Genomic DNA, 57531 nt, shown 5'->3' on the forward strand with positions numbered 1-57531 from the left:
AATCATCACTTATATGCTGGGTTAACAACTCATACCACCATTCTGTCTCATACCTCGCAATCATCCCTATGTTGTACAAAATTAAATAGTGAATTGCCATTTCTGGAAGTCTCAGAAATTGTTCCCTTTGAGAAGGGATAAAATATTGGTTCTTACCCATGTCATACAACAAGCTGATTGATGTCCATGGCTTCGTGTCTTGCGGTGAAATTTCAAACAGCAGCTCGTGTTCATTTTTTCTTTCAAAAGACCATTGAAAATGATGGGACATATATTCGGCAAATCTTGAATCAGACATTTTATAATTGATCACCAAATCCTCTGGTACAGAAATCCTGTCCTTTTCCTTCTCGACTTTTGTCATAAAACGTTCTTTCTGCTGAAAATAAAAAGTATCACTTAGTTCTGGAATCGCCATTAATAATTTTTTCATGGTATACCGTTCATCTACTATATCCGATTGTCCGAATAAGTGTTTCATGAAATGTATGCATAGGCCGTTCCGTTGTATTTTCACTTCATCATCGTTAAAACAATAATTCTGTTTCTTTCGCTTTCTTGTTGTTACGCCATGTGCCAGTACTGATGTATGGCTTGGATAATGAGGATCCCGTGTTATGAGGCATGCTTTGATAAGCTGAGCCATTCCGTAAAATAAAAGAATCGGTTTGATTTCTAAAGGGGAACATGAAGCTTGTTTATAAAACGATTCGGCATGCTTTAAGAAATAAATAAACCGTTCACTGTTTTTAAAAGAGTTCTTTTTCGCATCGTCAATACCGTTTAAGGTATAAACCTTTTCTAGAAATTTCTGGGTTGATTCAACGGAATAAAATAGCGCTAAGTCTTTCCACTCATGATATGTCATATGTATTTCTTTATCCTTTCCGTTATCTAAATATTTCAACTCTTTCTCGCTTCCTTGACATGCTCTTGGCTAGTTGATAATCTACATATAATATTTTGCCGAAAAGAGGGGGATTTACTAATGTGGGAAAGTAAATTTTCAAAAGAAGGCTTAACGTTCGACGATGTGCTGCTTGTGCCAGCCAAGTCAGAGGTACTTCCGCGTGATGTGGATTTATCTGTAGAACTTACAAAAACGTTAAAGCTGAATATTCCTGTCATCAGCGCAGGTATGGACACTGTAACAGAATCAGCAATGGCAATTGCAATGGCTAGACAGGGCGGCTTGGGCATCATTCATAAAAATATGTCCATTGAACAGCAGGCTGAACAAGTTGATAAAGTAAAGCGTTCTGAGCGCGGCGTTATCACAAATCCCTTCTTTTTAACTCCTGATCACCAAGTATTTGATGCGGAGCACTTGATGGGGAAATACAGAATTTCTGGTGTTCCGATTGTAGATAACGAAGAAGACCAAAAGCTTGTCGGAATTATAACAAACCGTGATCTTCGTTTTATTTCTGACTACTCAATGAAAATAAGCGATGTCATGACGAAAGAAGAGCTTGTTACTGCACCTGTAGGAACCACTCTTGATGAAGCTGAAAAGATTTTGCAGAAACATAAAATTGAAAAGCTTCCTCTCGTTGATGACCAGAATAAATTAAAAGGTCTTATCACAATCAAAGACATTGAAAAAGTCATTGAGTTCCCGAACTCATCTAAAGACATTCACGGCCGTCTGATCGTTGGCGCGGCAGTTGGCGTAACTGGCGACACAATGACTCGCGTCAAAAAGCTTGTTGAAGCCAATGTCGATGTTATTGTTATTGATACAGCTCACGGACATTCTCAAGGCGTATTAAACACAGTAACAAAAATCCGTGAAACATATCCTGAATTAAACATTATTGCTGGGAACGTGGCAACAGCTGAAGCCACAAGAGCTCTTATCGAAGCTGGAGTAGACGTTGTCAAAGTTGGAATCGGACCTGGTTCAATTTGTACTACACGCGTTGTAGCGGGTGTCGGTGTTCCGCAAATCACAGCGATTTATGATTGTGCGACTGAAGCAAGAAAACACGGCAAGACAATCATCGCCGACGGCGGGATTAAATTCTCTGGCGATATTACTAAAGCATTGGCAGCCGGCGGACATGCTGTTATGCTCGGAAGCTTGCTTGCAGGCACGTCAGAAAGCCCTGGTGAAACTGAAATCTACCAAGGCAGAAGATTTAAAGTATACCGCGGTATGGGGTCAGTTGCTGCAATGGAAAAAGGAAGTAAAGACCGTTACTTCCAAGAAGAAAACAAAAAATTTGTTCCTGAAGGAATTGAAGGACGCACACCTTACAAAGGACCAGTTGAAGAAACAGTTTATCAGCTAGTCGGCGGTCTTCGTTCTGGTATGGGATATTGCGGATCCAAAGATCTTCACGCTTTAAGAGAAGAAGCCCAGTTCATTCGCATGACTGGCGCGGGACTTCGTGAAAGTCATCCGCATGACGTACAGATTACAAAAGAATCTCCGAACTATACAATTTCATAATAAATTGTTACAAATTAAAAACATTTGACAGGGTCTCTGACTCTGTCTATTTTTTTTATACTGATTATGATAAAATTTATACTGTTGTGCATTGAAAATGTCCTTAACGGCTTAATTATAGATGAAGAATATGAAATACGGAGGTCGTACGATTGAACATCAAGAAATGTAAACAGCTATTGATGTCATTGGTTGTGTTAACACTAGCTGTCACTTGTCTGGCTCCAATGTCAAAAGCAAAAGCAGCCAGCGATCCAATTGATATCAATGCATCTGCTGCTATTATGATCGAAGCTTCTTCAGGTAAAATTCTGTACAGTAAAAATGCAGATAAGAGACTGCCAATTGCCAGTATGACAAAAATGATGACAGAGTATCTGTTATTAGAAGCAATTGATCAGGGTAAAGTGAAATGGGATCAAACCTATACGCCTGATGACTATGTGTATGAGATTTCCCAAGATAACAGCTTATCAAACGTTCCTCTTCGGAAAGACGGGAAATACACAGTAAAAGAATTATACCAAGCTACAGCAATTTACTCTGCAAATGCTGCTGCTATTGCGATAGCAGAAGTCGTTGCGGGTTCTGAAACTAAGTTTGTTGAGAAAATGAATGCAAAAGCAAAAGAACTAGGCTTAACAGATTACAAATTTGTTAACGCAACAGGTCTTGAGAACAAAGATCTTCACGGGCATCAGCCTGAGGGGACAAGCGTAGATGAAGAAAGTGAAGTTTCTGCTAAGGACATGGCAATTCTTGCGGATCACTTGATTACTGACTATCCTGAGATTCTGGAGACTTCCAGTATCGCCAAAACGAAGTTCAGAAAAGGCACTGATGATGAAATGGACATGCCGAACTGGAACTTTATGCTGAAAGGGCTTGTCAGCGAGTATAAAAAAGCGACTGTAGACGGACTGAAAACAGGTTCTACTGACTCTGCGGGTTCATGCTTTACAGGAACAGCTGAACTCAATGGAATGCGTGTTATTACTGTTGTATTAAACGCAAAAGGCAATATACATACAGGCCGTTTCGATGAAACGAAAAAAATGTTCGATTATGCTTTCGACAATTTCTCCATGAAAGAAATTTATGCTGAAGGCGATCAAGTAAAAGGCCATAAAACAATTTCAGTTGATAAGGGTAAAGAGAAAGAAGTAGGCATTGTGACAAACAAAGCGTTCTCTCTTCCTGTCAAAAATGGCGAAGAAAAGAATTACAAAGCGAAGGTCACACTAAATAAAGAGACCTTGACTGCTCCTGTGAAAAAAGGAACCAAGGTTGGGAAACTGACTGCGGAATATACAGGCGATGAAAAGGATTACGGATTCCTTAACAGCAATCTTGCTGGCGTAGACCTTGTTACAAAAGAAAATGTAGAAAAAGCAAACTGGTTTGTTTTGACAATGCGCAGTATTGGCGGATTTTTCGCCGGCATTTGGGGAAGCATTGTTGATACGGTAACCGGCTGGTTTTAATCAAATGAAAGAGCTCTGATGTATGTTAGGGCTCTTTCGCTTAATATACTGAAAAAACCCAATTTTTAAGAAAAATTGATTTTCAAAGCGCTAAAAACCGAATAAAATAATATATATCCATATGAATTATTGGATTTCTAGGATACAATAAGGATTAGAAATTATACAATTATACCTTGATTAGGGGGACCAAGAAATGGCTCAAACAGGTACTGAACGTGTAAAACGCGGAATGGCAGAAATGCAAAAAGGCGGCGTCATCATGGACGTCATCAATGCGGAACAAGCGAAAATTGCTGAAGAGGCTGGAGCTGTAGCTGTAATGGCGCTAGAGCGTGTACCAGCTGATATTCGCGCGGCTGGAGGAGTTGCCCGTATGGCTGACCCTACAATCGTGGAAGAAGTAATGAATGCAGTATCTATCCCAGTAATGGCAAAAGCGCGTATCGGACATATTGTTGAAGCGCGTGTGCTTGAAGCTATGGGTGTTGACTATATTGATGAAAGTGAAGTTCTGACTCCGGCTGACGAAGAATTTCATTTAAATAAAAATGAATACACAGTTCCTTTCGTTTGCGGCTGCCGTGATCTTGGTGAAGCAACACGCCGTATTGCTGAAGGCGCTTCTATGCTTCGTACGAAAGGTGAGCCTGGAACAGGGAATATCGTTGAGGCTGTTCGCCATATGCGCAAAGTAAACGCTCAAGTGCGCAAAGTAGTTGCGATGAGTGAGGATGAACTCATGACAGAAGCGAAAAACTTAGGTGCTCCTTACGAACTTCTTCTTCAAATTAAAAAAGATGGCAAGCTTCCTGTCGTTAACTTTGCTGCTGGCGGCGTAGCCACTCCTGCTGATGCTGCTCTCATGATGCAGCTTGGTGCTGACGGAGTATTTGTTGGTTCTGGTATTTTCAAATCAGACAACCCTGCTAAGTTTGCGAAAGCAATTGTGGAAGCTACAACTCACTACACTGATTACAAATTGATCGCTGAGCTTTCAAAAGAGCTTGGTACTGCAATGAAAGGGATTGAAATCTCAAACTTACTTCCAGAACAGCGTATGCAAGAACGCGGCTGGTAAGAATATAGGAGCGCTGCTGACATGTTAACAATAGGAGTACTAGGACTTCAAGGAGCAGTTAGAGAGCATATCCACGCAATTGAAGCATGCGGTGCGGCTGGTCTTGTCGTTAAACGCCCTGAGCAGCTGAACGAAATTGACGGACTGATTTTACCTGGCGGTGAGAGCACGACGATGCGCCGTTTGATTGATACGTATCAATTCATGGAGCCGCTTCGTAATTTTGCTGCTCAGGGAAAACCGATGTTCGGGACATGCGCCGGATTAATTATATTAGCAAAAGAAATTGCTGGTTCAGATAATCCTCATTTAGGTCTGCTGAATGTGGTTGTTGAGCGTAATTCGTTTGGCCGGCAGGTTGACAGCTTTGAAGCTGATTTAACAATCAAAGGCCTGGACGAGCCTTTTACAGGGGTATTCATCCGCGCGCCGCATATTTTAGAAGCTGGTGAAAATGTGGAGGTTCTTTCGGAGCATAATGGTCGTATTGTAGCTGCTAAACAGGATCAATTCCTGGGCTGCTCGTTCCATCCGGAGCTGACAGAAGATCACCGAGTGACACAGCTGTTTGTTCAAATGGTTGAGGAATACAAGCAGAAAGCACTTGTATAAAACAGTTGAAAGCTGTGGAAACTTATAGTACATTATAAGCACAAATAAAGATCGAAAAGCGTTGATAGGAACTAGTAGGAAGCCTCTCTTTCTAAGAGAGCCGATGGTTGGTGCGAATCGGTGAAAGATGCTGTCTGAATCCATCCTTGAGCGAAATGCTGAAACAAGTAGGCATTTACGGGATAACCGTTATGTGTGAAAGTGGAAAACGAGTCTTTGGCTTGTTTTCAATCAGGGTGGCAACGCGAGAGCTCTCGTCCCTTTATGGGGATGAGGGCTCTTTTTATTTTCGACAAATCAATAAAAAAGGAGTGTTTCGCATGCTTGATACAAAAATGCTGAGAGCAAATTTTCAAGAAATTAAAGCAAAGCTTGTACACAAAGGCGAAGACTTAACTGATTTTGATAAGTTTGAGGCGCTGGACGATAGACGAAGAGAGCTTATCGGCAAGGTTGAAGAGTTAAAAGGAAAACGGAATGAAGTATCTCAGCAGGTTGCTGTACTGAAACGTGAGAAAAAAGACGCGGATCACATTATTAAAGAAATGCGTGAAGTCGGCGAGGAAATTAAAACACTTGATGAAGAATTAAGATCGGTGGAATCTGAGCTTGATACCATTCTTCTTTCAATCCCAAACATTCCGCATGAGTCTGTCCCTGTCGGTGAAACAGAAGACGACAACATAGAAGTGCGTAAATGGGGCGAAAAGCCTTCATTTGCTTACGAGCCGAAGCCGCACTGGGATATTGCAGATGAGCTGGGTATTCTAGATTTTGAACGTGCTGCAAAAGTAACAGGAAGCCGTTTCGTGTTCTATAAAGGTTTAGGTGCTCGTCTGGAGCGTGCGCTTTATAACTTTATGCTTGATCTTCATGTAGATGAGTATAACTATACTGAAGTGATTCCGCCTTATATGGTAAACCGCGCAAGCATGACGGGAACGGGTCAGCTTCCTAAATTCGAAGAGGATGCGTTTAAAGTCAGAGAAGAAGATTACTTCTTAATTCCGACTGCGGAAGTCCCAATTACAAACATGCATCGCGATGAAATCCTTTCAGGTGACAGTCTGCCGATTAACTATGCGGCATTCAGTGCTTGCTTCCGTTCTGAAGCTGGTTCAGCAGGGCGTGATACACGCGGATTGATCCGTCAGCACCAATTTAATAAAGTTGAGCTTGTGAAGTTTGTGAAGCCTGAAGATTCTTATGAAGAATTAGAGAAGCTTACAAACCAAGCAGAACGAGTTCTCCAGCTGCTTGAGCTCCCATATCGTGTCATGAGCATGTGTACGGGTGATCTAGGCTTTACAGCTGCGAAAAAATACGATATCGAAGTTTGGATTCCAAGCCAAGACACATATCGTGAAATTTCTTCTTGCAGCAACTTCGAAGCGTTCCAAGCAAGACGTGCGAACATTCGTTTTAGACGTGAAGCGAAAGGCAAGCCTGAGCATGTACACACACTGAACGGGTCAGGTCTGGCGGTTGGAAGAACAGTAGCCGCTATCTTAGAAAATTATCAGCAGGAAGACGGAAGCGTTGTAATTCCAGAAGTGCTTCGCCCTTATATGGGGAATAAAGAAGTAATAAAACCATAAAACTGTGAAAAGGTGTACCTGATAAGGTGCGCCTTTTTGCCTGAGTAAACACGATATTTTTATAAAAACAAAAAAGTTTTTAAAAATGCTTGACCATATAAGAACATTCATGATATAGTAAGTCTTGTCGATACGGAGGAATACCCAAGTCCGGCTGAAGGGATCGGTCTTGAAAACCGACAGGGGTGTCAAAGCCCGCGGGGGTTCGAATCCCTCTTCCTCCGCCATATTGATTTTAATTCTAATGAAACACAAGCATATATTGGAGATTGTTTTGTCCGTTGCATTCGATGCAACGGATTTTTTATTATAAAGAAAAAGTGAATCTCAGCTGAGATTCACTTTTTTTGATTTTCATGAATAACTGAAGCGATTTGATCTACAATATTTTCAATCGAGCTTTCGTCATTCAGCAGATCATAATCCTCAATACGGAGCTTTAAAACAGGGCAGGAATTAAAACCGCTTACCCAGTTTTCATAGCGTGTATGCATTTCTTCCCAATAAGACCTGCTTGTCTGAAGCTCCATTTCACGGCCTCGTTCTTCAATCCGGTTTAAAATGTTCTCCAGATCTCCTTCTAAATAGATCAATACATCTGGGTGTGGGAAATACGGTGTCATGACCATTGCTTCGAAAAGGCTTGTGTAAGTTTTATAATCAATCTTTGACATTGTCCCTTTGTCAGCATGCATTTTTGCAAAAATTCCTGTGTCTTCATAAATTGAACGATCCTGTACAAATCCTCCGCCGGCTTCAAAAATCGTTTTCTGTTCTTTGAATCGTTCAGCTAAGAAATAGATTTGCAGGTGAAAGCTCCAACGTTCAAAATCATGATAGAACTTTTCTAAGTATGGATTATGATCGACTTCCTCCAGAGAGGTTTTAAATCCAAGCCTTTTAGCCAAAGCTTTTGTTAAAGTCGATTTTCCGACACCTACTGTTCCTGCTACTGTGATAATTGAATTCTTAGGGATATGATGTTCCTTCATACGATAAGCTCCTTTACATGGGCGGCAATGCGTTCAAAGTCGCTCTTATTCAAAACGAAATCCTTTGAATCACCATCTATAGTTAGCACTGTAAGTTCAGGATCGGCTTCCTGCAACTGTTTGATGGCGACTTCATAATCTGCGATCAGCTGCTCCAAATAGCTTGTTTCAATTTTTTTCTCAAAGGGGCGTCCGCGTTTTTCAATGCGGTGTAACAATGTGGGCAGACTAGCCTTTATGTAAATGATGAAATTTGGTTTTGGCAGATCATCCGTTAGCAGGTGATAAATCTTTTTATATTTTTCCAGCTGACGCTGAGACAGGGTGCGTTCTGCAAAAATCACATTTTTATAAATGTGATAATCAGCTATCACAGGTTGTCCCTTTTTTAGAAAGTGATCGCTGGTGTCTTCAAGCTGTTTGTATCTGTGACAAAGAAAAAACATTTCAAGCTGAAAGCTCCATTCCTCTATATTGTCATAAAACTTATCAAGGTACGGGTTGTCCTCAACAATCTCACTAATCATAGGGAATCCAAACTCTTGTGAGAGCATTGTCGCGAGGGTTGTTTTTCCTGCCCCGATAGGACCTTCTATTGCAATAAAAGGGGCTGTATTCATCGGAATCCTCCTTATTTCTGAAAAACGTTCGTCAGTTACCGACCTTCATATTGTATCACAACCCTTGGGTGCCCCCATGAAAAAAAGACGTTTCCAAATTATCGAAACGTCTTTTTGACAATATTAAATTGATCAGAAAGCAGCAGCCAGTTTTGCGGGAAGGAAAGACCCAGCTTCCAATAGCTGATGCCTCTTAAATTCAGCTCTTTAATCAGATTGAATTTTGCTTGGATCGAGCGGGCATCCTCGAACCACACCTCGTGCCTTCTGTTTTCAGCATCAGTATAGCGGAAGAAAGGCGCTTGAGCTGTTTGGTCATACTGAATGGTTGCATTGTTTTGATCGGCAATGACAAGGGCTTGCTGAGGGCTTATTGCTCTTGCCGGGGTTCCCCCTGCTGTATATGGAAGCGTCCAATCATACCCATATAAATTCTGGCCCATGACAATTTTATTCGCAGGCATTTCAGTCAAAGCATATTCTATGACATCCCGAACAGGCCCAATTGGCGAAACGGCTTGAGCTGGCCCGCCGCTATAGCCCCATTCATATGTCATGAGAACAACAAAGTCGACAATTTGGCCATGGGCTCTGTAATCATGGGCTTCGTACCATCTGCCCTGCTGTGTTGCGCTTGTTTTAGGGGCAAGCGCTGTAGAAATTTCTAGGCCTTCTCGATGGAAAAGATCCCTTGCTTCGCGCAGAAATTGATTATAGGCTTCTCTATCCTGAGGCCGCAAATATTCAAAGTCAAAATGAATATCAAAGAAACCATATCTTCTGGCATTCTCGACTATTTCATTCAAAAGTCTTCTTTTTACAGCATCGTCGTTCAAAAGGATTCGGCCGAGTTCATCGCTGAATGCCTGGTTTTCTAGGTTCGTTATAATCATCATCAATGCCGTGTTTTGATTCTCTGCAATGCTTCTTAAATTCGTTAAAGGCGGTGCGACTAAGGTTCCGTCCCGCTGTGCCTGGAAACTGAATGCGCCAAGGTACGTTAAGTAGGGCGACGCTTCTCTGGCCGCCTGCTGGAGATTTTCGCTGACTTGATTTCCGCGGGGCTCCAAATAAGCATTTGATTCGATGTCTCGTTTAGGAACCGGAGGGATGTATAAGCGGAAACCAATCTGCAGTACGGTATTTAACTGGATTCGGTTAACCCTGGCAAGCTCGGCTGCTGTTGTATTGAACCGCCGTGCGATGGATGTCAGGGTATCACCTTGTTGAACATTATAGAACTGGCCGGCTATTGGAATGACAATGGTTTGTCCGACAACAAGGCTGTTGGGATTTGGTATCTCATTCGTTTCTGTGATTTCATTTACAGTTGTTCTGTATTGTGAAGCGATAGCAGAAAGAGTGTCGCCTTGTTTCACCACATAAATTTGAATGAAAAACGCCTCCTTTCATATCGCTATCAATGTATGAAAGAAAAGCGCTGATCATGTTTATTTTTCTGTAATTTGTTTCTCCGTCGTAATTTCAGCGAGAAGAACATTCTCCATCATGGTTAAGGCAAATTCGTTGTCTGCGTCACGATTTGAGGCAATGCAGTCCTTAGGAATCGTAATGCTGTATTCCCTCATGTAAGCGTCATTAGCGGTAAACAGCACGCATATGTTACCGGCTATACCTGTTAAAATAATATGCTTCACCTGCAATTCGGTAAGGAGAGTGTGAAGGGCAGTTTCGTAAAAGGCGGAATGCTTCGGTTTGATTAAAAAATAATCAGCATCTTTCGGCGCTATTTGTCTGATGATATTCTTGCTTCTTTCATTTGTGCATTCTTGCTGAATATTTTTAATATCAGCTTGCCAAAGTCCGTAATGATCATTAATGTAAATAATCGGCCAGTCATTTTGTCTCGCATGCTCCTTTAATGATAAAATGTGAGGAACGATTTTTTCTGTTTTTTTAGCGAGGCTTTCTCCCATATCGAATTCAAAATTATTGATCATGTCTACAATGAGAAGAGCTGTGTTTGCTTTGGACAATTGACAGTCTCCTTTCCGTTTCAGTTATAGTTAATATGTAGCCTTTTTAGGCAATGAAAAAACTTTGAAAAGAGAGCTTATTCTTATGACACAAGATGAACTTTATATGAAAGAAGCAATTAAAGAAGCGAAAAAAGCTGAAGAGAAAGGTGAAGTGCCAATCGGTGCCGTGCTTGTCGTTAACGATGAAATCATAGCGCGTGCACATAATTTAAGAGAGACGGAGCAGCGGTCAATCGCTCATGCGGAAATGCTTGTGATTGATGAAGCGTGTAAGGCGCTGGGAACGTGGCGGCTGGAGGGTGCAACTCTTTATGTGACACTTGAGCCTTGTCCGATGTGTGCCGGTGCCGTTGTGCTTTCGCGAGTGGAAAAAGTGGTATTTGGTGCATTTGATCCTAAAGGCGGCTGTTCAGGTACGCTTATGAACCTTTTGCAGGAAGAGCGCTTTAACCACCAGGCTGAAGTGGTGAGCGGAGTGCTTGAGGAGGAATGCGGAGGAATGCTCAGTTCATTTTTTAGAGAACTGCGAAAAAAGAAGAAAGCCTTCAGGAAAAACTTGTCTGAGTAGTCCGGTTGCAATTTTTAGGGGGAAACGATATACTTATGTATGCATCATAATAGATGCGATATAAAATTTGATATTTATTTTGCCGTGCTAAGCGGGGAGGTAGCGGTGCCCTGTACCTGCAATCCGCTCTAGCGGGGCCGAATCCCTTCTCGAGGTTCGTTTACTTTAAGGTCTGCCTTAAGTAAGTGGTGTTGACGTTTGGGTCCTGCGCAATGGGAATTCATGAACCATGTCAGGTCCGGAAGGAAGCAGCATTAAGTGAAACCTCTCATGTGCCGCAGGGTTGCCTGGGCCGAGCTAACTGCTTAAGTAACGCTTAGGGTAGCGAATCGACAGAAGGTGCACGGTAAATCAATCATCAAATTTTCAGACTCACCTATCATTAGGTGAGTTTTTTGTTATGTAAAAAGAGCTTTTGGAATCGAAACAAGGTTCATGTATAATGGGAATGATGAATAACGGAGGAGGGCAAACCCGTGAGTTACCAAGCTTTATATCGAGTATTCAGGCCTCAGCGCTTTGAAGATGTGGTTGGACAAGAACACATTACAAAAACGCTGCAAAATGCCCTTTTGCAAAAAAAGTTTTCTCATGCCTACCTATTTTCCGGGCCAAGAGGAACGGGAAAAACCAGTGCAGCCAAAATATTTGCCAAGGCTGTCAACTGTGAACATGCTCCTGTTGATGAGCCATGCAACGAATGTGCGGCCTGTAAAGGGATAACAAACGGGTCAATATCCGATGTCATAGAAATTGACGCCGCTTCTAACAATGGTGTTGATGAGATTCGTGACATTCGCGATAAAGTGAAGTTTGCCCCGTCGGCCGTCACATATAAGGTATATATTATAGATGAGGTACATATGCTTTCTATCGGCGCCTTTAATGCATTGCTAAAAACATTAGAAGAGCCGCCCGAGCATTGTATTTTCATTTTAGCAACAACCGAACCGCACAAAATTCCTTTAACCATTATCTCCAGATGTCAGCGTTTTGATTTTAAACGAATTACATCCCAAGCGATTGTCGGACGTATGAATAAAATTGTTGATGCAGAACAGCTGCAAGTGGAAGAGGGATCGCTTGATATCATTGCGAGTGCTGCAGATGGCGGTATGAGGGATGCTTTGAGCCTTCTTGATCAGGCGGTATCATTCAGCGGTGATGTTCTGAAAGTCGAAGATGCGCTTTTGATTACGGGAGCTGTTTCTCAATTATATATAGGGAAGCTGGCACAATCCCTGCATGATAAAAACGTTTCTGACGCACTGGAAACATTAAATGAACTGCTTCAGCAAGGGAAAGATCCAGCTAAGCTGATAGAGGATATGATTTTCTATTTCAGGGACATGCTGCTATACAAAACAGCCCCTGGCTTAGAAGGAGTGCTTGAAAAAGTAAAAGTTGATGAAACGTTCCGAGGACTAAGCGAACAAATTCCGGCACAGGCCATATATGAAATGATTGATATTCTAAACAAGAGCCACCAGGAAATGAAATGGACAAATCATCCCCGTATCTTTTTTGAAGTGGCAGTGGTGAAGATTTGCCAAACGTCTCATCAATCAGCAGCTGACCTGCCGGAAGTCGATATGCTGATGAAAAAAATTCAGCAGCTCGAGCAGGAAGTGGAGCGGCTTAAAACAACGGGAATTAAAGCAGCGGCGGAAAGCCCGAAAAAAGAAACGCCGCGTGTGCCTAAGGGCGGGAAATCCAATTACAAAGCGCCAGTAGGGAGAATTCATGAAATTCTGAAGGAAGCTACGAGACCGGATCTTGACCTGCTCAGGAACAGCTGGGGCAAGCTTCTTGCTCATCTCAAACAGCAAAACAAAGTATCACATGCCGCTTTGCTGAATGACAGTGAACCTGTGGCTGCCGCCTCAGCGGCATTTGTTCTGAAATTCAAATATGAAATTCATTGTAAAATGGTTGCCGAGGATAATAACGGAGTCCGGACCAATCTTGAGCAGATTCTAGAATCGATGCTCGGAAAAAGAATGGATTTGATTGGCGTTCCTGAAGCACAATGGGGTAAAATAAGAGAAGAATTTTTAGTAGATCATCAGCAGGAAAATGAAGGATCAAATGAGCCGGCTGAAGAAGACCCGCTTATTGCAGAAGCGAAAAAGCTTGTCGGAGCGGATTTAATTGAAATACAAGACTAACAAAATGAAAGAGAGTGGATAATATGCGTGGCGGAATGGGAAATATGCAAAAAATGATGAAACAAATGCAAAAAATGCAAAAGGATATGGCCAAGGCTCAAGAAGAGCTTGCAGAACAGGTAGTTGAAGGAACTGCAGGCGGCGGTATGGTAACAGTTAAAGCAAACGGCCAAAAAGAAATTCTGGATGTCATCATTAAAGAAGATGTAGTTGACCCGGAAGATATCGAAATGCTCCAGGACTTAGTGCTTGCTGCAACGAATGAAGCTTTGAAGAAAGTTGACGAGATCACAAACGAAACAATGGGTCAATTTACAAAGGGAATGAACATGCCAGGTTTATTCTAGGGGGATAAAAGAACATGCAATATCCTGAACCAATATCAAAGCTGATTGACAGCTTTATGAAATTGCCAGGGATCGGACCGAAAACAGCGGTTCGTCTGGCTTTTTTTGTTCTAGGTATGAAAGAAGATGTGGTATTAGATTTTGCGAAAGCATTAGTAAATGCGAAACGCAACCTGACATATTGTTCAGTTTGCGGGCATATTACAGATCAGGACCCTTGCTATATATGTGAAGATACACGCAGGGATAAGTCCGTTATCTGTGTTGTGCAAGACCCTAAGGATGTTATCGCTATGGAGAAAATGAAGGAATACAACGGACAGTATCACGTTCTTCACGGCGCCATTTCTCCAATGGACGGCATCGGACCAGAGGATATTAAAATACCAGAATTGTTAAAACGATTACAGGATGATCAAGTGACAGAAGTGATTCTCGCAACTAACCCTAATATAGAAGGGGAAGCAACGGCGATGTATATATCAAGGCTCCTGAAGCCGTCTGGTATTAAGCTCTCCCGTATTGCCCACGGACTGCCCGTCGGCGGCGATTTGGAATATGCTGATGAGGTCACTCTTTCTAAAGCACTTGAAGGAAGACGTGAATTGTAAGGAGGAAAAAGCGATCCATGGGTTTTCTTCGCAAGAAAACATTGAGAAGAGAGTTTGATGAAAAACTAATTGAGCAGCTTTTTAAGCAAAAGGAAGAGTGGAACAGGCAAAAAAAGCTGGTTGAAAAAAGCTTAGAACCGTCTGCTGAAGTGTTATACGAACTGAAAGTTGCTGAAGCGAAGTATTTTTTTTACTTGAGGGAAGCGAAACAGAGAAATTTAAAAATCAGCCGGTGGAAGTAAGTGGTCTAAACTCCTGGATCTTCTCATAAGCTTGTACTAGAACAAGCAAGGGAGATGAGAAGATTCATGGAGCCTATTTTTATTATAGGGATTATTTTAGGACTGGTTATTCTTCTTTTTTTATCAGGTTCAGCTGCAAAGCCGTTAAAGTGGATTGGTATCACAGCTGTTAAATTTGTGGCGGGCGCTTTGCTGCTAGTTTGTGTAAATATGTTTGGCGGCAGCCTTGGTATTCATGTGCCGATTAATCTGGTCACAACAGCTATCAGTGGGATTTTAGGGATTCCGGGAATAGCCGCGTTAGTCGTCATTAAGCAATTTATTATTTAAATGATATTATATGTTGACTTTAATAATCTAAGGTGTTATTCTAATATACGTCGCTGATGACGAATCGCTTTTCGAAAAGAAATTGCTGAAAAAAGTTATTGACTAGAGCGGCGGTAAATGTTATGATTATAAAGTCGCTTAAAGAGCGATAGACAAAGTTCTTTGAAAACTAAACAAGACAAAACGTACCTGTTAATTCATTTTTATAAAATCGCACAGCGATGTGCGTAGTCAGTCAAACTAGGGCCTGCACGATGCAGGTCACACAGGTGTCGCCGCAGGATGCGGTGAACTTAACCTGTGATCCATTTATCGGAGAGTTTGATCCTGGCTCAGGACGAACGCTGGCGGCGTGCCTAATACATGCAAGTCGAGCGGACAGATGGGAGCTTGCTCCCTGATGTTAGCGGCGGACGGGTGAGTAACACGTGGGTAACCTGCCTGTAAGACTGGGATAACTCCGGGAAACCGGGGCTAATACCGGATGCTTGTTTGAACCACATGGTTCAAACATAAAAGGTGGCTTCGGCTACCACTTACAGATGGACCCGCGGCGCATTAGCTAGTTGGTGAGGTAATGGCTCACCAAGGCAACGATGCGTAGCCGACCTGAGAGGGTGATCGGCCACACTGGGACTGAGACACGGCCCAGACTCCTACGGGAGGCAGCAGTAGGGAATCTTCCGCAATGGACGAAAGTCTGACGGAGCAACGCCGCGTGAGTGATGAAGGTTTTCGGATCGTAAAGCTCTGTTGTTAGGGAAGAACAAGTACCGTTCGAATAGGGCGGTACCTTGACGGTACCTAACCAGAAAGCCACGGCTAACTACGTGCCAGCAGCCGCGGTAATACGTAGGTGGCAAGCGTTGTCCGGAATTATTGGGCGTAAAGGGCTCGCAGGCGGTTTCTTAAGTCTGATGTGAAAGCCCCCGGCTCAACCGGGGAGGGTCATTGGAAACTGGGGAACTTGAGTGCAGAAGAGGAGAGTGGAATTCCACGTGTAGCGGTGAAATGCGTAGAGATGTGGAGGAACACCAGTGGCGAAGGCGACTCTCTGGTCTGTAACTGACGCTGAGGAGCGAAAGCGTGGGGAGCGAACAGGATTAGATACCCTGGTAGTCCACGCCGTAAACGATGAGTGCTAAGTGTTAGGGGGTTTCCGCCCCTTAGTGCTGCAGCTAACGCATTAAGCACTCCGCCTGGGGAGTACGGTCGCAAGACTGAAACTCAAAGGAATTGACGGGGGCCCGCACAAGCGGTGGAGCATGTGGTTTAATTCGAAGCAACGCGAAGAACCTTACCAGGTCTTGACATCCTCTGACAATCCTAGAGATAGGACGTCCCCTTCGGGGGCAGAGTGACAGGTGGTGCATGGTTGTCGTCAGCTCGTGTCGTGAGATGTTGGGTTAAGTCCCGCAACGAGCGCAACCCTTGATCTTAGTTGCCAGCATTCAGTTGGGCACTCTAAGGTGACTGCCGGTGACAAACCGGAGGAAGGTGGGGATGACGTCAAATCATCATGCCCCTTATGACCTGGGCTACACACGTGCTACAATGGACAGAACAAAGGGCAGCGAAACCGCGAGGTTAAGCCAATCCCACAAATCTGTTCTCAGTTCGGATCGCAGTCTGCAACTCGACTGCGTGAAGCTGGAATCGCTAGTAATCGCGGATCAGCATGCCGCGGTGAATACGTTCCCGGGCCTTGTACACACCGCCCGTCACACCACGAGAGTTTGTAACACCCGAAGTCGGTGAGGTAACCTTTTAGGAGCCAGCCGCCGAAGGTGGGACAGATGATTGGGGTGAAGTCGTAACAAGGTAGCCGTATCGGAAGGTGCGGCTGGATCACCTCCTTTCTAAGGATATTTACGGAATATAAGACCTTGGGTCTTATAAACAGAACGTTACCTGTCTTGTTTAGTTTTGAAGGAACTTTGTTCCTTGAATAAGTTAAGATGGGCCTGTAGCTCAGCTGGTTAGAGCGCACGCCTGATAAGCGTGAGGTCGGTGGTTCGAGTCCACTCAGGCCCACCATCTTAAATAATGGGGCCTTAGCTCAGCTGGGAGAGCGCCTGCTTTGCACGCAGGAGGTCAGCGGTTCGATCCCGCTAGGCTCCACCAACGTGTTCTTTGAAAACTAGATAACAGTAGACATCACATTCAATTAGTAAGACAAGATATCACATAGTGAATCTTTTTAACGGTTAAGTTAGAAAGGGCGCACGGTGGATGCCTTGGCACTAGGAGCCGATGAAGGACGGGACGAACACCGATATGCTTCGGGGAGCTGTAAGCAAGCTTTGATCCGGAGATTTCCGAATGGGGAAACCCACCACTCGTAATGGAGTGGTATCCATATCTGAATTCATAGGATATGAGAAGGCAGACCCGGGGAACTGAAACATCTAAGTACCCGGAGGAAGAGAAAGCAAATGCGATTCCCTGAGTAGCGGCGAGCGAAACGGGATTAGCCCAAACCAAGAGGCTTGCCTCTTGGGGTTGTAGGACACTCTGTACGGAGTTACAAAAGAACGAGGTAGATGAAGAGGTCTGGAAAGGCCCGCCATAGGAGGTAACAGCCCTGTAGTCAAAACTTCGTTCTCTCCTGAGTGGATCCTGAGTACGGCGGAACACGTGAAATTCCGTCGGAATCCGGGAGGACCATCTCCCAAGGCTAAATACTCCCTAGTGACCGATAGTGAACCAGTACCGTGAGGGAAAGGTGAAAAGCACCCCGGAAGGGGAGTGAAAGAGATCCTGAAACCGTGTGCCTACAAGTAGTCAGAGCCCGTTAACGGGTGATGGCGTGCCTTTTGTAGAATGAACCGGCGAGTTACGATCCCGTGCAAGGTTAAGCAGAAGATGCGGAGCCGCAGCGAAAGCGAGTCTGAATAGGGCGCATGAGTACGTGGTCGTAGACCCGAAACCAGGTGATCTACCCATGTCCAGGGTGAAGTTCAGGTAACACTGAATGGAGGCCCGAACCCACGCACGTTGAAAAGTGCGGGGATGAGGTGTGGGTAGGGGTGAAATGCCAATCGAACCTGGAGATAGCTGGTTCTCTCCGAAATAGCTTTAGGGCTAGCCTCAAGGTAAGAGTCTTGGAGGTAGAGCACTGATTGGACTAGGGGCCCCTACCGGGTTACCGAATTCAGTCAAACTCCGAATGCCAATGACTTATCCTTGGGAGTCAGACTGCGAGTGATAAGATCCGTAGTCGAAAGGGAAACAGCCCAGACCGCCAGCTAAGGTCCCAAAGTATACGTTAAGTGGAAAAGGATGTGGAGTTGCTTAGACAACCAGGATGTTGGCTTAGAAGCAGCCACCATTTAAAGAGTGCGTAATAGCTCACTGGTCGAGTGACTCTGCGCCGAAAATGTACCGGGGCTAAACGTATCACCGAAGCTGCGGACTGTTCTTCGAACAGTGGTAGGAGAGCGTTCTAAGGGCTGTGAAGCCAGACCGGAAGGACTGGTGGAGCGCTTAGAAGTGAGAATGCCGGTATGAGTAGCGAAAGAGGGGTGAGAATCCCCTCCACCGAATGCCTAAGGTTTCCTGAGGAAGGCTCGTCCGCTCAGGGTTAGTCGGGACCTAAGCCGAGGCCGAAAGGCGTAGGCGATGGACAACAGGTTGATATTCCTGTACCACCTCCTCACCATTTGAGCAATGGGGGGACGCAGGAGGATAGGGTAAGCGCGGTATTGGATATCCGCGTCCAAGCAGTTAGGCTGGGAAATAGGCAAATCCGTTTCCCATAAGGCTGAGCTGTGATGGCGAGCGAAATTTAGTAGCGAAGTTCCTGATTCCACACTGCCAAGAAAAGCCTCTAGCGAGGTGAGAGGTGCCCGTACCGCAAACCGACACAGGTAGGCGAGGAGAGAATCCTAAGGTGATCGAGAGAACTCTCGTTAAGGAACTCGGCAAAATGACCCCGTAACTTCGGGAGAAGGGGTGCTCTGTTAGGGTGCAAGCCCGAGAGAGCCGCAGTGAATAGGCCCAGGCGACTGTTTAGCAAAAACACAGGTCTCTGCGAAGCCGTAAGGCGAAGTATAGGGGCTGACGCCTGCCCGGTGCTGGAAGGTTAAGAGGAGCGCTTAGCGTAAGCGAAGGTGCGAATTGAAGCCCCAGTAAACGGCGGCCGTAACTATAACGGTCCTAAGGTAGCGAAATTCCTTGTCGGGTAAGTTCCGACCCGCACGAAAGGCGCAACGATCTGGGCACTGTCTCAACGAGAGACTCGGTGAAATTATAGTACCTGTGAAGATGCAGGTTACCCGCGACAGGACGGAAAGACCCCGTGGAGCTTTACTGCAGCCTGATATTGAATGTTGGTACAGCTTGTACAGGATAGGTAGGAGCCTTGGAAACCGGAGCGCCAGCTTCGGTGGAGGCATCGGTGGGATACTACCCTGGCTGTATTGACCTTCTAACCCGCCGCCCTTATCGGGCGGGGAGACAGTGTCAGGTGGGCAGTTTGACTGGGGCGGTCGCCTCCTAAAAGGTAACGGAGGCGCCCAAAGGTTCCCTCAGAATGGTTGGAAATCATTCGCAGAGTGTAAAGGCACAAGGGAGCTTGACTGCGAGACCTACAAGTCGAGCAGGGACGAAAGTCGGGCTTAGTGATCCGGTGGTTCCGCATGGAAGGGCCATCGCTCAACGGATAAAAGCTACCCCGGGGATAACAGGCTTATCTCCCCCAAGAGTCCACATCGACGGGGAGGTTTGGCACCTCGATGTCGGCTCATCGCATCCTGGGGCTGTAGTCGGTCCCAAGGGTTGGGCTGTTCGCCCATTAAAGCGGTACGCGAGCTGGGTTCAGAACGTCGTGAGACAGTTCGGTCCCTATCCGTCGCGGGCGCAGGAAATTTGAGAGGAGCTGTCCTTAGTACGAGAGGACCGGGATGGACGCACCGCTGGTGTACCAGTTGTTCTGCCAAGGGCATCGCTGGGTAGCTATGTGCGGACGGGATAAGTGCTGAAAGCATCTAAGCATGAAGCCCCCCTCAAGATGAGATTTCCCATTCCGCAAGGAAGTAAGATCCCTGAAAGATGATCAGGTTGATAGGTCTGAGGTGGAAGTGTGGCGACACATGGAGCTGACAGATACTAATCGATCGAGGACTTAACCACATTTTGAATATGTCACACCTGTTATCTAGTTTTGAGAGAACACCTCTCAATTTGTTTGGTGGCGATAGCGAAGAGGTCACACCCGTTCCCATGCCGAACACGGAAGTTAAGCTCTTCAGCGCCGATGGTAGTCGGGGGTTTCCCCCTGTGAGAGTAGGACGCCGCCAAGCAAGGTAAAACCCAGCTCATTGAGCTGGGTTTTTTGTTTATTTAAGATCAATAAAATCAAACAAATACAAACACCGACAGCTTATATAGTCCATATACTGATTTCAAGTTTCAAAAAGATCTAAATAGTGTATACAATATCTGGTTTAAGGGAAGGCTAATTGTACGGAGGTGGGGACGATGGACAAAACTGTTAAACCTAATCATACATGTGTGATTTGTGATCAAGAGAAAAATAGAGGCATTCATCTTTATACGAAATTCATATGCTTAGATTGTGAGAGAAAAGTAATTTCTACATCAACTTCCGATCCTGACTATGCCTTTTACGTGAAAAAATTAAAGAGCATTCATACACCGCCATTATATTCTTAGACCTGAAAAGGTCTTTTTTTGTATTCTTTCATAAGGAATGGGTTAATAAAAAGAAGATGAAACTTGTTTAGGGATAGAACGTAGTAGATAATAATATTAAAACTGAGTATATACACAGGAGTCGATTATCTCATGCAGAGATTTCTTCACTTTTTGATATGGAGTTTAACAGGCAGTGCGACTTTTGTTTTCATAGGGATTTTGTGCTTTTTCGGTTTAAATCAGTCGCTTTTCCTATCTTTTGTTTATGGGCTCGCTTCGGGAGCATTTGTATATACAGCTGGCATTTGGAATGTGAGACGCTTATTTCTTAAAAAGCATGCACTGACAGGAAGAGAATATGCCTACATTAAGAAAAATCTCGAGGAAGCAAGGCAGAAGATCATACGCCTTCGGAAAGCTTTGTTTCAGGCAAAAAGCATTCAAATGTTTAAACAAAATGCAGAAATGCTGAGACTTGTCAGAAGGATTTATATCCTCACCAAAAAAGAGCCAAAGCGGTTTTATCAGGCTGAGCGCTTTTTTTATCAAACTCTCGATTCGGTTGTTGAATTGACAGAGAAGTATGCCTTTCTATCATCTCATCCGAAAAAAAGCAAAGAACTGTCGATGTCGTTGAGTAAGGCTCGTATCACTCTTGCTGAATTGACCAAGCGTTTAGAGGAAGATTTAACTCAAGTAATGGGTGATGAAATTGACGAACTGCAATTTGAATTAGATGCAGCAAAGCATTCATTGAAGAAATAATGGAAGAGGGTAAGAGCGATGAACCGAGATCAAAGCGACCTTCATATAGATGAATTATTGGCGGATCCTTTTGGTGATATAGAGATGCCTAGGGCGGAGACTGTAAAAGCAGAGAAGCAGCAAGTACGCCTTGTTGATGTTCTTCCCGAGGAAAACAAGGAAAAAGCAATTCAGCTCGCTGGGCAGATCGATCATAAGAATATGCAAAGTATTGTTTTATACGGTTCACAAGCTCAGTCTAAACTGCTGAATTTTTCTCATACTATGATTAATCATGTTCAAAAGAAGGATGTCGGAGAGATCGGCGAAATTCTTGGAGAACTGATGCAAAAGCTGGATCAAGTAAATCCTGATGATCTTCAGTCTAAGAAAAAGGGTTTTTTGGCACGCATGTTTGGAAGAGTATCGAATTCTCTTCAGGAGGTGCTGTCTAAATATCAAAAGACCAGCGTACAGATAGACAGAATCAGTTTGAAGCTGGAGCACTCTAAAAATGCTTTAATCAGTGACAATAAGTTGTTAGAGCAGTTATATGAAAAAAACAAAGAGTACTTCACCGCGCTGAATGTTTATATCGCTGCAGGGGAACTGAAGCTGGAGGAATTAAAAACAAAAACGATTCCTGAACTGAAGCAACAGGCCGAATCAAGTGAGCATAACCAAATGGCCGTTCAAGAAGTAAACGATTTGGTTCAATTTGCTGACCGGTTAGATAAAAGGGTGCACGATTTGCTGCTGAGCAGGCAAATCACAATCCAAAGTGCTCCACAAATCAGGCTGATTCAGAATACAAATCAAGCATTAGCTGAAAAAATCCAGTCATCCATTGTGACGGCGATTCCGCTTTGGAAAAACCAAGTAGCAATTGCACTGACGCTTTTAAGGCAGCGCAATGCAGTAGATGCACAACAAAAAGTATCTGATACAACCAACGAGCTTTTGCTGAAAAATGCGGAGCTTTTGAAAACCAATACAATTGAAACCGTGCGGGCAAATGAACGAGGTCTTGTTGATATCGATACTTTAAAGAAGGTGCAGGAAAGCTTAATCAGCACGCTTGAAGAAACGCTGACCATACAAGAAGAAGGCCGAATCAAACGCCGTCAGGCAGAAGAAGAGCTTATGATGATGGAAGGCGATCTGAAGCACAAGCTGCTTATGATGAAGGAAAGGTAGTTACCAGTAAGTCTAGCTTTAAGTTCTGTCAGAGGCACGATATAATAAAGTGTAAGAAGACACATTCAAAGGATTGTTTTAATGAACACACCTTTATATAAAGCATTGATTCAACATGCGAGAAGAAATTCTCATTCATTTCATGTTCCGGGACATCACAATGGAGATGTCTTTTTTGATGACGCTAAGTCGATATTCGATCCGCTTCTCACCATTGATGTAACTGAGCTGGCAGGACTGGACGATCTCCATCATCCTTCTGGGGTGATTAAGAAAGCTCAAGAGCTTGTCAGTCAATTATATGGATCGGCGGAAAGTTTTTTCCTGGTGAATGGTACGACTGTCGGGAATTTAGCGATGATTTTATCTGTTTGTGAACCGGGTGAAACAATTCTGGTTCAAAGAAACTGTCATAAATCTGTATTTCATGCTGTTGATTTGGCTGGTGCTGAGCCGGTTTATCTCGCACCTGACATTGATGAAGCGATGCATGTGCCTACGCATGTTCCGCTTGATACAATTAAAAAAGCCTTGGCAGCATATCCAGATGCGAAAGGCTTGGTGCTGACCAATCCGACATATTACGGACATAGTGCTGATTTAACCGAAATCATTTCAGAGGCCCATCATTACGGGATTCCTGTTTTGGTGGATGAAGCGCATGGCGCACATTTTGTTTTGGGGGAGCCTTTTCCAGTCTCAGCTTTAAAAATGGGGGCAGATGTTGTTGTTCAGTCGGCTCACAAAACGCTGCCTGCCATGACGATGGGTTCTTATTTGCATCTCAACAGCAGCTGCAGAATTGATCGGAATCGGCTGGCAGAGTATTTAAATCGATTACAAAGCAGCAGCCCGTCTTATCCGATTATGGCTTCGTTAGACATTGCCCGCGCTTATGTACAGCATATTATAGAAGAACAAAAGCTTTCTGACATTCTGCACCGCATACAATCACTTAAACAAACGTTTGATTCACTTTCAAATGCAGAAGCTGTCAAACCGGCTGATCCACGGATGATAACGGATCCGCTGAAGCTCACAATTCGCTCAAAACGGGGCCATTCGGGGTATACGCTGCAAAACATATTAGAGCGTGCCAACATATACACTGAGCTTGCTGATGAAAATCAAGTACTGCTCGTTCTTCCATTGGGAGGAAAGCGCAGAATAAACGCTGAAACGATTAAAAGCATTGATGAAGAGATTGAAAAAACGCCTCCGGATCAGATGTTTGTTTCTGTAGAATGGGGAGCGCAGCCTGTGACTGTCTTGCCTTATCAAAAAAAGGTCTTACAAACGTTCAAGAAAGAATATGTGGACTTTGATGAAGCAGCAGGCCGGCTGAATGCAGAGGATATCATCCCTTATCCTCCGGGTATCCCGATGATCATGGCGGGAGAAAGAATTACAAAAGAAAGTGTGCAAAAGCTCAGCCGCTTGATCAGCATGAAAACGCATGTTCAAGGGAATATGAAAATCAAAGAGAAACAACTACTTGTTTATATAGAAGAGGAGAAATCATGAGCGGTTTATTTATTACATTCGAAGGTCCTGAAGGTGCGGGGAAAACGACTGTTCTGCAGGAAATCAAAAACATACTGATAGCAGAGGGCCTTCAGGTTACAGCAACTCGAGAGCCAGGTGGCATAGACATTGCAGAACAAATTCGAGAGGTTATTCTGAATGAGAACAACACATTAATGGATCCAAGAACAGAAGCTCTCTTATATGCGGCTGCAAGACGCCAGCATTTAGTTGAAAAAGTAAAACCTGCTTTAGAACAGGGGCATGTTGTTCTTTGTGACAGATTCATAGACAGTTCGCTCGCGTACCAAGGATACGCAAGAGGACTTGGGATTGATGAGGTTCTGTCAATTAATGAGTTTGCCATCGGAGATATGATGCCCCATGTAACGGTGTATTTTTCAATTGATCCGGAAGAAGGCCTGAAACGTATTCACGCAAACGGCTCGCGGGAGAAAAACAGGCTCGATTTAGAAAACTTAAGCTTCCATACAAAGGTACGGGAAGGTTACCAAGAGCTGATGAAGCGATTCCCGAAAAGATTTCACTCAGTTGATGCCAGCCAATCCAAAGACCTCGTCGTTCAGGATGTCCTAAAAGTGATCAATGAAGCGTTGAAAAAAATTCAATTGTGACCTGTTTCCCAATAGTTGATATAATAATGTAAACGAGATCATTGTTGTTTCCAATCTAAAGGAGGCCTTCACAGATGAAATTGATAGTGGCAGTTGTACAAGATCAGGACAGCAACCGACTTTTGAAAACCTTAACGGATCACAACTTTAGAGTTACAAAGCTTGCAACGACGGGAGGATTTCTTAAATCAGGCAACACAACGTTTATGATTGGTGTCGAGGATATACGCGTCGATAAAGCATTGAGTCTCATTAAAGAAAACGGACAGAAACGTGACCAGATGATTGCCCCTGTATCTCCAATGGGCGGAAATGCTGATTCATATGTCCCTTATCCAGTAGAAGTTGAAGTTGGCGGAGCGACAGTATTTGTCCTTCCAGTCGATGAATTTCATCAATTTTAAGGATTTGAAACTGTGAAAATTAATAAAGATATACGTACATTTATAGATAATAAGCAGCTTCCTTCTGTGAAAACATCTGAGATCACAGCGTCGTTTAAAACATCGATGGAAAACCAAAGCAGCAAATTGAAATTTGATCAGCTTACCAGGCTGTTATCGGATATAGAAGCGTTTGGAAAAAGACTGACGAAATCCCGGAATTTTAAAGACTTAGCGAGATTTAAAGGGCTTGTGAAGCGTTTTGTCAAAGAAGCTGTAGACAGCGGCCTTTCACACGAAACGTCGAAAAGCTTTGACCTGTATGGAAACAGCAGAACGCTGGGACTTGTGAAGGAAATAGATGACAAATTGATACAGCTTACGGAAGAGATGATGGATCAGGAAAAACCGGCAATTGATTTGCTGGATCGTATTGGCGAAATAAAAGGTTTATTGATTAACCTTTACACATAGAGAGTGATACAATGGCAATATCCTGGAAGGAAATGAACGAGCTTCAGCCCAGAGTGATGAAGCTTTTATATAATAGTATTGAGAAGGACAGACTATCACACGCTTATTTGTTTGAGGGGAAAAAAGGAACAGGCAAGCTTGATGCCGCGCTGCTTCTTGCGAAAAGTTTTTTTTGCCTAGAGGACGGCGCGGAGCCTTGCGAAAACTGCCGAAACTGTAAACGGATAGAGTCAGGGAACCATCCTGATCTCCATCTTGTTCAGCCTGATGGTTTATCGATCAAAAAGGCGCAAATTCAAGCGCTGCAAGAAGAGTTTTCTAAGACAGGGCTTGAATCGCATAAAAAGCTGTATATTATTTCGCACGCAGATCAAATGACAGCAAATGCGGCAAACAGCCTGCTGAAATTTTTAGAAGAACCCAATAAAGACACAATGGCCATCCTCATCACTGAGCAGCCCCAAAGGTTATTGGACACTATCATTTCAAGATGCCAAACCCTTCCTTTTCAGCCTTTGCAGCCGAAAGCAATTGAAGACAGACTGATCGAACAGGACGTTTCGCCTCATATGGCAAGGCTTTTGGCCAACATGACCAACAATGTAGCAGAAGCAGTCGAATTAAGTCGAAATGATGAGTTTGCAGAGTCTAGAGCGAAAGTGATAAAATTGTATGAAGTCCTACACCAGCGGAAAGGACATGCTTTTTTCTTTATTCAAGATCAATGGATGCCCTTTTTCAAAGAAAAAACCCATCAAGAAATGGGTCTTGATATGCTCTTATTGATATATCGTGATGTGTTGTCCATCCAAATAGGAAATGAAGATAAATTGATTTATCAAGACTTATTCCAATCAATAAAACAGCATGCGCTACAATCAACACAACAAAGCGTTACGAATCAGATACTTGCTGTTTTAGAAGCAAAGAAACGGCTTCATTCCAATGTGAATGTACAAGGATTAATGGAGCACTTGGTGTTAATGTTGCAGGAGGGATAAGCTTGTACAATGTAATTGGAGTCCGCTTTAAGAAAGCGGGTAAAATATATTATTTTGATCCAAATGGATTTCATATAGAACAAGACAGCTGCGTAATTGTAGAAACTGTCAGAGGCGTTGAGTACGGCCAGGTCGTGATTGCGAATAAACAGGTGGATGAGCATGATGTCGTGCTGCCCCTTCGAAAAGTGATACGTGTGGCTGACGAACGCGATCTTCTCATCGTAGAAGAAAATAAACAGGAAGCTTTATCAGCATTTGACATCTGCCAAAAGAAAGTGGTTGAACATGGCTTGGATATGAAGCTGGTCGATGTCGAATTTACGTTTGACCGCAATAAAGTCATTTTTTACTTCACTGCTGACGGCCGAGTAGACTTTAGAGAGCTTGTAAAAGATTTGGCTTCTATCTTTAAAACAAGAATTGAGCTGCGCCAAATCGGAGTAAGGGATGAGGCGAAAATGCTCGGAGGAATCGGTCCTTGCGGAAGAATGCTTTGCTGTTCAACGTTCCTTGGAGATTTTGAACCCGTTTCCATTAAAATGGCCAAGGATCAGAACTTGTCTTTAAATCCTACGAAGATTTCAGGTCTTTGCGGACGTTTGATGTGCTGTCTAAAATATGAGAACGATGAGTATGAGACGGCAAAAGAACAGCTTCCGGATATTGGAGAAATGATTACGACAGCAAACGGCCCCGCAAAGGTCGTTGGACTTAATATTCTGGAACGGGTGCTTCAGGTGGAACTGATAAACCGTGAAAAAGTGATAGAATATACTTGGGAAGAGCTCTTGGAAGAGGGCGTCGTATCCGCACAAACCACAGATTAACGAGGTGTGGAACCTTGGATAAAAAAGAGTTATTTGATACAGTCATTAACTTAGAAGAACAAATTGGCTCACTGTACCGGCAGCTGGGGGATTTGAAGCAGCATATCGGTGAGATGATTGAAGAAAATCATCATTTACAGCTTGAAAACAAGCATTTGCGCAAACGGCTGGACGATACGACGCAGCAGATTGAAAAGTTCAAAGCTGATAAAAAAGAATCAAAAACACAGAAGACAGAGCAAACTGATATAGGGGAAGGATATGATAATCTGGCACGTCTGTATCAAGAAGGATTTCATATCTGCAATGTCCACTATGGAAGTGTTCGAAAAGAAGATTGTCTTTTCTGTCTGTCATTCTTAAATAAAAAATAAGGAAAAGGCTTCCGCATAAGACGGGAGCCTTTTTCAAAGGTACTGAAAGGATAAGAAGATGGTTTCATTACGTGATGATGAAAGATTAGATTATTTGCTGGCAGAGGACATGAAAATCATACAAAGTCCAACGGTGTTTGCATTTTCATTGGACGCTGTGCTTCTGTCCAAGTTTGCCTACGTTCCGATTCAAAAAGGAAAAATCGTTGATCTATGCACCGGCAATGGCATTGTGCCGCTGCTGCTCAGTACAAGATCAAAAGCAGACATTCTTGGAGTTGAAATTCAAGAAAGACTCCATGATATGGCTGTTCGCAGTGTGGAGTATAATAAGCTGCAGGATCAGATTCAGATCATACATGATGATCTGAAAAACATGCCGGAGAAGTTGGGACATAATCGATATGATGTTGTCACCTGCAATCCCCCGTATTTTAAAACACCGAAACAAACTGAACAAAACATGAATGAGCATCTCCGAATCGCCAGACATGAAATCCACTGCACACTGGAGGATGTCATTTCAGTCAGCAGCAAGCTGCTCAAGCAAGGAGGAAAGGCAGCCCTTGTTCACAGGCCGGGACGGCTTTTGGAGATTTTTGAACTGATGAAGGCTTACCAAATCGAGCCGAAGCGTGTGCAATTTGTTTATCCGAAGCAAGGGAAAGAAGCCAATACCATTTTGGTAGAGGGTATTAAAGGCGGGCGTCCGGATTTAAAAATTCTTCCTCCTCTGTTCGTTTATGACGAACAAAATGAATATACAAAAGAAATCAGGTCCATTTTATATGGAGACAAATAACCATTTCTTCTACGTCGTACAGTGCAGGGACAACAGCTGGTATGCTGGGTATACCAACGATCTGCAGAAACGGGTAAAAACACACAATGATGGAAAGGGCGCAAAGTATACAAAAGTAAGACGTCCGGTTGAATTGATTTTTGCCGAAGCTTTCACAACAAAGCGGGAAGCCATGCAGGCGGAATATTATTTCAAAAAACTGACTCGAAAGAAAAAAGAGCTTTATATAGAAGAAAAGCGGAACAGCAAGGAGGCTGTATATGTTAAGGCGCCAAATGAGCTTTAATGGAAAGTCGGACATGGGGATTCTTTATTTGGTCCCAACCCCAATTGGAAATTTAGAGGATATGACATTCCGGGCGATTGACACGCTGAAATCAGTGGATGCGATTGCTGCGGAAGATACGAGACAAACGAAAAAACTTTGTCATGTATATGAAATTGAAACACCGCTCGTTAGTTATCACGAACATAATAAAGAGAGCAGCGGCCACAAAATTATAGAATGGCTGAAGTCGGGAAAAAACATTGCTCTTGTCAGTGATGCCGGGTTGCCGACAATTTCTGACCCAGGGGCGGAAATCGTGAAGGATTTTACGGAGATAGGCGGCTATGTTGTTCCGCTGCCGGGAGCAAATGCTGCATTAACGGCTCTAATCGCTTCAGGTATTGTACCGCAGCCTTTCTTCTTTTACGGTTTTCTCAACAGACAGAAAAAAGAAAAGAAGAAGGAGCTTGAAGGTCTTAAAAAACGGAAGGAAACAATCATCTTTTATGAAGCGCCTCATAGATTGAAGGAAACTTTATCAGTGATGGCAGAGATATTAGGCGATCGGGAAATGGCTGTAACGCGCGAACTCACAAAGAAATATGAAGAGTTTATCAGAGGCACGATAACTGAGGTCATTGAATGGGCAAACGAGGATCAAATACGTGGTGAGTTTTGTCTCGTCGTAGAAGGCAGTAAAAATGAAGAATCAGATGAGGAAACACAATGGTGGGAAACCCTCACGTTGAAAGAACATGTCGAACATTACATCTCGAAAGGCGCTACTTCTAAAGAAGCTATTAAAAAAGCAGCAGTCGATCGCAATGTTCCAAAGCGTGAAGTGTACGATGCTTACCATATTCAGCAATAAAAAAAACGTTCTTGTGTCATAACAAGAACGTTTTTTGTATAAGAAATGATTATTTAAGGTTTTGAAGCTGGTTTTGGATTTCGCTGATGATTTGCTCAGCGCCTTCTTTACTAAGAACCAATTTACCGCCTGCAAGTTTAAGGTTATCATCAGAAACTTCACCAGTTACTTGGCAAGTCATGTTTGGTTTATATTTTTTAAGGATGATTTTTTCGTCATCAACATAAATTTCAAGAGCATCTTTTTCTGCGATTCCAAGAGTACGACGCAATTCGATAGGAATAACTACACGTCCTAATTCATCAACTTTACGTACAATACCAGTAGATTTCATAAACTTTCTCCTCCCAAGAGATGATTATTTGTTTAAATTATATTTTTCTTCGTCATTATTCGACAAAATCCTTACCTTCATAGCATAACAAGGTTTCCAATAATCGTCAATCATTTTGTTTGCTATTGATTGTAAGAATTAGTTCTTATAGTCAGTAATGTATCAGAAACTACTGAAATAACAGCCTTTTATAAATTTTTAATAAAGCTATTATCCTACTAAAAATCCTTTTAAATCAAGACTTTCGAACCAAGGTTTTTTATTTCATTTGATTATATACGACAAAATTCGACATGAACAGACTTTTTTTACTTTCATTAAAGATTTTTAATTTTAATTATTCTTTTTCAGGGCATACGTATATATTCTTGATCTTAAAGGCTAAGATGGTATCATAGATAAAGGATAAATATAAATAATAATCATATATGATTTGCACTTATCGCCGCTCTCGTCCTTTGGGCGGGAGCTTTTTGACATTCTGATTGGGAGGTTTCAAGATGCCGCAAGAAAACAATACATTTTACATTACAACACCGATTTATTATCCGAGCGGGAAATTACATATCGGCCATGCATATACGACAGTCGCGGGAGATGCAATGGCACGCTACAAAAGATTAAAAGGGTTCGATGTTTGCTATTTAACAGGAACGGACGAGCATGGACAAAAAATCCAGCAAAAAGCTGAACAGGAAAACATTACACCTCAGGAGTATGTGGACCGTGCAGCGGCAGATATTCAGAAACTGTGGAAGCAGCTTGAAATCTCAAACGACGACTTTATCCGTACGACAGAAAAACGGCATAAAGTTGTGATTGAAAAGGTGTTTCAAAAGCTTCTTGATAACGGGGACATCTATCTTGATGAATATGAAGGCTGGTACAGTATCCCGGATGAAACGTTCTACACGGAAACTCAGCTGGTTGATATCGAGCGAAATGAAAAGGGAGAGGTCATCGGCGGTAAAAGCCCTGACAGCGGACACCCAGTTGAATTAATCAAAGAGGAATCTTATTTCTTCCGTATGGGTAAATATGCGGATCGTCTTCTGAAATACTATGAAGAAAACCCGACATTCATTCAGCCGGAATCACGCAAAAACGAAATGATTAACAACTTTATCAAGCCTGGACTTGAGGATTTGGCTGTATCACGCACCACTTTTGACTGGGGTGTGAAGGTGCCGGAAAATCCAAAGCACGTTGTATATGTTTGGATCGACGCGCTATTTAACTATTTAACAGCACTCGGTTATGATACAGAAAATGATGAGCTTTATCAAAAATATTGGCCTGCCGATGTGCATTTAGTCGGTAAGGAGATTGTGCGATTCCATACCATTTACTGGCCAATTATGCTGATGGCTCTGGATCTGCCGCTGCCGAAGCAAGTATTTGCGCATGGCTGGCTTTTGATGAAAGACGGAAAAATGTCGAAATCAAAAGGGAACGTTGTAGATCCGGTTACATTAATTGAACGCTACGGTTTAGATGAGCTTCGCTATTACCTGCTTCGCGAAGTGCCATTCGGATCAGACGGTGTATTCACGCCGGAAGGTTTTGTTGAGCGGATTAACTATGATCTAGCGAATGATTTAGGAAACCTATTGAACCGTACGGTTGCGATGATCAATAAGTATTTTGACGGACAAATCGGTTCTTACAAGGGTGCCGTGACAGAATTTGACCAAACGCTCACTTCAGTCGCTGAAGAAACAGTAAAGGCTTACGAGAAAGCAATGGAAAACATGGAATTCTCAGTAGCTCTTTCGACATTATGGCAGCTAATCAGCCGTACCAACAAATACATTGATGAGACAGCTCCATGGGTGCTTGCCAAAGATCCGGCAAAAGAAGAAGAACTGCAATCAGTGATGTATCACCTTGCTGAATCATTGCGTATTTCAGCTGTGCTGCTTCAGCCATTCTTAACAAAGACACCAGAAAAAATGTTCGAGCAGCTGGGCATTACTGATGAAGCTTTAAAAGCTTGGGACAGCATTACAGCTTTCGGCCAGCTGAAAGATACAAAAGTACAAAAAGGCGAGCCGTTGTTCCCTCGTTTAGAGGCAGAAGAAGAAATTGCTTACATCAAAGGGAAAATGCAGGGCTCAGCGCCAGCTAAAGAAGAAACAAAAGAACAAGAGCCGCAAGAGGTTGATCGGTTACCTGAAATTACGATTGATCAATTTATGGATGTAGAACTTCGCGTGGCTGAGGTCATTCAGGCAGAGCCGGTGAAAAAAGCGGACCGTTTATTGAAGTTGCAGCTGGATCTTGGTTTTGAAAAACGCCAAGTCGTATCCGGCATTGCGAAGCATTATACGCCTGAAGAGCTTGTTGGGAAAAAACTCGTTTGTGTAACAAATTTAAAACCGGTTAAACTGAGAGGAGAGCTTTCTCAAGGTATGATCCTTGCAGGGGAAGCAGACGGCGTATTAAAAGTCGTGTCTATCGATCAGTCGTTACCAAAAGGCACAAGAATTAAATAATGATAAACAAAAGGTGTTTCACGTGTAACAATTCGTCGAACACCTTTTGTGTTTCGACAAGAAAGGAGTTTTTGACTTATGTTGTTTGACACACACGCGCATTTAAATGCAGAACAATATGATACTGATCTAGAGGAGGTTATTGAACGGGCAAAAGCTGAAAAAGTAGAACGAATTGTTGTAGTTGGTTTTGACCGTCCGACGATTACTCGTGCGATGGAAATGATTGAAGAATATGATTTTATTTATGCAGCCATTGGCTGGCATCCGGTTGACGCGATTGATATGATAGAGGAAGATTTAGCGTGGATTAAAGAGCTGTCTGCTCATGAGAAAGTGGTAGCAATAGGTGAAATGGGACTGGATTATCATTGGGATAAATCTCCTAAAGATGTTCAAAAAGAGGTGTTCAGAAAACAAATCGCCTTAGCAAAAGAGGTCAACCTTCCTATTATCATTCACAACCGTGATGCAACGGAGGATGTCGTGACAATTTTGAAAGAGGAAGGCGCAGAAGCTGTGGGTGGAATTATGCACTGCTTTACAGGAAGTGCGGAAGTGGCGAGAGAATGCATGAAAATGAATTTTTATTTATCATTTGGGGGACCGGTGACATTCAAAAATGCGAAGAAGCCGAAGGAAGTTGTGAAGGAAATCCCGAATGAACGGTTGCTGATTGAAACTGACTGCCCGTTTCTCACACCTCATCCTTTCCGCGGGAAAAGAAATGAGCCAAGCTATGTGAAATATGTGGCAGAGCAAATCGCTGAATTAAAAGGAATGACCTTTGAAGAGATTGCATCAATCACGACTGAAAATGCAAAAAGACTTTTCCGTATAAACTGACAAAAAACGCTAGCAGGTTTTGTAAGAGCTTGTCCCCTACAGCGTTTTTCTATAAAAGTTCTACATGCTTTCTTCTCCTCATAGGATAGGTTTGTCGACAAGTCTTTCTTCCGTTTCTCAGTGTAATTCAGGATAATGAAGAAGACACTGAGCTTTTTGGAGAAAGAGAGGGGAGGGTTGACAGCCTTTTAGATACTCTATATAATCTCTCCGAGGAGAAGGAGGCGTTTTTCATCACACAAAAAATGAAAAAGCTGTTTTCCGTAAAGCTTAGCAAAAGCAAAGTCATTCTGGTTGCTGCTTGTTTGCTTTTGGCAGGAAGCGGGACTGCGTACGCGGCTCATGAGCTGACAAAACAATCAGTCTCAGTTTCTATCAATGGCAAAAAGAAACATATACGCACACATGCAAAAACAGTCAGTGATCTTTTAGAGACGCTTGATATAGAGACAAGAGACGAAGACAAGATCACACCTGCTAAACAGACAAAGATAACAGCAGATCTGGACGTTGTGTATGAGGCTGCAAAACCTGTGAAGCTTACAATAAACGGGGAAGAAAAGACATTATGGTCAACAGCAAAAACGGTCGGTGCATTACTGGACGAACAAGATGTTGATGTGAAAGAACAAGATCAAATTGATCCCGCAATAGATACAGATATTTCGAAAGACATGAAGATTAACATAGAACCCGCGTTCCAAGTTACTGTGAATGATGCAGGAAAACAAAAGAAGATCTGGACGACTTCGACTACGGTCGCTGACTTTTTAAAACAGCAAAAGATGAACATAAAAGACGAAGATAAAATCAAGCCTGCGTTAGATGCAAAGCTGACGAAAGGAAAGGCTGATATTACAATTACTCGTATCGAAAAGGTCACCGATGTAGTTGAAGAGAAAATCGCGTTCGATGTGAAAAAGCAAGAAGACGCTTCTCTTGAAAAAGGGAAAGAAAAGGTCGTCCAAAAAGGAAAAGAAGGCAAGCTTAAAAAACATTTCGAAGTCGTTAAAGAAAACGGCAAAGAAGTGTCCAGAGAGCTTGTAAAAGAAGAAACAGCTGAACAAAGCAAAGATAAGGTGATTGCTGTCGGAACAAAGCAAAGCAGTCCAAAGATTGAAAAGGTCAGTGCTTCCGGTGATTCAAAAACAGTTGTGTCCCGCAGCAATGAATCAACAGGCAAAGTCATGACTGTATCATCTACGGCTTATACGGCTAGCTGCAGCGGTTGTTCAGGACATACAGCTACAGGCGTCAATTTAAAAAATAATCCGAATGCCAAAGTTATCGCCGTAGATCCAAATGTCATTCCGTTAGGCTCGAAAGTCCATGTTGAGGGCTATGGGTATGCCATTGCTGCAGATACTGGTTCAGCAATTAAAGGGAACAAAATAGACGTCTTTTTCCCGGAGAAATCATCGGCGTACCGATGGGGAAATAAAACAGTCAAAATTAAAATCTTAAATTAATATATACTTATGTATTCAGAGGGTTTTGCGCCCTCTGTTTTTTTCGTTATAATAGACAAAGTGTATTTTCTGCTTATTAGACGCTCGACATAAGAAAAAGTTTCATGAGTATACAAAAGTTTTTATTTTGTTTTGGAGGAAATAATGAAAATAAAAGAGATCATTGTGGTCGAGGGGCGTGACGATACGGCCCGCATCAAATTGGCTGTTGATGCAGACACAATTGAAACAAATGGTTCAGCCATCGATGATCAAGTGATTGACCAAATCCGTTTGGCTCAGAAGACCAGAGGCGTCATCATTTTAACGGATCCGGACTTCCCGGGAGAGAAGATCCGCAAAACCATTTCAGAGGCTGTACCCGGCTGTAAGCATGCATTTTTGCCAAAGCATCTTGCCAAACCTAAAAACAAGCGGGGAATTGGTGTGGAGCACGCATCGATTGAAAGTATTAGGGCATGTTTAGAAAACGTGCACGAAGAGATGGAAGCGAAGCCGAGTGACATTTCAGCTGAAGATTTGATTCATGCTGGGCTGATTGGCGGATCTGCGGCCAAACGCCGGCGCGAACGACTGGGTGAACTGTTGAAAATCGGTTATACAAATGGCAAACAGCTTCAAAAACGGCTGCAAATGTTTCAAATTAAAAAAAGTGATTTTATGAGTGCGCTCGATACCGTTAAGCGGGAGGAACAGAATGAATAAAGATATTGCGACACCGATTAGAACGAAAGAAATACTGAAGAAATACGGTTTTTCATTTAAAAAGAGCTTAGGACAGAATTTCTTAATTGATACGAACATTTTAGACAGAATTGTCGATCACGCGGAAGTGACGGAGAAAACAGGTGTCATAGAAATCGGCCCGGGAATCGGGGCATTGACCGAACAGATTGCCAAGCGGGCGAAAAAGGTCGTGGCATTTGAGATTGACCAACGATTATTGCCGATCCTGAAGGATACGCTGTCTCCTTACGACAATGTCACTGTCATTCATCAGGACGTATTAAAGGCGGATGTCAAATCGGTCATTGAAGAACAATTTCAAGACTGTGATGAGATCATGGTTGTAGCCAATCTTCCTTATTACGTGACAACGCCGATTATCATGAAACTGCTTGAAGAACATCTTCCGCTGAAAGGGATTGTGGTCATGCTGCAAAAAGAAGTGGCAGAGCGCATGGCGGCAGACCCTTCATCTAAGGAATACGGCTCGCTTTCAATCGCGGTGCAATTTTATACAGAAGCCAAAACGGTGATGACAGTTCCGAAAACTGTGTTTGTTCCTCAGCCTAACGTTGATTCCGCAGTCATTCGGCTGATTCTCCGCGACGGCCCGGCAGTGGACGTGGAAAACGAAGCCTTTTTCTTTCAGTTAATCAAGGCAAGCTTTGCTCAGCGCCGTAAAACGCTGCTCAATAACTTAGTCAACAACTTGCCTGAAGGAAAAGCACGAAAATCAACGATTGAGCAAGTGCTGGAAGAAACAAATATTGACGGCAAGCGCCGAGGTGAATCCCTGTCTATCGAGGAGTTCGCAGCGCTGTCTAACGGATTGTATAAAGCCCTTTTCTAAAAGGGCTTTTTGTTTTGCGCACCACATGGACTGCCGCTACATAGGCTAGAGAAGGACCTTTCATTCAATGATAAGAAAAACTTGGACTCAGCGAAAAAAGGCGCTTTCTCAAGGCTCTTTCTTTCATGATGAGGCTTAGTCTATGTGTGGAGTGAGGAACGTGCAATTTCAAATAGGGGATATGGTAGCCAGAAAATCCTATCAAATGGATGTTTTGTTTCGCATTATAGGAATAGAGCAAACAAGCAAAGGAAATTCAATCGCTATTTTGCATGGTGATGAAGTCAGGCTGATTGCTGATTCGGATTTTTCTGATCTGGTAGCAGTGAAAAAAGATGAGCAGATGATGCGGAAAAAGAAAGATGAGAGCAGAATGAATGAATCGCTCGAATTGCTCCGCCAGGATTATAAGCTGCTCAGAGAAAAGCAGGAGTACTACGCGACAAGCCAATATCAGCATCAGGAGCATTATTTTCATATGCCGGGCAAGGTGCTTCATCTGGACGGTGATGAAGCATATCTGAAAAAATGCTTGAATGTCTATAAAAAAATTGGAGTTCCGGTCTACGGCATCCATTGCCATGAAAAGAAAATGTCTGCTTCTATTGAAGAATTGCTCGACAAATATCGACCTGACATTCTGGTGATAACAGGACATGATGCGTACTCGAAGCAAAAGGGCAGCATTGATGATTTGAACGCGTACAGACATTCAAAGCACTTTGTTGAAACGGTGCAAAACGCCCGAAAAAAGACCCCTCACTTAGATCAGCTTGTTATTTTTGCGGGGGCCTGCCAATCCCATTTTGAATCACTCATAAGAGCGGGGGCAAATTTCGCGAGTTCACCATCAAGAGTCAACATTCATGCGCTTGATCCGGTATATATCGTCGCGAAAATCAGCTTTACGCCGTTTATGGAACGAATCAATGTATGGGAGGTGCTCCGAAATACGCTGACAAGAGAGAAAGGGCTTGGAGGTATTGAAACAAGAGGAGTGCTGAGAATTGGAATGCCTTATAAGTCTAATTAACAGCTGAAAACCTGTATAGGAGATCTATGCGGGTTTTTTATTTTACATAATGATACATAATTTACCGAAACTTGCGGAAAATAATTGAGGAATCATAGAATTTTGTCAAAATAATTTTATTGACAACGTCTTATTAACGTTGATATAATTTAAATTTTATTTGACAAAAATGGGCTCGTGTTGTACAATAAATATAGTGAGGTGGATGCAATGGCGAAGACGTTGTCCGATATTAAAAGATCGCTTGATGGGAATTTAGGTAAAAGGCTGACGTTAAAAGCAAACGGTGGCCGCCGAAAAACGATTGAGCGTTCGGGCATTTTAGCTGAGACGTACCCTTCTGTTTTTGTGATACAACTAGATCAAGACGAGAACTCGTTTGAAAGAGTTTCATACAGTTATGCTGATATTTTGACTGAGACTGTTGAGCTGACTTTTAATGATGACGCCGCAAGCTCAGTGGCATTTTAACGGGCAGTGAACCTTTTGTTTACTGCTTTTTGTTTTGCCCTTTTTTGGTTTCCAGTAATTTTAACGAAAGTTCCATCTGATTTAGCAAAAGATAAAACGGTCACACATTATCGTGACGTGCACGAATGGCTATCACTTCTAAAAAAGGGGTTGTTTCGTTTGGGCAGACGTCGTGGAGTTATGTCAGATGAGTTTAAATATGAGCTGGCTAAAGACCTTGGTTTTTATGACACAGTCAAAAATGGCGGCTGGGGCGAAATTCGGGCCCGCGATGCCGGTAACATGGTAAAGCGCGCCATTGAAATCGCCGAACAGCAAATGGCTCAGAACCAGAATAACCGATAAGGATGTGACCCGGGGGACGTGCCGTTCCCCGGTTTTTTGTGTTGGATATAAATACATAATTGGCTGCAATATGGATATGTTCATCCTGTACTTCAAATGTGATACAATGTTCATACTTATGTTTAGATGGAGAAGTAGGTGAAAGCTATGCGTATTTTAGAAAAAGCGCCAGCAAAGATCAATCTGTCACTTGACGTCACCCGAAAACGCCCGGATGGCTATCATGAAGTCGAAATGATCATGACGACGATTGATTTAGCGGATCGGATTGAATTGACGGAGCTGGCAGAGGATGAAGTGAGGGTTTCCTCCCACAACCGTTTTGTGCCTGATGACCAAAGAAACTTAGCTTATCAGGCTGCCAAGCTGATCAAGGACAGATACAACGTGAAAAAGGGAGTTTCCATCATGATTACGAAGGTGATTCCGGTGGCTGCCGGTCTTGCCGGCGGAAGCAGTGATGCGGCGGCAACCCTTAGAGGGCTGAACAGGCTGTGGAATTTAAATCTTTCAGCAGAAACGCTTGCTGAGCTTGGAGCGGAAATTGGCTCCGACGTTTCATTTTGTGTCTATGGCGGAACTGCACTAGCAACAGGACGCGGCGAGAAAATTAAACACATCAGCACGCCTCCGCATTGCTGGGTCATTTTAGCGAAGCCGACAATCGGTGTTTCAACTGCTGAAGTGTACAGACAGCTAAAGGTGGATGATGTAGAGCATCCCGATGTACATGGCATGATTGAGGCTATAGAGGAAAAGAGTTTTCAAAAGATGTGCAGCCGTTTAGGCAATGTGCTTGAATCTGTAACGCTTGATATGCACCCTGAAGTCGCGATGATCAAAAACCAGATGAAACGCTTTGGCGCAGATGCCGTGTTAATGAGCGGGAGCGGCCCGACAGTGTTTGGACTGGTTCAGTATGAGTCGAAGGTGCAGAGAATTTATAACGGGTTAAGAGGCTTCTGCGATCAGGTTTATGCGGTGAGAATGATCGGCGAACAGAACGCTCTTGATTAAATCCGTATGTTAAGTTATATTGATCTTAAAATATTCGGATTTTGGGGGTAAGTTCATGAAGTTTCGTCGCAGCGGCAGATTGGTGGACTTAACAAATTACTTGTTAACCCATCCGCACGAGTTAATACCGCTAACCTTTTTTTCTGAGCGGTATGAATCTGCAAAATCATCGATCAGTGAAGATTTAACAATTATTAAGCAAACCTTCGAGCAGCAGGGGATCGGTACTTTGCTTACTGTTCCCGGAGCTGCCGGAGGCGTCAAATATATTCCGAAAATGAAGCAGGCTGAAGCTGAAGAGTTTGTGCAGACACTTGGACAGTCGCTGGCAAATCCTGAGCGTATCCTTCCGGGCGGTTATGTATATTTAACGGATATCTTAGGAAAGCCATCTGTACTCTCCAAGGTAGGGAAGCTGTTTGCTTCTGTGTTTGCAGAGCGCGAAATTGATGTTGTCATGACCGTTGCCACGAAAGGCATCCCTCTGGCGTACGCAGCTGCGAGCTATCTGAATGTGCCTGTCGTCATCGTTCGCAAAGACAACAAGGTAACAGAAGGCTCCACAGTCAGCATTAATTACGTCTCAGGCTCCTCAAACCGCATTCAAACGATGTCACTTGCGAAAAGAAGCATGAAAACGGGTTCAAACGTACTCATTATTGATGACTTTATGAAAGCAGGCGGCACAATTAATGGTATGATTAACCTGTTGGATGAGTTTAACGCGAATGTGGCGGGGATCGGCGTCCTAGTTGAAGCCGAAGGAGTAGATGAACGTCTTGTTGATGAATATATGTCACTGCTTACTCTTTCAACCATCAACATGAAAGAGAAGTCCATTGAAATTCAGAATGGCAATTTTCTGCGTTTTTTTAAAGACAATCTTTTAAAGAATGGAGAGACGGAATCATGACAAAAGCAGTCCACACAAAACATGCCCCAGCGGCAATCGGGCCTTACTCACAAGGGATTATCGTAAATAATATGTTTTACAGCTCAGGGCAAATTCCTTTGACTCCTTCAGGCGAAATGGTGAACGGTGATATTAAGGAGCAGACTCATCAAGTATTCAGCAACTTAAAAGCAGTGCTGGAAGAAGCAGGTGCTTCTTTAGAAACAGTTGTAAAAGCAACTGTATTTATCGCGGATATGGAACAGTTTGCGGAAGTAAACGAAGTGTACGGACAATATTTTGACACTCACAAACCGGCGAGATCTTGTGTTGAAGTCGCGAGGCTCCCGAAGGACGCACTGGTCGAGATCGAAGTTATTGCATTGGTAAAATAATAAGAAAAAGTGATTCTGGGTGAGCTCGGAATCACTTTTTTATTTACCTTATGCCCGAAATGAAAGCTTTATGACCTAATTGTGTAACTATATCCTATTTTTTCAAAAAATATTTTAAAAACATGCAGGATTTCAAAAAAAATCGTGGAATTGATACACTAATGCTTTTATATAGGGAAAAGGTGGTGAACTACTGTGGAAGTTACTGACGTAAGATTACGCCGCGTGAATACCGATGGTCGCATGAGAGCGATTGCATCCATCACGCTGGATCACGAATTTGTTGTTCATGATATTCGTGTGATTGATGGAAACAATGGTCTTTTCGTTGCGATGCCGAGTAAACGCACCCCTGATGGAGAGTTCCGCGATATCGCTCATCCTATTAATTCAAGCACGCGAGGAAAGATTCAAGATGCCGTGTTAAATGAGTATCATCGTCTGGGTGACACTGAAGCATTAGAATTCGAAGAAGCTGGAGCTTCTTAAAAAATAACCAAAAAGCAAGGACTGCTGAAAGGGCTGACAAAAGCCTTTTGCCGGCGGTCCTTTTTTAATTCTGATTTTTCAAACTTAATTGCACTCAATAGAAAATTCTTGCACTTCATGAAGTCTCCTTGAAATCAGAAGATATTTAGGATATATTTTTCTATGGATAAAAGGGATATTGGAGGCCAATAAATGGATAAGCGGTTTGCAGTTGTTTTAGCGGCTGGACAAGGAACGAGAATGAAATCAAAGCTTTATAAAGTCCTTCATCCAGTTTGCGGTAAGCCTATGGTAGAGCACGTCGTGGACGAAGCCTTAAAGTTATCTTTATCGAAGCTTGTCACGATTGTCGGACATGGTGCGGAAGAAGTGAAAAAGCAGCTTGGTGAAAAAAGCGAGTACGCGCTTCAAGCAGAACAGCTTGGCACTGCTCATGCTGTAAAACAGGCACAGCCATTTCTTGCTGACGAAAAAGGCGTCACGATTGTCATTTGCGGAGATACGCCGCTTTTAACAGCAGAGACAATGGAACAGATGCTGAAAGAACATACACAAAGAGAAGCAAAAGCTACGATTTTAACTGCGGTTGCAGAAGATCCAACCGGATACGCCGCATTATTCGCGGCGAAAACGGAGCGGTTCAAAAAATCGTTGAGCATAAGGACGCCTCTGAAGAAGAACGTCTTGTGACTGAGATCAATACCGGTACGTATTGTTTTGATAATGAAGCGCTATTCCGGGCCATTGATCTGGTGTCTAATGATAATGCTCAAGGCGAGTACTATTTGCCGGATGTCATAGAGATTCTTAAAAACGAAGGCGAAACTGTTGCCGCTTACCAGACTGATAATTTCCAAGAAACGCTCGGAGTTAATGATAGAGTTGCTCTTTCTCAGGCAGAACAATTTATGAAAGAGCGTATTAATAAACGGCATATGCAAAATGGCGTAACGCTGATTGACCCGATGAATACGTATATTTCTCCTGACGCTGTCATCGGAAGCGATACTGTAATTTATCCCGGAACTGTGATTAAAGGTGAGGTGCAAATCGGAGAAGATACGATTATCGGACCTCATACGGAGATTATGAATAGTTCCATTGGCAGCCGTACGGTTATTAAACAATCGGTAGTCAATCACAGTAAAGTGGGGAATGATGTAAACATAGGACCTTTTGCTCACATCAGACCTGATTCTGTCATCGGGAATGAAGTGAAGATCGGAAATTTTGTTGAAATCAAAAAGACTCAATTCGGAGACCGAAGCAAGGCTTCGCATTTAAGCTATGTCGGTGATGCTGAGGTAGGCACAGATGTAAACTTGGGCTGCGGTTCAATAACTGTCAATTATGATGGAAAGAATAAATATTTGACGAAAATTGAAGATGGCGCGTTTATCGGCTGCAATTCCAACTTGGTTGCCCCTGTCACAGTCGGAGAAGGCGCTTATGTTGCAGCAGGTTCAACTGTTACGGAAGATGTACCTGGAAAAGCGCTTGCTATTGCCAGAGCGAGACAAGTAAATAAAGACGATTATGTGAAAAATATTCATAAAAAATAATCCTAAATTCGGAGGTTTATCCATGTCTAATCAATACGGAGATAAGAATTTAAAGATTTTTTCTTTGAATTCGAATCCAGAGCTTGCAAAAGAAATCGCAGATATAGTTGGAGTTCAATTAGGGAAATGTTCTGTCACAAGATTTAGTGACGGGGAAGTCCAAATTAATATCGAAGAAAGTATTCGCGGATGTGACTGTTATATCATCCAGTCTACAAGTGACCCCGTTAACGAGCATATTATGGAACTGCTGATTATGGTAGATGCGTTAAAACGCGCTTCAGCAAAAACGATTAACATTGTGATTCCTTATTACGGTTATGCACGTCAAGACAGAAAAGCAAGATCCCGTGAGCCAATCACAGCAAAACTTTTTGCTAACCTGCTTGAAACAGCCGGTGCAACTCGTGTGATTGCACTTGACCTGCATGCGCCGCAAATTCAAGGATTCTTTGATATACCGATTGACCACTTAATGGGTGTACCGATTTTAGGAGAATATTTTGAAGGCAAAAACCTTGAAGATATCGTCATTGTTTCACCAGACCACGGCGGTGTGACACGCGCCCGCAAACTGGCTGACCGACTAAAAGCACCGATTGCGATTATCGATAAACGCCGTCCGCGTCCAAATGTGGCGGAAGTCATGAATATTGTAGGTAATATCGAAGGGAAGACTGCTATCCTTATCGATGACATTATCGATACTGCAGGTACCATTACACTTGCTGCTAATGCGCTCGTTGAAAACGGAGCGAAAGAAGTATATGCATGCTGTACACACCCTGTACTATCAGGCCCAGCTGTTGAACGGATTAATAATTCAACAATTAAAGAGCTTGTTGTGACAAACAGCATCAAGCTTCCTGAAGAAAAGAAAATTGAACGGTTTAAGCAGCTTTCTGTCGGACCGCTTCTGGCTGAAGCGATTATTCGTGTTCATGAGCAGCAATCAGTCAGCTATCTGTTCAGCTAAACCGATTTTTTTGAGGTTTAAATCCTTATCGTTATGGGTATTGTTTGTAATAGGACAATAAAACGATAATAGGATGGTGCTGAATATGGCAACGTTAACGGCAAAAGAAAGAACGGACTTTACTCGTTCGTCTCTTCGGAATATCCGTACATCAGGACATGTTCCAGGTATCATATATGGGAAAGACACGGGAAACAAACCTGTATCATTAGACAGTGTGGAGCTGATCAAAACGCTGAGGGACGAAGGTAAAAATACAGTCATCACGCTTGACGTCAGCGGAGAAAAACATTCTGTCATGGTAACAGATCTGCAAACGGACCCGCTGAAAAATGAAATCACTCATGCTGACTTTCAAGTGGTCAATATGAGTGAAGACATTGAGGTGGAAGTTCCGATTCACCTGACTGGAGAAGCCATTGGAGTGAAAAACGGAGGAGTGTTGCAGCAGCCGCTATATGCACTCACTGTAAAGGCTAAACCAAAAGCCATTCCGCAAACGATTGAGGCTGATATTTCAAACCTCGATGTAAATGAAGTACTGACTATTGCGGATTTGCCTGCTGGCGGTGACTACTCCTTTAATCATGAATCAGATGAGGTCGTGGCTTCTATCCTTCCTCCACAGCAACAGGAAGCAGCTGAGATAGATGAAGAGGAATCTGCCGATGCTCAGCCTGAAGGTGAAAACAAAGAACAATAATAGCTTAAGGCGTAACCCTCCCGTGGTTACGTCTTTTGTGCTAGAATGAGAAGAATTATAGCCCGCTTATGCAGACGGGAGTTTATGTGACTAAGGGAGGATTCGCCATGCTTGTGATAGCCGGTCTCGGAAACCCGGGGAAGAACTATGAAAATACACGGCATAATGTCGGGTTTATGGTGATAGATCAGCTTGCAAAGGAATGGAATATTGAGCTGAATCAAAATAAATTTAATGGATTATACGGAACCGGATTTGTTTCCGGCAAAAAGGTTCTACTTGTTAAACCGCTTACATATATGAATTTATCAGGAGAATGTTTGCGGCCTTTAATGGACTATTATGATGTCGATAACGAAGACTTGACAGTCATTTACGATGACCTCGATCTTCCGACTGGCAAGATCCGTTTAAGAACGAAAGGAAGCGCCGGAGGGCACAATGGCATCAAATCACTGATCCAGCATCTTGGAACATCCGAGTTTGACCGCATCCGCATCGGAATCGGCAGGCCTGTAAACGGCATGAAGGTCGTTGATTATGTGTTAGGCTCCTTCACCAAGGAGGAGGCACCCGACATTGATGGAGCGATCGATAAGTCTGTGAAGGCTTGTGAAGCTTCTCTGAGCAAACCGTTTTTAGAAGTCATGAACGAATTTAACGCAAAGGTATAAAATGAATCAACAAAGTCCATACTACACCAAAATGACTTTTTCATCAGGAGGTCCCTTGTATGGCTTTGCATTATTATTGTCGTCATTGCGGAGTGAAAGTAGGCAGTCTCGAATCTTCCATGGTATCGACTGACTCACTTGGATTTCAGCACTTAACAAACGAGGAAAGAAACGATATGATTTCTTATAAAGAAAATGGAGATGTCCATGTTTCGACGATATGTGAAGATTGCCAAGAGGCGCTTGACCGAAATCCGCAGTACCACGAACATCACACATTTATTCAATAAAAAGCTTTGGTGTAGACACTAGACCAAAGCGTTTTTCTGTTCTCACAGGAAACAGAGAGGAGGGGCCATATGGACAACATTCAAACCTTTATAAAAGAAAGCGATGATTTTAAATCCATCATCAACGGTTTACACGAGGGGCTGAAGGAACAGCTGCTCGCGGGTCTGTCGGGTTCCGCGCGTTCTGTTTTTACTTCTGCCCTGGCTAATGAAACGAATAAGCCTATCTTTCTAATCACCCATAACTTATATCAAGCCCAGAAAGTAACGGATGATCTGACTTCACTTCTAGAGGATCGGTCTGTCCTTTTGTACCCCGTCAATGAACTCATTTCATCTGAAATCGCAGTCGCAAGCCCTGAATTGCGTGCGCAGCGATTAGATGTCATTAATAGATTAACGAATGGAGAAGCGCCAATTGTTGTTGCTCCGGTAGCTGCAATCAGAAGAATGCTGCCACCTGTAGAGGTCTGGAAAAACAGCCAAATGCTCATTCAAGTGGGCCATGACATCGAACCCGACCAGCTTGCATCACGGCTGGTAGAGGTAGGATATGAGCGTTCTGATATGGTTTCAGCACCTGGGGAATTCAGTATTCGCGGAGGAATCATTGACATTTACCCGCTGACTTCAGAGCATCCGGTGAGAATTGAACTTTTTGACACCGAAGTGGATTCAATCCGCAGCTTTAACTCAGATGATCAGCGGTCAATTGAGACCCTTACCTCGATCAATATCGGTCCTGCAAAGGAATTGATTATCAGACCTGAAGAAAAAGCGCGGGCGATGGAGAAAATCGATAAAGGTCTTGCCGCAAGCCTGAAAAAATTAAAGGTCGACAAGCAAAAAGAAATCCTTCATGCGAATATTTCTCACGATAAAGAACGCTTGTCTGAAGGCCAGACAGATCAGGAGCTGGTGAAGTATCTCTCATATTTCTATGAAAAGCCTGCTAGTTTACTAGATTATACACCTGAAAACACACTTCTGATTTTGGATGAAGTCAGCCGGATTCATGAGATGGAAGAGCAGCTTCAAAAAGAAGAAGCGGAGTTTATAACAAACCTTCTTGAAGAAGGGAAGATTTTGCATGACATCAGTTTGTCATTTAGCTTCCAAAAAATAGTAGCTGAGCAAAAACGGCCTCTGCTGTACTATTCTTTATTTTTGCGGCATGTACACCATACGAGTCCGCAGAATATCGTCAATGTATCAAGCAGACAAATGCAGAGTTTCCATGGCCAAATGAACGTACTTGCGGGTGAAATGGAGCGCTTTAAAAAATCCAACTTCACCGTTGTATTCTTAGGAGCAAACAAGGAACGCACACAGAGATTATCATCTGTTCTGGCTGATTATGAGATCGAAGCCGCTATGACAGACAGCAAAAAAGCGCTTGTTCAGGGACAGGTCTATATCATGGAAGGCGAGCTCCAATCGGGATTTGAGCTGCCGTTGATGAAGCTTGCTGTTATTACGGAAGAAGAACTGTTCAAAAACCGTGTGAAAAAGAAGCCTCGAAAACAGAAGCTTACCAATGCTGAGCGCATTAAGAGCTATTCCGAGCTTCAAATCGGTGATTATGTCGTTCATATTAATCACGGGATCGGAAAGTACTTAGGGATTGAAACTCTTGAAATCAATGGAATCCATAAAGACTATTTAAATATTCATTATCAGGGAAGCGACAAGCTTTACGTCCCTGTAGAACAAATTGACCAGGTGCAAAAATATGTCGGATCTGAAGGAAAAGAGCCGAAGCTGTATAAATTAGGCGGAAGCGAATGGAAACGGGTCAAGAAAAAAGTAGAGACATCCGTTCAGGATATTGCTGATGATTTAATTAAGCTGTATGCCGAAAGGGAAGCGAGCAAGGGCTATGCGTTTTCTCCTGACCATGAAATGCAGCGTGAATTCGAATCAGCGTTCCCTTATCAAGAGACTGAGGATCAGCTACGTTCCATTCATGAAATCAAAAAGGATATGGAAAGAGAACGTCCGATGGACCGCTTGCTGTGCGGAGACGTAGGTTACGGGAAAACAGAGGTTGCCATACGTGCCGCGTTTAAGGCGATCGGTGACGGAAAGCAGGTAGCTCTGCTCGTTCCGACAACGATTTTGGCACAGCAGCACTATGAAACCATTACTGAGCGCTTCCAGGACTATCCGATTAATATTGGCCTTCTCAGCAGATTCAGAACGAGAAAAGAAGCAAACGAAACGATCAAAGGATTGAAAAACGGTACTGTTGATATCGTTATCGGGACGCACCGGCTGCTATCAAAAGATGTCGTGTATAAAGACTTAGGGCTCCTTATCATTGATGAAGAGCAGCGTTTCGGTGTAACCCATAAAGAAAAGATCAAGCAGATCAAAGCCAATGTTGATGTATTAACATTAACAGCAACGCCGATTCCGCGTACGCTGCATATGTCTATGCTTGGCGTAAGGGATCTTTCAGTCATCGAGACTCCGCCGGAAAACCGCTTCCCCGTACAGACTTATGTTGTGGAATACAACGGCGCCCTTGTCAGAGAGGCGATTGAACGTGAGCTTGCACGCGGAGGACAGGTCTATTTCTTGTACAACCGGGTAGAGGATATTGAGCGGAAAGCGGATGAGATCTCAATGCTTGTCCCTGACGCGAAGGTGGCGTATGCGCACGGGAAAATGACAGAAAACGAACTAGAAACCGTTATGCTGAATTTCCTTGAAGGAGAATCAGACGTTCTCGTCAGCACAACCATTATTGAAACAGGCGTAGACATCCCGAACGTCAATACGCTGATCGTATTTGACGCAGATAAAATGGGTCTTTCTCAGCTTTATCAGCTGCGGGGACGCGTCGGCCGTTCTAACCGTGTGGCGTATGCGTACTTCACGTACCGCCGGGATAAAGTGCTGACAGAAGTGGCTGAAAAAAGGCTACAGGCTATTAAAGAGTTCACAGAGCTTGGTTCCGGTTTTAAAATTGCAATGCGTGACTTAACGATTCGCGGAGCCGGGAATCTTCTTGGTGCTCAGCAGCACGGCTTTATCGATTCGGTCGGATTTGACCTCTATTCACAAATGCTGAAGGAGGCCATTGAAGAGCGTAAAGGAGATACAGCGAAGTCGGTGCAGTTTGAAACAGAAATTGATGTCGAGCTTGATGCGTATATTCCTGAAACCTATATTCAAGATGGCAAACAGAAAATAGATATGTATAAACGCTTCAGGTCTGTGGCTACAATCGAAGAGAAGAATGAACTTCAAGACGAAATGATCGACCGGTTTGGAAACTATCCAAAAGAAGTCGAATACTTGTTTACTGTTGCGGAAATGAAGGTTTATGCGAAACATGAACGTGTTGAGCTGATTAAGCAGGATAAAGATGCGGTCAGATTGACGATTTCTGAAGAAGCAAGTGCGGAAATTGACGGTCAGAAGCTGTTTGAGCTCGGCAATAAATATGGCAGACAAATCGGACTGGGAATGGAAGGCAAAAAACTCAAAATCTCCATACAGACAAAAGGCCGCAGTGCCGATGAATGGCTCGAAACCGTGCTGGGCATGCTGAAGGGCTTAAAAGATGTGAAAAAGCAAACCATTTCATCAACGTAAATTTTGTTACTCTCTGGTGTATATTACATTTGATGTGACGGATACTAATTTCAAGCGAGGCGGAAGGTACATAAAGTAACTGCTTTAGGTCTTTCCCACATGTATAACCATCAAATGAAAGAGAGGCACCAGAGATGAAAGCAACCGGTATCGTACGTCGTATTGATGACTTAGGTCGGGTCGTAATTCCTAAAGAAATTCGCAGAACTCTGAGAATCAGGGAAGGCGATCCGCTTGAGATTTTTGTAGATCGTGACGGAGAAGTGATTTTGAAAAAGTACTCTCCGATCAGTGAGCTTGGAGACTTTGCAAAGGAGTATGCAGACGCGCTTTACGACAGTCTCGGCCATTCAGTGCTGATTTGTGACCGTGATGTATATATTGCCGTGTCGGGCAGTTCGAAAAAAGACTACTTGAACAAGTCGATCAGCGAAATGCTGGAAAGAACAATGGATCAGCGCAGTTCCGTGCTTGAGAGTGATGCAAAATCAGTACAGCTTGTTAATGGCATAGATGAGGACATGAATTCATATACTGTCGGCCCAATTGTGGCGAATGGCGATCCGATAGGCGCCGTGGTGATTTTTTCAAAGGATCAGACAATGGGCGAAGTAGAGCATAAAGCCGTTGAGACAGCAGCTGGATTTTTGGCTCGTCAAATGGAACAGTAGGTCTTATTCCTTTTATCGAAAATAGGTATGAAAAGAACAGCTCTCCTTGGGAAGCTGTTCTTTTTTCATGCATGCCCAAAAAGGATTCCAAGGGTTGGGATGTGGTATAATAACCTCGTTTTTATTTGTGCCGCGGTAATACGTGAACCGTATTGCCCCTGACGTTGGGAAGGAGCTTTTGGATGGATGATTCAATAGGCGTTAAACGGCATTGGATTTGGCAGGGGGCTTTTGTTTTAATTCTGGCAGGCGTCATCTCAAAAATACTAAGCGCCGTTTACAGAGTCCCGTTTCAAAACATTGTCGGCGATGTTGGATTTTATATATATCAGCAGGTATATCCCTTTCTTGGTATTGCGGTCATGCTGTCCACATCAGGATTTCCGGTCATTATTTCGAAACTGATGAATGATTATAGTGAAAAAAGCCATCACACCATATTAAAAATATCAGCGTTGTTTTTGTCTCTCATCGGTGTTTTATTATTTCTTTGCTTATATATGGGTGCTGTTCCAATCGCACTTTTTATGGGAGATTCACATCTCGCCGTGTTAATTCAAGTAACTGCGTTTGCATTTCTGCTGTTCCCGTTTGTCGCGTTGCTTAGAGGCGGTTTTCAAGGGCGGCAAGATATGCTCCCGTCAGCCTTATCGCAGATGACAGAGCAGTTTCTGCGGGTTGTGGTGCTCTTGGGCTTATCATTTTGGCTCGCCAAACAGGGGGCCTCGCTCTATACTGCAGGGGCGGCAGCCGCTTCCGGGTCTCTTGCCGGAAGTTTCGTTGCGTTGATGATACTCGGATTTTTTTGGTTCAAAGCGAACAGAGATAACCAAACGGATAGGCAAAATGAAAACGTCATAACAACAAAAGAATTGACGAAAAAACTGCTTTTATATTCGGTTACAATTTGTGTAAGCAGTTTGCTTCTTTTGTTTATCCAGCTTGTCGATGCTTTGAATTTATATGCTTTGCTTTCGGACGGTGAGGCAAGCGAAGAGGCGAAACGCCTAAAGGGGATTTATGATCGGGGGCAGCCCTTGCTGCAGCTCGGTTCAGTTTTCGCGGTGAGCATTGCGACGTCACTCGTTCCGTATATTTCTAAGGCCGTAAAGAACAAAGAGTTGAAGATCATGAAAGAAAAAGTCACGTCTTCTTTAAAACTATGTCTTGTGCTGGGTACAGGAGCGTCGGCTGGATTGATCTGCATTCTTGAGCCGGTCAATATCATGCTGTTTCAAAATGGCGAAGGGACAGCTGCGTTACAAGTATTCAGCTGCTCCATTTTGTTTGCATCCTTGGCAGTTACAGCAGCCGCAGTTTTGCAGGGCGCTGGATACACAGTTTTTCCTGCGATAGCGGTAGGCGCAGGTGTTGCAGTGAAATGGGTGTTAAACACCCTTTTGGTTCCCCGCTATGGGATTGAAGGTGCATCACTTGCAACAGCGGCATCCTTTGCAGCTGTCGCCGGCCTTAACTTGTATCAGCTTCGGCAAAAGGAATGGCTCGATAAAATCAGAGGCATTATGATTCCGCTCATTGGATCTGCCCTTTTGATGTCGGCTGTCTTGCTTGCGTATATGCGCCTCTGGACTTTCTTGATTCCTGCAGCAGGACGAGGAGCGGCTGTGATTGAAAGTCTTTCTGCTGTTGCTATTGGTGGCGCGGTGTTTATTTATTGTATGATGAAATTGGGAATATTTACAGATGAAGAGCTGAACAGTGTGCCTTTTGGCAGCAAGTTAAGCAAAATCATAAAAAGGAGAGAACAAAATGGCGGGTAATATTACAGTCGTCGGACTTGGTGCCGGAGACATGGACCAATTGACAATTGGTATACATAAGCTGCTGACGAAGGCAGATACGCTGTATGTCAGAACCAAGGATCACCCTTTAATTCAGGAGCTTGAAAAAGAAACGAAGAACATCCGTTTTTTTGACGATATATATGAGAAACATGACCAGTTCGATGCAGTATATGAGGAAATTGCAGATATCCTCTTTGAGGAGGCGCAGCGTGAGGACGTGGTTTATGCTGTACCGGGACACCCTTTTGTCGCAGAAAAAACAGTACAGCTGCTGACGGAGCGGCAGGAAGAGGAAAATGTTCAAGTGAAAGTTGCGGGAGGACAAAGTTTTCTTGATGCCACATTCAATGCCTTGCAAATCGACCCGATTGAAGGTTTTCAATTTGTGGATGCCGGCACGTTGTCCGCGGATGAGCTTGAGCTCAGACATCACCTGATCATTTGTCAGGTTTACGACCAAATGACCGCTTCTGAAGTCAAGCTGACATTGATGGAGAAGCTGCCTGATGATTATGAGGTTGTGATCGTGACAGCGGCTGGGAGCCGTGACGAGGAGATCCAGACAGTGCCTTTATTTGAGCTGGACCGTAATGTCGCCTTGAATAACTTAACAAGTGTGTATATTCCGCCGATTAAAGAAGAGAAGTTGCTTTATCACGAATTCTCTGCATTCCGAAGCATCATCAGAGAGCTTCGCGGGCCTAATGGATGTCCGTGGGATAAAAAGCAGACACATCAGTCATTAAAACAGTACATGATTGAAGAATGTTATGAACTTCTCGAAGCAATCGATGAAGAAGACACAGACCATATGATCGAAGAGCTTGGCGACGTTTTGCTTCAGGTCTTACTTCACGCGCAAATTGGTGAAGATGAAGGTTATTTCACAATTGATGATGTCATAAAAGGAATCAGTGAAAAAATGGTCCGAAGACATCCCCATGTGTTTAAAGATGTTAAGGTTCAGGATGAACACGATGTATTGGCAAATTGGGAAGACATAAAAAAAGCCGAAAAAAACACATCCGGAGCATCGTTATTAGACAGTGTGCCGAAAACCCTATCAGCTCTTTCGAAAGCTGCTAAACTTCAGAAAAAAGCAGCAAAGGTTGGTTTTGATTGGGAAGACGTCAGCGATATTTGGGAAAAGGTAAGCGAGGAAATGAAGGAATTTTCTTCTGAGGTTTCTGAAGATCCTCATGAACACAATCTCAAGGCCGAGTTTGGCGACATTTTGTTTGCACTTGTGAATGTAGCCCGCTTTTACAAAATAGAACCGGAGGAAGCGCTGGCCATGACCAATGACAAATTCCGGAGGCGGTTCTCGTATATTGAGGAAACAGCGAAGGAAAAGGGAATCGAGCTGGCTGATATGTCTCTTGAGGACATGGACAAACTGTGGAATGAAGCAAAAGAAACTGAGAGGAGATCGTAAATATGAGATTAGATAAATTTTTAAAAGTATCACGGCTGATCAAACGACGTACACTAGCAAAGGAAGTAGCTGACCAGGGACGCATCGCTATTAACGGAAACCAGGCCAAAGCAAGCTCTGACGTAAAACCGGGAGATGAACTAACGGTCCGCTTCGGCCAAAAGCTTGTAACGGTTCAAGTAAATGAGTTAAAAGACACGACGAAAAAAGAAGAAGCTGCAAACATGTATACGATCCTAAAGGAAGAAAAACTCGGCGAATAGGCTTGTTCTAAAAAAATCCCCCGCCTCATACAATGCAGTAATAATGCTAAAAGTATCGAGGATATGGGGGCTGAATAGATGAATTCATATTATGATCAAAAAGATTCTTCGTCTGTTCCGGAACAGCATGATGTGACAATGAAAGGCCGGAAGCATTTAGATATTTCTGGGGTGAAGCAAGTGGAGAGCTTTGATAACGAAGAATTCCTGCTGGAAACGGTGATGGGAATGCTCTCAGTCAGAGGCCAAAACCTTCAGATGAAAAATCTAGATGTTGAAAAAGGGATTGTTTCTATTAAAGGCAGGGTATTTGATTTAGTGTACTTAGACGAACAACAAGGGGATAAAGCTAAAGGGTTTTTTAGCAAGTTGTTTAAATGACGCTAACGACACAATTCTATACAATGCTGGCGATGTCCGGTATGGGCCTCTGGCTTGGGGCGTCGCTTGATACATACCGGCTCTTTGTCATTCGTGCCAAAACAGCCAGATGGCTATTATTTATTCATGATATTCTTTTCTGGATTGTGCAAGGGCTGCTTTTCTTTTATGTCTTGCTACATGTAAATGAGGGAGAATTCAGGCTGTATATCTTTTTAGCGGTTCTGCTGGGCGTTGCGACGTATCAGAGCCTTTGCAAACGAATCTATATAAAAATACTGAAATTCGTCATTTACCTTGTTGTTTCTGTTTATCAATTCTTCAAAAAACTCATTCAGCACGTGTTATTTCGTCCTATTGTGTTGACATGCGGAGCGGTCATCTGGCTGGCGGCGTTTTTATCAAAGAAAACATACCGCCTAATCGTTTTTCTCTCGTCGTGTCTATATAAAATAGCCATGGTTCTGTGTTTTCCGATCCGTTTTATCGCAAAACAATGTTTGAAACTTCTTCCTGTAAAAATGCGTCTAACTTTTAGACGTTATTTTGAAAAAGGTGCAGGATTTCTCAAAAAGAAGAAGAAACTATTGGTAACCATAAGAACGACCATTACACGTTTTTTGAAGAGATGAAAGGAGGACCGTCTGGTTTGAATTTTTCCAGAGAACGAACGATAACTGAAATACAAAACGACTATAAAGAACAAGTAGAACGGCAGAATCAGCTGAAGAAAAGAAGACGCAAAGGGCTGTACAGACGGTTGACTGTATTCGGTGCCCTAGTATTCCTGACGGCAATTGTGCTGGCAAGCTCTGTATGGTCCCAAACATCTTCCCTTAGCGCAAAAGAAGAAAAGAAAGAACAACTTGAAAAAGAACTGAAAAGTTTAAAGACAAAACAAGCGGATTTAAAAGAAGAAATATCCAAATTGAAGGATGAGGATTACGTCACAGAGCTTGCCAGAAGAGACTTATTCATGTCTGGAGACGGAGAAATTATCTTCAATGTGGAGAAGAAGAGCAAGTAGCCTTGTTGACACTTAAATTTTTATTTAGGTATAATTAAGCAAACGATCTTTTTATAAGCCTAAGGAGGAGCACTTTTTTTATGTCGATTGAAGTTGGCAGCAAGTTGCAAGGGAAAATAACAGGTATTACAAATTTTGGAGCATTTGTTGAATTGCCTGGAGGCTCAACCGGTCTCGTTCACATCAGTGAGGTAGCTGATAACTATGTCAAAGACATTAACGATCACTTAAAAGTCGGCGACCAAGTTGAAGTGAAAGTCATCAACGTTGAAAAAGACGGGAAAATTGGTTTATCTATTAAAAAAGCTAAAGACCGTCCGCAAGCCAGACCTAGAAATGATTTCCGTCCGAAAGAATCTTTTGAACAGAAAATGAATAAGTTTTTAAAAGACAGCGAAGATCGCTTGTCATCTTTAAAACGCAATACGGAATCAAAACGTGGAGGGCGCGGAGCAAGAAGAGGATAACTTGCTGCTTTCTATAAATAAATGAAGCATCCGTTCATCCCGACGGATGCTTTTTTTATTATCCTCACCCGCTCCAAAAGTCAGAAAATTATAACATTAAAGTTTCTGTTGACGAAAAGGACAAACCTTTGTATTATATAACTTGTGCTTAGAAGCACAAAACAATATGGCGGTGTAGCTCAGCTGGCTAGAGCGTACGGTTCATACCCGTGAGGTCGGGGGTTCGATCCCCTCCGCCGCTACCATATTTGTTTGGCCCGTTGGTCAAGCGGTTAAGACACCGCCCTTTCACGGCGGTAACACGGGTTCGAATCCCGTACGGGTCATCCTGAAAAATCGGCTTCTCTTGCAGAAGCCGATTTTTTTCATTTTTAGACAACATTCCGGAAATTCTTTTGATAAACGAATATCAAGGCAGAAACCGTCGAAGATTTCTTTGGTATTGTTACCTTCTTTTGACAAAATCCTATCTGTGCTTTCGCTATAATGACAGGCAACGAATATAACAGGTGGGAGATGAGAGAAATGGAAAAAGCAGAAAGAAGAGTGAACGGGCCAATGGCGGGACAAGCTTTGGAAAAACTCCAATCTTTTTTTAACAGGGGCACGAAGCTGGTGACTCATCATTTGCATTCACTGTTTTTCTATAAAGGATTCATTTATGTCGTCATCGGATTTTTGCTTGGACGGGCTTTCATATTATCCGAGGTGCTTCCTTTCGCACTTCCTTTCTTTGGGGCGATGCTTCTTATCAGAAGAGACAAGGCGCTTTATGCGGTGCTGGCTGTGCTTACAGGTGCGCTGACCATTTCTCCGAAGCACTCATTGCTCATACTAGCCGCATTGCTGGCATTCTTTGTATTTTCTAAAGTAGCCTCCTTCATCACCGACGATCGCGTGAAAGCACTCCCGATTGTCGTGTTCTTCTCCATGGCTGCAGCAAGAGCCGGGTTTGTTTACGCCCAAAATGGCGCGTTTACAACCTATGATTATGTGATGGCTGTCGTTGAAGCTGGACTATCCTTTATTTTAACGCTGATTTTCCTTCAGAGCCTTCCGGTTTTCACTGTAAAAAAAGTAAAACAATCATTAAAAATAGAAGAAATCATTTGCTTTATGATACTCATTGCTTCCGTTTTGACGGGGCTTGCCGGCTTGTCCTACCAAGGGATGCAGGCAGAACATATACTGGCTCGTTATGTCGTATTGAGTTTTTCCTTTATTGGCGGAGCTAGCATTGGCTGTACGGTTGGTGTCGTGACCGGTCTGATTCTTGGCTTGGCGAATATCGGAAACCTCTATCAAATGAGTCTGCTTGCTTTCTCCGGTTTATTAGGCGGTTTGCTGAAGGAAGGAAAAAAGGCAGGCGCAGCAATCGGGCTGATCGTTGGATCACTTCTTATTTCTTTATATGGTGAAGGCTCTGCTGGTCTGATGACAACGCTCTATGAGTCATTAATTGCAGTCGGCCTGTTTTTGCTTACACCTCAATCGATTACAAAGAAAGTGGCGAGATATATTCCGGGAACTGTGGAGCATCTTCAAGAGCAGCAGCAATATGCTAGGAAAATCAGAGATGTCACTGCTCAAAAGGTAGACCAGTTCTCTAATGTATTCCACGCGCTGTCTGAAAGCTTTGCAACCTTTTACCAAGCATCTGACGAACAGACAGATGATAGCGAAGTTGATTTGTTTTTAAGCAAGATCACGGAGCATTCCTGTCAGACGTGCTACAAGAAAAACAGATGCTGGGTACAGAACTTTGATAAAACATATGACTTAATGAAACAAGTTATGCTTGAAACAGAAGAAAAAGAATATGCATCAAACCGAAGGCTGAAAAAAGAGTTTCATCAGCATTGTTCTAAATCAAAGCAGGTTGAAGAGCTGATTGAGGATGAACTCGCACATCATCATGCCCATTTGACGCTTAAGCAAAAAGTGCAGGACAGCAGGCGCCTTGTTGCTGAACAGCTTTTAGGTGTTTCTGAAGTCATGGCAGACTTTTCTCGGGAAATAAAAAGAGAGCGGGAACAGCACTTTCTGCAGGAAGAGCAAATCATAGAGGCACTTCAGCATTTCGGTATCGAGATTCAGCATGTGGAGATATATAGTCTTGAACAAGGAAATATCGACATTGAAATGACCATTCCGTTCAGCGGACATGGAGAAAGTGAAAAAATCATTGCGCCTATGCTTTCTGATATTCTAGAAGAACAAATTCTTGTGAAAGCCGAACAACACTCTCCACATCCGAATGGATACAGTCATGTCGTCTTTGGATCAACTAAATCATACAGGGTGTCTACAGGTGCGGCTCACGCTGCGAAGGGCGGCGGCCTTGTCTCCGGCGACAGCTACAGCATGATGGAGCTAGGTGCCAGAAAATATGCTGCGGCAATCAGTGACGGAATGGGCAATGGCGCAAGGGCGCACTTCGAAA

56 protein-coding genes, 5 tRNA genes, 3 rRNA genes, 1 other RNA gene, 1 pseudogene and 1 other annotated feature (2 of these 67 cut by a window edge) are annotated in these 57531 nt (G+C 43.2%); of the genes and pseudogenes, 60 read left to right on the plus strand and 6 right to left on the minus strand.

Annotated features, from left to right (window positions below; all coding sequences use genetic code 11):
• Positions 1-868 carry the 5' portion of a YaaC family protein gene (locus tag GYO_RS21625; RefSeq protein WP_041521116.1) on the minus strand. Its footprint begins 80 nt before the window's first position, so the window shows 868 of its 948 coding nt (coding positions 1-868); its start codon is at positions 866-868; its stop codon lies beyond the left edge, outside the window.
• A 120-nt stretch (positions 869-988) separates the two neighbouring features.
• On the opposite strand from GYO_RS21625, the gene guaB reads away from it, so the two are divergent.
• The 6 genes from guaB (at position 989) to GYO_RS21655 (ending at position 7457) form a co-directional block, all read left to right on the plus strand.
• A complete protein-coding gene (gene guaB / locus GYO_RS21630; protein WP_014112273.1) occupies positions 989-2455 on the plus strand; it encodes an IMP dehydrogenase in 1467 nt (488 codons plus the stop codon).
• 152 nt (positions 2456-2607) lie between these two features.
• Entirely contained in the window at positions 2608-3939 is a 1332-nt protein-coding gene (dacA, locus tag GYO_RS21635; RefSeq protein ID WP_014112274.1) for a D-alanyl-D-alanine carboxypeptidase, read from the plus strand.
• 196 nt (positions 3940-4135) lie between these two features.
• Positions 4136-5020 (plus strand): pyridoxal 5'-phosphate synthase lyase subunit PdxS, encoded by an 885-nt coding sequence (gene pdxS / locus GYO_RS21640; protein WP_003225444.1) that lies wholly within the window; start codon positions 4136-4138, stop codon positions 5018-5020.
• Positions 5021-5041: 21 nt separating this feature from the next.
• A complete protein-coding gene (gene pdxT, locus GYO_RS21645) occupies positions 5042-5632 on the plus strand; it encodes a pyridoxal 5'-phosphate synthase glutaminase subunit PdxT (RefSeq protein ID WP_014112275.1) in 591 nt (196 codons plus the stop codon).
• A gap of 52 nt (positions 5633-5684) precedes the next feature.
• Positions 5685-5897: a binding site (T-box leader), on the plus strand.
• A 55-nt stretch (positions 5898-5952) separates the two neighbouring features.
• The gene (serS, locus tag GYO_RS21650) at positions 5953-7230 is read left to right on the plus strand and encodes a serine--tRNA ligase (RefSeq protein ID WP_041521117.1); all 1278 of its coding nucleotides are present in this window, start codon (positions 5953-5955) and stop codon (positions 7228-7230) included.
• A gap of 134 nt (positions 7231-7364) precedes the next feature.
• Positions 7365-7457 (plus strand) — tRNA-Ser (locus tag GYO_RS21655).
• A 111-nt stretch (positions 7458-7568) separates the two neighbouring features.
• Here the strand turns inward: GYO_RS21655 and dck are convergent.
• From dck to GYO_RS21675, 4 genes are all read right to left on the minus strand, one after another.
• Positions 7569-8222 carry a deoxyadenosine/deoxycytidine kinase gene (dck, locus tag GYO_RS21660; RefSeq protein ID WP_014112277.1) on the minus strand — a complete coding sequence of 218 codons (654 nt, stop codon included), beginning with the start codon at positions 8220-8222 and terminating at the stop codon, positions 7569-7571.
• The gene (dgk, locus tag GYO_RS21665) at positions 8219-8842 is read right to left on the minus strand and encodes a deoxyguanosine kinase (protein ID WP_014112278.1); all 624 of its coding nucleotides are present in this window, start codon (positions 8840-8842) and stop codon (positions 8219-8221) included. Before dgk ends, dck begins: the two co-directional genes overlap by 4 nt.
• 98 nt (positions 8843-8940) lie before the next feature.
• A complete protein-coding gene (locus tag GYO_RS21670; protein WP_041520822.1) occupies positions 8941-10224 on the minus strand; it encodes a glycoside hydrolase family 18 protein in 1284 nt (427 codons plus the stop codon).
• 69 nt (positions 10225-10293) lie between these two features.
• The gene (locus GYO_RS21675; RefSeq protein ID WP_014112279.1) at positions 10294-10839 is read right to left on the minus strand and encodes a cysteine hydrolase family protein; all 546 of its coding nucleotides are present in this window, start codon (positions 10837-10839) and stop codon (positions 10294-10296) included.
• 85 nt (positions 10840-10924) lie between these two features.
• On the opposite strand from GYO_RS21675, the gene tadA reads away from it, so the two are divergent.
• From tadA to rsmI, 25 genes are all read left to right on the plus strand, one after another.
• Positions 10925-11410, plus strand: coding sequence for a tRNA adenosine(34) deaminase TadA (tadA, locus tag GYO_RS21680; protein ID WP_014112280.1), 486 nt, complete (start codon positions 10925-10927; stop codon positions 11408-11410).
• 82 nt (positions 11411-11492) lie between these two features.
• Positions 11493-11757: signal recognition particle sRNA large type (gene ffs / locus GYO_RS43145), an RNA gene on the plus strand.
• Positions 11758-11886: 129 nt separating this feature from the next.
• A complete protein-coding gene (dnaX, locus tag GYO_RS21685; RefSeq protein ID WP_041520823.1) occupies positions 11887-13578 on the plus strand; it encodes a DNA polymerase III subunit gamma/tau in 1692 nt (563 codons plus the stop codon).
• A gap of 23 nt (positions 13579-13601) precedes the next feature.
• Complete coding sequence (locus tag GYO_RS21690) at positions 13602-13925, plus strand: YbaB/EbfC family nucleoid-associated protein (RefSeq protein WP_014112282.1); 324 nt, start codon at positions 13602-13604, stop codon at positions 13923-13925.
• Between the two features lie 14 nt (positions 13926-13939).
• On the plus strand, positions 13940-14536 hold the full coding sequence (gene recR / locus GYO_RS21695) for a recombination protein RecR (RefSeq protein ID WP_003225425.1): 597 nt from the start codon (positions 13940-13942) through the stop codon (positions 14534-14536).
• A gap of 17 nt (positions 14537-14553) precedes the next feature.
• Positions 14554-14778 (plus strand): YaaL family protein, encoded by a 225-nt coding sequence (locus GYO_RS21700; protein WP_014112283.1) that lies wholly within the window; start codon positions 14554-14556, stop codon positions 14776-14778.
• 66 nt (positions 14779-14844) lie between these two features.
• Positions 14845-15108 carry a sigma-K factor-processing regulator BofA gene (gene bofA / locus GYO_RS21705; protein ID WP_003225421.1) on the plus strand — a complete coding sequence of 88 codons (264 nt, stop codon included), beginning with the start codon at positions 14845-14847 and terminating at the stop codon, positions 15106-15108.
• Between the two features lie 309 nt (positions 15109-15417).
• Positions 15418-16967: ribosomal RNA gene (locus GYO_RS21710) — 16S ribosomal RNA — on the plus strand.
• 101 nt (positions 16968-17068) lie between these two features.
• Positions 17069-17145, plus strand: a tRNA-Ile gene (locus tag GYO_RS21715).
• An 11-nt stretch (positions 17146-17156) separates the two neighbouring features.
• A tRNA-Ala gene (locus tag GYO_RS21720) sits at positions 17157-17232 on the plus strand.
• Between the two features lie 81 nt (positions 17233-17313).
• A 23S ribosomal RNA gene (locus GYO_RS21725) occupies positions 17314-20241 on the plus strand.
• 54 nt (positions 20242-20295) lie between these two features.
• Positions 20296-20411 (plus strand): 5S ribosomal RNA (gene rrf, locus GYO_RS21730).
• Together the 16S, 23S and 5S rRNA genes with 2 tRNA genes alongside form the textbook arrangement of a ribosomal RNA operon.
• Before the next feature lie 178 nt (positions 20412-20589).
• Positions 20590-20784 (plus strand): anti-sigma-G factor, encoded by a 195-nt coding sequence (gene csfB, locus GYO_RS21735; RefSeq protein ID WP_014112284.1) that lies wholly within the window; start codon positions 20590-20592, stop codon positions 20782-20784.
• A gap of 132 nt (positions 20785-20916) precedes the next feature.
• The gene (locus GYO_RS21740; protein ID WP_014112285.1) at positions 20917-21531 is read left to right on the plus strand and encodes a 5-bromo-4-chloroindolyl phosphate hydrolysis family protein; all 615 of its coding nucleotides are present in this window, start codon (positions 20917-20919) and stop codon (positions 21529-21531) included.
• 18 nt (positions 21532-21549) lie between these two features.
• On the plus strand, positions 21550-22707 hold the full coding sequence (locus tag GYO_RS21745; protein ID WP_014112286.1) for a toxic anion resistance protein: 1158 nt from the start codon (positions 21550-21552) through the stop codon (positions 22705-22707).
• A gap of 81 nt (positions 22708-22788) precedes the next feature.
• Entirely contained in the window at positions 22789-24231 is a 1443-nt protein-coding gene (locus GYO_RS21750) for an aminotransferase class I/II-fold pyridoxal phosphate-dependent enzyme (protein WP_014112287.1), read from the plus strand.
• Positions 24228-24866, plus strand: coding sequence for a dTMP kinase (gene tmk, locus GYO_RS21755; RefSeq protein WP_014112288.1), 639 nt, complete (start codon positions 24228-24230; stop codon positions 24864-24866). The genes GYO_RS21750 and tmk overlap by 4 nt, the downstream gene beginning before the upstream one ends.
• Before the next feature lie 74 nt (positions 24867-24940).
• Positions 24941-25270 (plus strand): cyclic di-AMP receptor DarA, encoded by a 330-nt coding sequence (gene darA / locus GYO_RS21760; RefSeq protein ID WP_003218295.1) that lies wholly within the window; start codon positions 24941-24943, stop codon positions 25268-25270.
• A gap of 12 nt (positions 25271-25282) precedes the next feature.
• On the plus strand, positions 25283-25723 hold the full coding sequence (locus tag GYO_RS21765; protein ID WP_003218297.1) for a YaaR family protein: 441 nt from the start codon (positions 25283-25285) through the stop codon (positions 25721-25723).
• Positions 25724-25734: 11 nt separating this feature from the next.
• Complete coding sequence (gene holB, locus GYO_RS21770) at positions 25735-26724, plus strand: DNA polymerase III subunit delta' (RefSeq protein ID WP_014112289.1); 990 nt, start codon at positions 25735-25737, stop codon at positions 26722-26724.
• Between the two features lie 2 nt (positions 26725-26726).
• Positions 26727-27554 (plus strand): competence/sporulation regulator complex protein RicT, encoded by an 828-nt coding sequence (ricT, locus tag GYO_RS21775; RefSeq protein WP_014112290.1) that lies wholly within the window; start codon positions 26727-26729, stop codon positions 27552-27554.
• A 14-nt stretch (positions 27555-27568) separates the two neighbouring features.
• On the plus strand, positions 27569-27928 hold the full coding sequence (yabA, locus tag GYO_RS21780) for a DNA replication initiation control protein YabA (protein ID WP_003218308.1): 360 nt from the start codon (positions 27569-27571) through the stop codon (positions 27926-27928).
• Positions 27929-27986: 58 nt separating this feature from the next.
• Positions 27987-28730 carry a tRNA1(Val) (adenine(37)-N6)-methyltransferase gene (locus GYO_RS21785; protein ID WP_014112291.1) on the plus strand — a complete coding sequence of 248 codons (744 nt, stop codon included), beginning with the start codon at positions 27987-27989 and terminating at the stop codon, positions 28728-28730.
• Entirely contained in the window at positions 28717-29016 is a 300-nt protein-coding gene (locus GYO_RS21790) for a GIY-YIG nuclease family protein (protein WP_014112292.1), read from the plus strand. Before GYO_RS21785 ends, GYO_RS21790 begins: the two co-directional genes overlap by 14 nt.
• Positions 28991-29869 (plus strand): 16S rRNA (cytidine(1402)-2'-O)-methyltransferase, encoded by an 879-nt coding sequence (gene rsmI, locus GYO_RS21795; protein WP_014112293.1) that lies wholly within the window; start codon positions 28991-28993, stop codon positions 29867-29869. Before GYO_RS21790 ends, rsmI begins: the two co-directional genes overlap by 26 nt.
• Before the next feature lie 49 nt (positions 29870-29918).
• Here rsmI and abrB read toward each other — a convergent pair whose 3' ends face one another.
• Entirely contained in the window at positions 29919-30203 is a 285-nt protein-coding gene (abrB, locus tag GYO_RS21800) for a transition state genes transcriptional regulator AbrB (RefSeq protein ID WP_003218316.1), read from the minus strand.
• 500 nt (positions 30204-30703) lie between these two features.
• Between abrB and metG the strand changes: the two genes are divergently transcribed.
• The 29 genes and pseudogenes from metG to spoIIE form a co-directional block, all read left to right on the plus strand.
• Positions 30704-32698, plus strand: a complete 1995-nt coding sequence (gene metG / locus GYO_RS21805) for a methionine--tRNA ligase (RefSeq protein WP_014112294.1) — start codon at positions 30704-30706, stop codon at positions 32696-32698.
• Between the two features lie 78 nt (positions 32699-32776).
• Positions 32777-33544 carry a TatD family hydrolase gene (locus tag GYO_RS21810; RefSeq protein WP_014112295.1) on the plus strand — a complete coding sequence of 256 codons (768 nt, stop codon included), beginning with the start codon at positions 32777-32779 and terminating at the stop codon, positions 33542-33544.
• A gap of 245 nt (positions 33545-33789) precedes the next feature.
• The gene (locus GYO_RS21815; protein WP_014112296.1) at positions 33790-35013 is read left to right on the plus strand and encodes a ubiquitin-like domain-containing protein; all 1224 of its coding nucleotides are present in this window, start codon (positions 33790-33792) and stop codon (positions 35011-35013) included.
• Positions 35014-35157: 144 nt separating this feature from the next.
• The gene (gene rnmV / locus GYO_RS21820; RefSeq protein ID WP_014112297.1) at positions 35158-35718 is read left to right on the plus strand and encodes a ribonuclease M5; all 561 of its coding nucleotides are present in this window, start codon (positions 35158-35160) and stop codon (positions 35716-35718) included.
• Positions 35711-36589 (plus strand): 16S rRNA (adenine(1518)-N(6)/adenine(1519)-N(6))-dimethyltransferase RsmA, encoded by an 879-nt coding sequence (gene rsmA / locus GYO_RS21825; RefSeq protein WP_014112298.1) that lies wholly within the window; start codon positions 35711-35713, stop codon positions 36587-36589. The genes rnmV and rsmA overlap by 8 nt, the downstream gene beginning before the upstream one ends.
• Positions 36590-36749: 160 nt before the next feature.
• Positions 36750-37622, plus strand: a complete 873-nt coding sequence (yabG, locus tag GYO_RS21830) for a sporulation-specific protease PrtG (RefSeq protein WP_014112299.1) — start codon at positions 36750-36752, stop codon at positions 37620-37622.
• Between the two features lie 210 nt (positions 37623-37832).
• A complete protein-coding gene (gene veg, locus GYO_RS21835; RefSeq protein WP_003218330.1) occupies positions 37833-38093 on the plus strand; it encodes a biofilm formation stimulator Veg in 261 nt (86 codons plus the stop codon).
• 159 nt (positions 38094-38252) lie between these two features.
• Positions 38253-38438, plus strand: a complete 186-nt coding sequence (locus GYO_RS21840; RefSeq protein ID WP_003218333.1) for a small, acid-soluble spore protein, alpha/beta type — start codon at positions 38253-38255, stop codon at positions 38436-38438.
• Positions 38439-38585: 147 nt separating this feature from the next.
• Entirely contained in the window at positions 38586-39455 is an 870-nt protein-coding gene (ispE, locus tag GYO_RS21845) for a 4-(cytidine 5'-diphospho)-2-C-methyl-D-erythritol kinase (protein WP_003218334.1), read from the plus strand.
• Positions 39456-39510: 55 nt separating this feature from the next.
• Entirely contained in the window at positions 39511-40368 is an 858-nt protein-coding gene (purR, locus tag GYO_RS21850) for a pur operon repressor (protein WP_003218342.1), read from the plus strand.
• A complete protein-coding gene (ridA, locus tag GYO_RS21855) occupies positions 40365-40742 on the plus strand; it encodes a 2-iminobutanoate/2-iminopropanoate deaminase (protein WP_003218344.1) in 378 nt (125 codons plus the stop codon). Before purR ends, ridA begins: the two co-directional genes overlap by 4 nt.
• A gap of 195 nt (positions 40743-40937) precedes the next feature.
• On the plus strand, positions 40938-41231 hold the full coding sequence (gene spoVG / locus GYO_RS21860) for a septation regulator SpoVG (protein ID WP_003218346.1): 294 nt from the start codon (positions 40938-40940) through the stop codon (positions 41229-41231).
• A gap of 192 nt (positions 41232-41423) precedes the next feature.
• Positions 41424-42793, plus strand: a pseudogene (gene glmU / locus GYO_RS21870) (bifunctional UDP-N-acetylglucosamine diphosphorylase/glucosamine-1-phosphate N-acetyltransferase GlmU).
• A 22-nt stretch (positions 42794-42815) separates the two neighbouring features.
• Positions 42816-43769 (plus strand): ribose-phosphate diphosphokinase, encoded by a 954-nt coding sequence (locus GYO_RS21875; protein ID WP_003218353.1) that lies wholly within the window; start codon positions 42816-42818, stop codon positions 43767-43769.
• Positions 43770-43854: 85 nt separating this feature from the next.
• On the plus strand, positions 43855-44472 hold the full coding sequence (locus tag GYO_RS21880) for a 50S ribosomal protein L25/general stress protein Ctc (protein ID WP_014112303.1): 618 nt from the start codon (positions 43855-43857) through the stop codon (positions 44470-44472).
• A 107-nt stretch (positions 44473-44579) separates the two neighbouring features.
• A complete protein-coding gene (pth, locus tag GYO_RS21885; RefSeq protein WP_014112304.1) occupies positions 44580-45146 on the plus strand; it encodes an aminoacyl-tRNA hydrolase in 567 nt (188 codons plus the stop codon).
• Between the two features lie 59 nt (positions 45147-45205).
• Positions 45206-45436 (plus strand): anti-sigma-F factor Fin, encoded by a 231-nt coding sequence (gene fin, locus GYO_RS21890; RefSeq protein WP_014112305.1) that lies wholly within the window; start codon positions 45206-45208, stop codon positions 45434-45436.
• Between the two features lie 69 nt (positions 45437-45505).
• On the plus strand, positions 45506-49039 hold the full coding sequence (gene mfd, locus GYO_RS21895) for a transcription-repair coupling factor (protein ID WP_014112306.1): 3534 nt from the start codon (positions 45506-45508) through the stop codon (positions 49037-49039).
• Positions 49040-49173: 134 nt separating this feature from the next.
• Positions 49174-49710, plus strand: a complete 537-nt coding sequence (gene spoVT, locus GYO_RS21900; protein ID WP_003218365.1) for a stage V sporulation protein T — start codon at positions 49174-49176, stop codon at positions 49708-49710.
• Between the two features lie 182 nt (positions 49711-49892).
• Positions 49893-51491: a putative polysaccharide biosynthesis protein gene (locus GYO_RS21905; RefSeq protein WP_014112307.1), complete on the plus strand. Its 1599-nt coding sequence runs from the start codon at positions 49893-49895 to the stop codon at positions 51489-51491.
• Positions 51481-52950 (plus strand): bifunctional methyltransferase/pyrophosphohydrolase YabN, encoded by a 1470-nt coding sequence (gene yabN / locus GYO_RS21910; RefSeq protein ID WP_041520824.1) that lies wholly within the window; start codon positions 51481-51483, stop codon positions 52948-52950. Before GYO_RS21905 ends, yabN begins: the two co-directional genes overlap by 11 nt.
• A gap of 2 nt (positions 52951-52952) precedes the next feature.
• The gene (locus GYO_RS21915; RefSeq protein ID WP_003218370.1) at positions 52953-53213 is read left to right on the plus strand and encodes an RNA-binding S4 domain-containing protein; all 261 of its coding nucleotides are present in this window, start codon (positions 52953-52955) and stop codon (positions 53211-53213) included.
• 78 nt (positions 53214-53291) lie between these two features.
• The gene (gene yabP, locus GYO_RS21920; RefSeq protein ID WP_014112309.1) at positions 53292-53594 is read left to right on the plus strand and encodes a sporulation protein YabP; all 303 of its coding nucleotides are present in this window, start codon (positions 53292-53294) and stop codon (positions 53592-53594) included.
• Complete coding sequence (gene yabQ / locus GYO_RS21925) at positions 53591-54226, plus strand: spore cortex biosynthesis protein YabQ (protein ID WP_014112310.1); 636 nt, start codon at positions 53591-53593, stop codon at positions 54224-54226. Before yabP ends, yabQ begins: the two co-directional genes overlap by 4 nt.
• A gap of 17 nt (positions 54227-54243) precedes the next feature.
• Entirely contained in the window at positions 54244-54621 is a 378-nt protein-coding gene (divIC, locus tag GYO_RS21930) for a cell division protein DivIC (protein ID WP_003242110.1), read from the plus strand.
• 80 nt (positions 54622-54701) lie between these two features.
• Positions 54702-55088 carry a S1 domain-containing RNA-binding protein gene (locus GYO_RS21935; RefSeq protein ID WP_003218379.1) on the plus strand — a complete coding sequence of 129 codons (387 nt, stop codon included), beginning with the start codon at positions 54702-54704 and terminating at the stop codon, positions 55086-55088.
• A gap of 168 nt (positions 55089-55256) precedes the next feature.
• Positions 55257-55333, plus strand: a tRNA-Met gene (locus tag GYO_RS21940).
• A gap of 9 nt (positions 55334-55342) precedes the next feature.
• Positions 55343-55414: transfer RNA gene (locus tag GYO_RS21945), tRNA-Glu, on the plus strand.
• A gap of 199 nt (positions 55415-55613) precedes the next feature.
• Positions 55614-57531, plus strand: the 5' portion of a protein-coding gene (gene spoIIE / locus GYO_RS21950) for a stage II sporulation protein E (protein ID WP_041520825.1). 566 nt of this gene lie beyond the right edge of the window; 1918 of the gene's 2484 nt are visible here — the first part of the coding sequence; its start codon is at positions 55614-55616; its stop codon lies off the right edge, out of view.

Origin of the sequence: Bacillus spizizenii TU-B-10, assembly GCF_000227465.1 — a bacterium.
Classification (GTDB): domain Bacteria; phylum Bacillota; class Bacilli; order Bacillales; family Bacillaceae; genus Bacillus; species Bacillus spizizenii.

What these genes read in the sequence shown, in the direction of transcription:
- ridA (WP_003218344.1), top strand. Translation starts at nt 40,365, where the DNA reads ATGACAAAAGCAGTCCACACAAAACATGCCCCAGCGGCAATCGGGCCT.
- recR (WP_003225425.1), top strand. Translation starts at nt 13,940, where the DNA reads ATGCAATATCCTGAACCAATATCAAAGCTGATTGACAGCTTTATGAAA.
- ispE (WP_003218334.1), top strand. Translation starts at nt 38,586, where the DNA reads ATGCGTATTTTAGAAAAAGCGCCAGCAAAGATCAATCTGTCACTTGAC.
- GYO_RS21690 (WP_014112282.1), top strand. Translation starts at nt 13,602, where the DNA reads ATGCGTGGCGGAATGGGAAATATGCAAAAAATGATGAAACAAATGCAA.
- GYO_RS21750 (WP_014112287.1), top strand. Translation starts at nt 22,789, where the DNA reads ATGAACACACCTTTATATAAAGCATTGATTCAACATGCGAGAAGAAAT.
- GYO_RS21785 (WP_014112291.1), top strand. Translation starts at nt 27,987, where the DNA reads ATGGTTTCATTACGTGATGATGAAAGATTAGATTATTTGCTGGCAGAG.
- GYO_RS21740 (WP_014112285.1), top strand. Translation starts at nt 20,917, where the DNA reads ATGCAGAGATTTCTTCACTTTTTGATATGGAGTTTAACAGGCAGTGCG.
- GYO_RS21810 (WP_014112295.1), top strand. Translation starts at nt 32,777, where the DNA reads ATGTTGTTTGACACACACGCGCATTTAAATGCAGAACAATATGATACT.
- yabP (WP_014112309.1), top strand. Translation starts at nt 53,292, where the DNA reads ATGAATTCATATTATGATCAAAAAGATTCTTCGTCTGTTCCGGAACAG.
- GYO_RS21815 (WP_014112296.1), top strand. Translation starts at nt 33,790, where the DNA reads ATGAAAAAGCTGTTTTCCGTAAAGCTTAGCAAAAGCAAAGTCATTCTG.
- GYO_RS21700 (WP_014112283.1), top strand. Translation starts at nt 14,554, where the DNA reads ATGGGTTTTCTTCGCAAGAAAACATTGAGAAGAGAGTTTGATGAAAAA.
- GYO_RS21915 (WP_003218370.1), top strand. Translation starts at nt 52,953, where the DNA reads ATGAGATTAGATAAATTTTTAAAAGTATCACGGCTGATCAAACGACGT.
- GYO_RS21790 (WP_014112292.1), top strand. Translation starts at nt 28,717, where the DNA reads ATGGAGACAAATAACCATTTCTTCTACGTCGTACAGTGCAGGGACAAC.
- tadA (WP_014112280.1), top strand. Translation starts at nt 10,925, where the DNA reads ATGACACAAGATGAACTTTATATGAAAGAAGCAATTAAAGAAGCGAAA.
- GYO_RS21875 (WP_003218353.1), top strand. Translation starts at nt 42,816, where the DNA reads ATGTCTAATCAATACGGAGATAAGAATTTAAAGATTTTTTCTTTGAAT.
- veg (WP_003218330.1), top strand. Translation starts at nt 37,833, where the DNA reads ATGGCGAAGACGTTGTCCGATATTAAAAGATCGCTTGATGGGAATTTA.
- tmk (WP_014112288.1), top strand. Translation starts at nt 24,228, where the DNA reads ATGAGCGGTTTATTTATTACATTCGAAGGTCCTGAAGGTGCGGGGAAA.
- purR (WP_003218342.1), top strand. Translation starts at nt 39,511, where the DNA reads ATGAAGTTTCGTCGCAGCGGCAGATTGGTGGACTTAACAAATTACTTG.
- pth (WP_014112304.1), top strand. Translation starts at nt 44,580, where the DNA reads ATGCTTGTGATAGCCGGTCTCGGAAACCCGGGGAAGAACTATGAAAAT.
- dgk (WP_014112278.1), bottom strand. Translation starts at nt 8,842, where the DNA reads ATGAATACAGCCCCTTTTATTGCAATAGAAGGTCCTATCGGGGCAGGA.
- holB (WP_014112289.1), top strand. Translation starts at nt 25,735, where the DNA reads ATGGCAATATCCTGGAAGGAAATGAACGAGCTTCAGCCCAGAGTGATG.
- serS (WP_041521117.1), top strand. Translation starts at nt 5,953, where the DNA reads ATGCTTGATACAAAAATGCTGAGAGCAAATTTTCAAGAAATTAAAGCA.
- metG (WP_014112294.1), top strand. Translation starts at nt 30,704, where the DNA reads ATGCCGCAAGAAAACAATACATTTTACATTACAACACCGATTTATTAT.
- GYO_RS21935 (WP_003218379.1), top strand. Translation starts at nt 54,702, where the DNA reads ATGTCGATTGAAGTTGGCAGCAAGTTGCAAGGGAAAATAACAGGTATT.
- guaB (WP_014112273.1), top strand. Translation starts at nt 989, where the DNA reads ATGTGGGAAAGTAAATTTTCAAAAGAAGGCTTAACGTTCGACGATGTG.
- GYO_RS21745 (WP_014112286.1), top strand. Translation starts at nt 21,550, where the DNA reads ATGAACCGAGATCAAAGCGACCTTCATATAGATGAATTATTGGCGGAT.
- abrB (WP_003218316.1), bottom strand. Translation starts at nt 30,203, where the DNA reads ATGAAATCTACTGGTATTGTACGTAAAGTTGATGAATTAGGACGTGTA.
- pdxS (WP_003225444.1), top strand. Translation starts at nt 4,136, where the DNA reads ATGGCTCAAACAGGTACTGAACGTGTAAAACGCGGAATGGCAGAAATG.
- GYO_RS21905 (WP_014112307.1), top strand. Translation starts at nt 49,893, where the DNA reads ATGGATGATTCAATAGGCGTTAAACGGCATTGGATTTGGCAGGGGGCT.
- csfB (WP_014112284.1), top strand. Translation starts at nt 20,590, where the DNA reads ATGGACAAAACTGTTAAACCTAATCATACATGTGTGATTTGTGATCAA.
- rnmV (WP_014112297.1), top strand. Translation starts at nt 35,158, where the DNA reads ATGAAAATAAAAGAGATCATTGTGGTCGAGGGGCGTGACGATACGGCC.
- yabN (WP_041520824.1), top strand. Translation starts at nt 51,481, where the DNA reads ATGGCGGGTAATATTACAGTCGTCGGACTTGGTGCCGGAGACATGGAC.
- dck (WP_014112277.1), bottom strand. Translation starts at nt 8,222, where the DNA reads ATGAAGGAACATCATATCCCTAAGAATTCAATTATCACAGTAGCAGGA.
- yabQ (WP_014112310.1), top strand. Translation starts at nt 53,591, where the DNA reads ATGACGCTAACGACACAATTCTATACAATGCTGGCGATGTCCGGTATG.
- pdxT (WP_014112275.1), top strand. Translation starts at nt 5,042, where the DNA reads ATGTTAACAATAGGAGTACTAGGACTTCAAGGAGCAGTTAGAGAGCAT.
- bofA (WP_003225421.1), top strand. Translation starts at nt 14,845, where the DNA reads ATGGAGCCTATTTTTATTATAGGGATTATTTTAGGACTGGTTATTCTT.
- GYO_RS21880 (WP_014112303.1), top strand. Translation starts at nt 43,855, where the DNA reads ATGGCAACGTTAACGGCAAAAGAAAGAACGGACTTTACTCGTTCGTCT.
- mfd (WP_014112306.1), top strand. Translation starts at nt 45,506, where the DNA reads ATGGACAACATTCAAACCTTTATAAAAGAAAGCGATGATTTTAAATCC.
- rsmI (WP_014112293.1), top strand. Translation starts at nt 28,991, where the DNA reads ATGTTAAGGCGCCAAATGAGCTTTAATGGAAAGTCGGACATGGGGATT.
- darA (WP_003218295.1), top strand. Translation starts at nt 24,941, where the DNA reads ATGAAATTGATAGTGGCAGTTGTACAAGATCAGGACAGCAACCGACTT.
- spoVT (WP_003218365.1), top strand. Translation starts at nt 49,174, where the DNA reads ATGAAAGCAACCGGTATCGTACGTCGTATTGATGACTTAGGTCGGGTC.
- rsmA (WP_014112298.1), top strand. Translation starts at nt 35,711, where the DNA reads ATGAATAAAGATATTGCGACACCGATTAGAACGAAAGAAATACTGAAG.
- fin (WP_014112305.1), top strand. Translation starts at nt 45,206, where the DNA reads ATGGCTTTGCATTATTATTGTCGTCATTGCGGAGTGAAAGTAGGCAGT.